At 67.5% G+C, this 57,671-nt stretch carries 48 protein-coding genes, 1 tRNA gene, 3 rRNA genes and 2 pseudogenes (2 of these 54 running past the window's edge); 11 read left to right on the top strand and 43 right to left on the bottom strand.

The annotated features are described in order from the left end of the window. On the bottom strand, positions 1-602 hold the 5' portion of the coding sequence (locus MUN78_RS02960; protein WP_244728691.1) for an FAD-dependent oxidoreductase. It extends 769 nt beyond the left edge of the window; 602 of the gene's 1,371 nt are visible here — the first part of the coding sequence; it begins with the start codon at positions 600-602; the stop codon falls past the left edge of the window. Continuing rightward, complete coding sequence (fdxA, locus tag MUN78_RS02955) at positions 599-925, bottom strand: ferredoxin (RefSeq protein WP_244728690.1); 327 nt, start codon at positions 923-925, stop codon at positions 599-601. The genes MUN78_RS02960 and fdxA overlap by 4 nt, the downstream gene beginning before the upstream one ends. Before the next feature lie 122 nt (positions 926-1,047). Here fdxA and soxR point away from each other — a divergent pair, with 122 nt between their 5' ends. Beyond that, positions 1,048-1,497 carry a redox-sensitive transcriptional activator SoxR gene (soxR, locus tag MUN78_RS02950; protein ID WP_244728689.1) on the top strand — a complete coding sequence of 150 codons (450 nt, stop codon included), beginning with the start codon at positions 1,048-1,050 and terminating at the stop codon, positions 1,495-1,497. Between the two features lie 37 nt (positions 1,498-1,534). Here the strand turns inward: soxR and MUN78_RS02945 are convergent, their stop codons facing one another. Continuing rightward, complete coding sequence (locus tag MUN78_RS02945) at positions 1,535-2,407, bottom strand: hypothetical protein (RefSeq protein ID WP_244728688.1); 873 nt, start codon at positions 2,405-2,407, stop codon at positions 1,535-1,537. A gap of 395 nt (positions 2,408-2,802) precedes the next feature. Between MUN78_RS02945 and MUN78_RS02940 the strand changes: the two genes are divergently transcribed. Next, positions 2,803-3,240, top strand: coding sequence for a hypothetical protein (locus MUN78_RS02940; protein ID WP_244728687.1), 438 nt, complete (start codon positions 2,803-2,805; stop codon positions 3,238-3,240). Next, positions 3,237-3,770 carry a hypothetical protein gene (locus tag MUN78_RS02935; RefSeq protein ID WP_244728686.1) on the top strand — a complete coding sequence of 178 codons (534 nt, stop codon included), beginning with the start codon at positions 3,237-3,239 and terminating at the stop codon, positions 3,768-3,770. The genes MUN78_RS02940 and MUN78_RS02935 overlap by 4 nt, the downstream gene beginning before the upstream one ends. 86 nt (positions 3,771-3,856) lie before the next feature. Here MUN78_RS02935 and MUN78_RS02930 read toward each other — a convergent pair whose 3' ends face one another. The 5 genes from MUN78_RS02930 to MUN78_RS02910 form a co-directional block, all read right to left on the bottom strand. Continuing rightward, positions 3,857-5,356 carry a hypothetical protein gene (locus MUN78_RS02930; RefSeq protein WP_244728685.1) on the bottom strand — a complete coding sequence of 500 codons (1,500 nt, stop codon included), beginning with the start codon at positions 5,354-5,356 and terminating at the stop codon, positions 3,857-3,859. A gap of 60 nt (positions 5,357-5,416) precedes the next feature. Beyond that, positions 5,417-5,995, bottom strand: a complete 579-nt coding sequence (locus MUN78_RS02925; RefSeq protein WP_244728684.1) for a hypothetical protein — start codon at positions 5,993-5,995, stop codon at positions 5,417-5,419. Then, positions 5,992-6,366 carry a hypothetical protein gene (locus tag MUN78_RS02920; protein WP_244728682.1) on the bottom strand — a complete coding sequence of 125 codons (375 nt, stop codon included), beginning with the start codon at positions 6,364-6,366 and terminating at the stop codon, positions 5,992-5,994. Before MUN78_RS02920 ends, MUN78_RS02925 begins: the two co-directional genes overlap by 4 nt. A 71-nt stretch (positions 6,367-6,437) precedes the next feature. After that, a complete protein-coding gene (locus MUN78_RS02915) occupies positions 6,438-6,956 on the bottom strand; it encodes a hypothetical protein (RefSeq protein ID WP_244728680.1) in 519 nt (172 codons plus the stop codon). Further along, positions 6,949-7,392 carry a DUF6389 family protein gene (locus tag MUN78_RS02910; RefSeq protein WP_244728679.1) on the bottom strand — a complete coding sequence of 148 codons (444 nt, stop codon included), beginning with the start codon at positions 7,390-7,392 and terminating at the stop codon, positions 6,949-6,951. The genes MUN78_RS02915 and MUN78_RS02910 overlap by 8 nt, the downstream gene beginning before the upstream one ends. A gap of 477 nt (positions 7,393-7,869) precedes the next feature. On the opposite strand from MUN78_RS02910, the gene MUN78_RS02905 reads away from it, so the two are divergent. Next, on the top strand, positions 7,870-11,994 hold the full coding sequence (locus MUN78_RS02905) for an AAA domain-containing protein (RefSeq protein WP_244728678.1): 4,125 nt from the start codon (positions 7,870-7,872) through the stop codon (positions 11,992-11,994). 93 nt (positions 11,995-12,087) lie between these two features. Here MUN78_RS02905 and MUN78_RS02900 read toward each other — a convergent pair whose 3' ends face one another. The 9 genes from MUN78_RS02900 to lysA form a co-directional block, all read right to left on the bottom strand. Next, entirely contained in the window at positions 12,088-14,058 is a 1,971-nt protein-coding gene (locus MUN78_RS02900) for a hypothetical protein (protein WP_244728677.1), read from the bottom strand. A gap of 567 nt (positions 14,059-14,625) precedes the next feature. After that, on the bottom strand, positions 14,626-15,801 hold the full coding sequence (locus MUN78_RS02895; protein ID WP_244728676.1) for a tyrosine-type recombinase/integrase: 1,176 nt from the start codon (positions 15,799-15,801) through the stop codon (positions 14,626-14,628). A gap of 4 nt (positions 15,802-15,805) precedes the next feature. After that, positions 15,806-16,039, bottom strand: coding sequence for a helix-turn-helix domain-containing protein (locus tag MUN78_RS02890; RefSeq protein WP_244728675.1), 234 nt, complete (start codon positions 16,037-16,039; stop codon positions 15,806-15,808). Between the two features lie 209 nt (positions 16,040-16,248). Then, positions 16,249-16,325, bottom strand: a tRNA-Pro gene (locus MUN78_RS02885). Between the two features lie 144 nt (positions 16,326-16,469). Further along, on the bottom strand, positions 16,470-16,946 hold the full coding sequence (locus tag MUN78_RS02880) for an aminoacyl-tRNA deacylase (RefSeq protein ID WP_244728673.1): 477 nt from the start codon (positions 16,944-16,946) through the stop codon (positions 16,470-16,472). Positions 16,947-17,097: 151 nt separating this feature from the next. Then, entirely contained in the window at positions 17,098-17,874 is a 777-nt protein-coding gene (locus MUN78_RS02875; protein WP_244692926.1) for an amino acid ABC transporter ATP-binding protein, read from the bottom strand. After that, positions 17,867-18,829, bottom strand: a complete 963-nt coding sequence (locus MUN78_RS02870; RefSeq protein ID WP_244728672.1) for an amino acid ABC transporter permease — start codon at positions 18,827-18,829, stop codon at positions 17,867-17,869. Before MUN78_RS02870 ends, MUN78_RS02875 begins: the two co-directional genes overlap by 8 nt. 7 nt (positions 18,830-18,836) lie before the next feature. Next, entirely contained in the window at positions 18,837-19,769 is a 933-nt protein-coding gene (locus MUN78_RS02865) for an ABC transporter substrate-binding protein (RefSeq protein WP_244728671.1), read from the bottom strand. A 41-nt stretch (positions 19,770-19,810) separates the two neighbouring features. Further along, positions 19,811-21,109, bottom strand: coding sequence for a diaminopimelate decarboxylase (gene lysA / locus MUN78_RS02860; RefSeq protein ID WP_244728670.1), 1,299 nt, complete (start codon positions 21,107-21,109; stop codon positions 19,811-19,813). A gap of 83 nt (positions 21,110-21,192) precedes the next feature. Between lysA and MUN78_RS02855 the strand changes: the two genes are divergently transcribed. Both MUN78_RS02855 and MUN78_RS02850 read left to right on the top strand, forming a co-directional pair. Then, complete coding sequence (locus tag MUN78_RS02855) at positions 21,193-22,791, top strand: PucR family transcriptional regulator (protein ID WP_244728669.1); 1,599 nt, start codon at positions 21,193-21,195, stop codon at positions 22,789-22,791. A gap of 71 nt (positions 22,792-22,862) precedes the next feature. Next, a complete protein-coding gene (locus tag MUN78_RS02850) occupies positions 22,863-23,771 on the top strand; it encodes an NUDIX domain-containing protein (protein WP_244728668.1) in 909 nt (302 codons plus the stop codon). Here MUN78_RS02850 and MUN78_RS02845 read toward each other — a convergent pair. Together MUN78_RS02845 and rraA are read right to left on the bottom strand one after the other, a co-directional pair. Further along, positions 23,725-24,579, bottom strand: a complete 855-nt coding sequence (locus MUN78_RS02845; RefSeq protein WP_244728667.1) for a lysoplasmalogenase family protein — start codon at positions 24,577-24,579, stop codon at positions 23,725-23,727. The genes MUN78_RS02850 and MUN78_RS02845 overlap by 47 nt on opposite strands. Positions 24,580-24,616: 37 nt before the next feature. Then, positions 24,617-25,093: a ribonuclease E activity regulator RraA gene (gene rraA / locus MUN78_RS02840; RefSeq protein WP_244728666.1), complete on the bottom strand. Its 477-nt coding sequence runs from the start codon at positions 25,091-25,093 to the stop codon at positions 24,617-24,619. Between the two features lie 242 nt (positions 25,094-25,335). Here rraA and MUN78_RS02835 point away from each other — a divergent pair, with 242 nt between their 5' ends. The 3 genes from MUN78_RS02835 (at position 25,336) to MUN78_RS02825 (ending at position 28,154) form a co-directional block, all read left to right on the top strand. Continuing rightward, entirely contained in the window at positions 25,336-26,025 is a 690-nt protein-coding gene (locus MUN78_RS02835) for a TetR/AcrR family transcriptional regulator (protein WP_244728665.1), read from the top strand. Positions 26,026-26,037: 12 nt separating this feature from the next. Next, the gene (locus MUN78_RS02830) at positions 26,038-27,603 is read left to right on the top strand and encodes an MFS transporter (protein ID WP_346730607.1); all 1,566 of its coding nucleotides are present in this window, start codon (positions 26,038-26,040) and stop codon (positions 27,601-27,603) included. Between the two features lie 122 nt (positions 27,604-27,725). Further along, on the top strand, positions 27,726-28,154 hold the full coding sequence (locus tag MUN78_RS02825) for a DUF4190 domain-containing protein (protein ID WP_244728664.1): 429 nt from the start codon (positions 27,726-27,728) through the stop codon (positions 28,152-28,154). Positions 28,155-28,256: 102 nt separating this feature from the next. On the opposite strand, the gene MUN78_RS02820 is transcribed toward MUN78_RS02825, so the two are convergent. The 9 genes and pseudogenes from MUN78_RS02820 to MUN78_RS02780 form a co-directional block, all read right to left on the bottom strand. Continuing rightward, entirely contained in the window at positions 28,257-29,153 is an 897-nt protein-coding gene (locus MUN78_RS02820; RefSeq protein WP_244728663.1) for a DUF817 domain-containing protein, read from the bottom strand. Positions 29,154-29,400: 247 nt separating this feature from the next. Then, on the bottom strand, positions 29,401-29,913 hold the full coding sequence (locus MUN78_RS02815; protein ID WP_244728662.1) for a DUF1801 domain-containing protein: 513 nt from the start codon (positions 29,911-29,913) through the stop codon (positions 29,401-29,403). A 75-nt stretch (positions 29,914-29,988) separates the two neighbouring features. Then, positions 29,989-31,602 carry a ribosome biogenesis GTPase Der gene (gene der / locus MUN78_RS02810; protein WP_255821012.1) on the bottom strand — a complete coding sequence of 538 codons (1,614 nt, stop codon included), beginning with the start codon at positions 31,600-31,602 and terminating at the stop codon, positions 29,989-29,991. Between the two features lie 2 nt (positions 31,603-31,604). Then, entirely contained in the window at positions 31,605-32,354 is a 750-nt protein-coding gene (gene cmk, locus MUN78_RS02805) for a (d)CMP kinase (protein ID WP_244728661.1), read from the bottom strand. Continuing rightward, entirely contained in the window at positions 32,339-33,427 is a 1,089-nt protein-coding gene (locus tag MUN78_RS02800) for a prephenate dehydrogenase (RefSeq protein WP_244692909.1), read from the bottom strand. The genes cmk and MUN78_RS02800 overlap by 16 nt, the downstream gene beginning before the upstream one ends. Positions 33,428-33,701: 274 nt before the next feature. Beyond that, positions 33,702-34,631: pseudogene (locus MUN78_RS02795) on the bottom strand (pseudouridine synthase); the annotation flags it as partial. Positions 34,632-34,727: 96 nt separating this feature from the next. Further along, positions 34,728-35,471: pseudogene (gene scpB / locus MUN78_RS02790) on the bottom strand (SMC-Scp complex subunit ScpB); the annotation flags it as partial. Next, positions 35,464-36,336 carry a segregation and condensation protein A gene (locus tag MUN78_RS02785; protein ID WP_429951524.1) on the bottom strand — a complete coding sequence of 291 codons (873 nt, stop codon included), beginning with the start codon at positions 36,334-36,336 and terminating at the stop codon, positions 35,464-35,466. The pseudogene scpB and the gene MUN78_RS02785, both read right to left, overlap by 8 nt. Positions 36,337-36,345: 9 nt before the next feature. Continuing rightward, positions 36,346-37,200, bottom strand: a complete 855-nt coding sequence (locus tag MUN78_RS02780) for a ParA family protein (protein ID WP_244728660.1) — start codon at positions 37,198-37,200, stop codon at positions 36,346-36,348. A gap of 263 nt (positions 37,201-37,463) precedes the next feature. Here MUN78_RS02780 and zapE point away from each other — a divergent pair, with 263 nt between their 5' ends. Further along, positions 37,464-38,732 carry a cell division protein ZapE gene (gene zapE / locus MUN78_RS02775; RefSeq protein ID WP_244728658.1) on the top strand — a complete coding sequence of 423 codons (1,269 nt, stop codon included), beginning with the start codon at positions 37,464-37,466 and terminating at the stop codon, positions 38,730-38,732. A gap of 168 nt (positions 38,733-38,900) precedes the next feature. Here zapE and MUN78_RS02770 read toward each other — a convergent pair whose 3' ends face one another. The 10 genes from MUN78_RS02770 to MUN78_RS02725 form a co-directional block, all read right to left on the bottom strand. After that, positions 38,901-39,905, bottom strand: a complete 1,005-nt coding sequence (locus MUN78_RS02770) for a site-specific tyrosine recombinase XerD (RefSeq protein WP_244728657.1) — start codon at positions 39,903-39,905, stop codon at positions 38,901-38,903. Beyond that, positions 39,905-40,567, bottom strand: coding sequence for an NUDIX domain-containing protein (locus tag MUN78_RS02765; RefSeq protein ID WP_244728655.1), 663 nt, complete (start codon positions 40,565-40,567; stop codon positions 39,905-39,907). The genes MUN78_RS02770 and MUN78_RS02765 overlap by 1 nt, the downstream gene beginning before the upstream one ends. A gap of 8 nt (positions 40,568-40,575) precedes the next feature. After that, complete coding sequence (gene pyrG / locus MUN78_RS02760) at positions 40,576-42,285, bottom strand: CTP synthase (protein ID WP_244728652.1); 1,710 nt, start codon at positions 42,283-42,285, stop codon at positions 40,576-40,578. A gap of 64 nt (positions 42,286-42,349) precedes the next feature. Further along, positions 42,350-43,612 (bottom strand): AI-2E family transporter, encoded by a 1,263-nt coding sequence (locus MUN78_RS02755; RefSeq protein ID WP_244728650.1) that lies wholly within the window; start codon positions 43,610-43,612, stop codon positions 42,350-42,352. Positions 43,613-43,655: 43 nt separating this feature from the next. After that, on the bottom strand, positions 43,656-45,341 hold the full coding sequence (recN, locus tag MUN78_RS02750) for a DNA repair protein RecN (protein WP_244728648.1): 1,686 nt from the start codon (positions 45,339-45,341) through the stop codon (positions 43,656-43,658). After that, positions 45,338-46,270 (bottom strand): NAD kinase, encoded by a 933-nt coding sequence (locus MUN78_RS02745; protein ID WP_244728646.1) that lies wholly within the window; start codon positions 46,268-46,270, stop codon positions 45,338-45,340. The genes recN and MUN78_RS02745 overlap by 4 nt, the downstream gene beginning before the upstream one ends. Beyond that, on the bottom strand, positions 46,267-47,145 hold the full coding sequence (locus MUN78_RS02740; protein ID WP_244728645.1) for a TlyA family RNA methyltransferase: 879 nt from the start codon (positions 47,143-47,145) through the stop codon (positions 46,267-46,269). Before MUN78_RS02740 ends, MUN78_RS02745 begins: the two co-directional genes overlap by 4 nt. Beyond that, positions 47,138-47,302, bottom strand: coding sequence for a hypothetical protein (locus tag MUN78_RS02735; protein ID WP_244692898.1), 165 nt, complete (start codon positions 47,300-47,302; stop codon positions 47,138-47,140). Before MUN78_RS02735 ends, MUN78_RS02740 begins: the two co-directional genes overlap by 8 nt. Positions 47,303-47,349: 47 nt before the next feature. Next, on the bottom strand, positions 47,350-48,390 hold the full coding sequence (locus tag MUN78_RS02730; protein ID WP_244728643.1) for an HAD-IIA family hydrolase: 1,041 nt from the start codon (positions 48,388-48,390) through the stop codon (positions 47,350-47,352). Continuing rightward, positions 48,391-49,494, bottom strand: coding sequence for a hypothetical protein (locus MUN78_RS02725; protein WP_244728641.1), 1,104 nt, complete (start codon positions 49,492-49,494; stop codon positions 48,391-48,393). It lies immediately after the preceding gene. Positions 49,495-49,518: 24 nt separating this feature from the next. Between MUN78_RS02725 and MUN78_RS02720 the strand changes: the two genes are divergently transcribed. After that, entirely contained in the window at positions 49,519-50,532 is a 1,014-nt protein-coding gene (locus MUN78_RS02720; protein WP_244728639.1) for a hypothetical protein, read from the top strand. 5 nt (positions 50,533-50,537) lie between these two features. On the opposite strand, the gene rrf is transcribed toward MUN78_RS02720, so the two are convergent. The 5 genes from rrf to MUN78_RS02695 all read right to left on the bottom strand — a co-directional run. Further along, a 5S ribosomal RNA gene (gene rrf / locus MUN78_RS02715) occupies positions 50,538-50,654 on the bottom strand. 143 nt (positions 50,655-50,797) lie between these two features. Then, positions 50,798-53,908 (bottom strand): 23S ribosomal RNA (locus MUN78_RS02710). 473 nt (positions 53,909-54,381) lie between these two features. Next, positions 54,382-55,910 (bottom strand): 16S ribosomal RNA (locus tag MUN78_RS02705). Together the 16S, 23S and 5S rRNA genes form the textbook arrangement of a ribosomal RNA operon. Before the next feature lie 476 nt (positions 55,911-56,386). Next, complete coding sequence (locus tag MUN78_RS02700; RefSeq protein ID WP_244728637.1) at positions 56,387-57,049, bottom strand: cyclase family protein; 663 nt, start codon at positions 57,047-57,049, stop codon at positions 56,387-56,389. A 4-nt stretch (positions 57,050-57,053) separates the two neighbouring features. Then, positions 57,054-57,671, bottom strand: partial view of a purine-cytosine permease family protein gene (locus MUN78_RS02695; RefSeq protein WP_244729992.1) — the final stretch only. 789 nt of this gene lie beyond the right edge of the window; the window shows 618 of its 1,407 coding nt (coding positions 790-1,407); the start codon falls outside the window, past its right edge; its stop codon occupies positions 57,054-57,056.

Here is a 57,671-nt window from a genome sequence, read left to right as displayed (position 1 = left end):
ACATCGGCCGGGCCGCGCCGGGCGAACAGGTGCACGTCGCGCAGGGGGCTTGCGGCGAGCTGATCGAGCACGGGATCTGGCGTGTCGGTGTGGGTGAGCGCCGAGGCGTGCTTGGCGAGGATCCGGGTGACGTCGAGCGCGACGTTGCCCGCCCCGAGCACCGCAACCGATTCGGCCTCAAGCGGCCAGGTGCGCGCGACATCCGGGTGGCCGTCGTACCAGGCGACGAAGTCGGCGGCGCCGAAGGATCCGGGGAGGTCGATGCCGGGGATGTCGAGACGGACATCGAGGTCGGCTCCCGTCGCCACGATAACCCCGTCGTAGGCCGCCCGCAGATCCTCGATCGTCACGTCGACGCCGAGTTCAATATTGCAGTGGAGTCGGATGCGCGGGTTCGTGAGCACATCATGCAGGGCGTCGGTGATCTTGCGGATCCGCGGATGATCGGGGGCGACGCCGTAGCGGACCAGCCCGTAGGGGGCCGGCAGCCTTTCGAACAGGTCGATCGAGGCTGACGACGCGAGTCCGAGGACGATGTCGGCGGCGTAGATGCCGGCCGGCCCTGCCCCGACGATGGCGATCCGCGGTTGGGTGACGGTCATGCGTATTCCTCCTGAGGCGGGAGTGCGGCGATGAAGGGGTGGTCAAAATTGAGCATCCCGGTTCTGGCGGCGCCTCCTGGTGAGCCGATCTCATCGAAGAACTCGATGTTGGCCTTGTAGTAGTCCTGCCACTCATCGGGCACGTCATCTTGGTAGTAGATGGCCTCGACGGGGCACACGGGCTCGCAGGCACCGCAGTCCACGCACTCGTCCGGGTGAATGTAGAGAGATCGTTCGCCCTCGTAGATGCAGTCGACGGGGCACTCGTCGATGCAGGCTTTGTCCTTCACATCGACGCATGGCAAAGCGATCACGTACGTCATCGCGGAGTCTTCGTTCGGGTCACGCTGTCCTCGCTCGGTCCGACCGGCCTCGATTGAGGCCGCTCGACAACTGTAAAACCTCAAGTAAACTTGAGGTCAAATCGAGGAGAAGGGACACGTCTATGAGCCCGCACGCACCCGACGAATCACTGACGATCGGCGAGATGACCCGACGCACCGGGGTCGCCGCATCCGCACTGCACTTCTACGAGACCCTTGGTCTCATCGCCTCTACCCGCACGCCGGGCAATCAGCGTCGCTATGCCCGGCACATGTTGCGCCGCGTCTCACTCGTCACGGTGGCCAAACGTCTCGGGATCCCGCTCTCGGATGTTCAGGCCGCGTTCGCTGACGTGCCACTCACTGAGACCCCGAGTCATGCCGACTGGCAGCAGGCCTCGCGGCGGTGGAAGCGGGAGCTCGAGAAGCGCCGCGAGGGCATCGAGCGTCTCGAGCGCGAACTGACCGGATGTATCGGCTGCGGCTGCTTGTCGATGAAGGCCTGCGGTCTCCTCAACCCCGACGACGCCCTCGGCACCCAGGGTGCCGGCCCGCGGCGCCTGTCCGAATGACGGGGCGGGCACTGCACATGATTCAACTGAGCGCTCGCTATTGGGGGCCGAACACCTGGGTGCCGTCTTGAGTGAAGACGATCACATCACGCAGCTCCCACGCGGTGTACAAGTACTGGGCCTGAATCTCCTGGCGGGCGACACTCACGGATTCCTCGGTGAGGTCGAGCGGCAAGAGGGTGCCATCCTCCGCCAGCTTGGGAAGAACGTACATGTCGACCTCGTAGTCGCCGGGGATGAAGTACAGCACGGAGCCGTAGTTTGGCCCGGCGATCGCCTGAACCGGATCGTGCGCATTGACAAATCGGCTGCCCCGGACGGACTTCTCTTCACCACCAACGGAATTGAGCACCTCAGGCGCGCTGATCGCAGGCTTGATGCTCGACTCGGCCGGGTCGTAGCCATTGTCGGTGAGGATCTGGTTGAGCTCCGCGATCGCCGCCGGGGGCCGCACTCCCGCGAGAAGTCCCTCGAAGTCCACCGCACACTCCATGGCGAAGCCCGACGACGTAAAGCTTGCGGCGTAGAGGCGGATCCCCTCGATCGCGCTCATCGTTACCCAGGTCACCGCAGCCGTAGCAATCGTGTCCGTCGAGAGATCTGTCGATATCGGCAGATCAAGATGCGGGCCGTTGCCCGATGTCCCAGGCTCCACGATGCTGAGGGTCACCCGGGGTTCCGCCTCGTAATTGGCCGCCTTCTCCGCAAGTGCCTTCGGCACGCCCGACTCGTGAAACGCGTCCAGCGCATCACGAGTTGCTTGGTCGGCCAGGGCGGGGTCTTCGATCGCGAGTTCGAGCGTGTAGTCGAGGCCACCAATTTCCTGCGTGACTTCGGCGATGCCGTCGAAATTCTCGAGCGTTTCCCGCAACGCATTGGTCTGTTCGCTCAGCTCATCTGACGACGTCACCGTGGAATCAGAGGCAGGTTCAGGTTCGGTCGTGCAACCGCTGAGAAGCAGCGCACCGGTGAGCGCAAGAGCCAACCCGACCGAGGCAGAGCGACTCCCTCGCCTCTTGGACATTCGCTCACGCATCCCGGCTCCCATCTGCCTGGCCCGATCTGTGCAAGTGGGATTCACACAACCTCACACGTATGCGAGAGTGAGGGCCCAGTAATCACAGTTTACTGAGACGGGAAAGAGGACTGCTGCACGGATAGGTGACAGTTTCCAAGCTACCAATCGCCCTCTTCTGCGAACCCTTCACCACCACGGTTTCGCATCCGCGCGCCATGTGCTGATGTTCTCGAGAGCGGCACACAGCGGACGCCAGGGCCCCTCTTGCCGTCTCGTAGAATCGATACATGCCTTACGAGTTCGCGCGCATCCCGTCTGAGTGGGGAGTGTTCACACGTGCCACGACCACCCTGACCGACGGTGAGGTACTCGTTCACAATTGGTACGCCGCAGACGTCGAGCCGGAACTTCTGGTCCGGACGTCCGATGCCGCTGAGGCTGCTGCGCTCTTACCGGTTCTCTCCGCGTTCTTCGAGGAGCGAGCAGCATGGCATCGCCGGGCGACGGACGCCATCGTCCGGCGTTTCAGCGAAAGCGAACCTGAGTCGGCGGAACTGGACGAGGCCGAGAGCGACCTCGTACTGAGCAGCGTGGAGGTCCAGCCTGGAGGAGACGTGCTCTTGCACTTCGACGATTCGTGCGGTCAGCACTTCATGCACGGGCATTGGCCCGCCGTTCGGTTCGATGCCAGCGGGTCGGTGATGGAAGTCACGGTCGAGGCGTGAAGCAGTTGACGGTGAACGGTCGACCGACTCTGGAACACGTCGATCTGGAGTTGCTCGATTCGTACCGTTTTCAGGACGGAGCGGGGTTTCCCAAGTCGTATCGTGCGTTCATCCGACATGCGGGTTGGGCTCGCCTCTTCGGTCTCTGGTTGATCTACCCACCCGTTCTTCCCGGCTTCGCCGACGGCCTGCAGGGGCGCGGAAAGAACCTCACCGCTCATTTTCATGCCGTCTATCGGGAGGGACAACAGGAAGAGTTCGATTGGATGGTCGAGCCCGATGCCGCTTGGTCGCGTCCGATGTCCCTGCGAGTGTTCGGGTGGAGCGAGAACGGTGACGCCCTGCTATGGGACACCGCATCGCGCACCCCGGATGGAGAGTTCGCGGTCTGGGAATCTTGCTCGCTCAATTCGCTCCACCTCCTCGGCGGGAGCCTCTCCGAAGCGTTGCCTCTCATCCGTGCGCGGGCGCGCACGTTGTTCGACGCCCAGGGTTACGACATTGAACCTCTGCCGTCGTTCAGACTCTGAGATTGCATGGCGATCGTCGGCAGATCGCCGTTTTGAGGCGCTCGGCCGTAGGGATGTGTGAAAGGCCGAGCTGCGTGGGGCCGCAGCTAGTCCGGGCTGGCGATGCCCAGCGCTCGCAGTCTCTGGATGTAGCGAAGATCGTCGCTGGCGTGCGCGCTGTGGGTGTCGGCGATGAGAGTCACGTCCTCCCAATCGGATCGGACGAGTTCGTAAAGCGCGACCCTGAGCGAAGAGCGTCCTGGATCTACCGCACGCCAGTCAAAAGCGTGGGCGGCCTCGGCAGTGACGACGGCCTGGAGTTCGGGGTTGCGGCGAATGAACCGTGACGGGTAACCGCGGATGGTGATGTCACCCGTGGCATCAGTGAGGTCGAGCATCCATTCCGAGTCCTGCATGCGTTCGCGCCGCCACTGCGCGTAACGGGCAGTCGTCTCCGGGTCGGGGCCGTCGAGAGTCGGGTTGAGGATCAGTCCCCGTACGCGACCTTTTAGGGTGACACGGCGGAGCTCGCAGCCGAAGAGGAACCCGGAGCCATTCGAGCACCGCAGCCCGTCGACGGTGACGTCTTCGAGGACGGCGCCGTTGAGCGAACTGGACTGCAGCTCAAGGTCGGTGACATGCACGCGAGAGATCCGGGGACGCTCATGGCAAAGTGCAGATCGGGCGGCGACGCAGTTCTCCAGGGTGAGGCGACGACCGGTCGCATCAGCCAGTTCGTCGCCCGGTTCGAGCCGGAGGTCACGATAGACGGTGCGCGGCGGATTCCGGCGGGCACCCTGCTGGAGAAGTTCCGCAGCCGATTCGTTCGCTGTGTGCACCAGCGCGGTGAGTGGGAGAGCCTGCGCATCGGAGACACACGGAATCAACCGCGCTATCGCTGTAAAGCTGCGGGAGCGTCCGGCGTCCGGCCCTGCGACGATCACCCCGTCGCCAACGACGTGCGCACTGTTCAGACCGAGCGGGAAGTCAACGGAGGTGATCTCCGAGAGATCCTCCGCAGAGAGGACGAGGAGGCGCTGGGGCGCCGATTCGCGAGCCTGGGTGGCGGCGACCAGCAGCCCTGATCCGTGATGCAGGACGCGCGCAGCGCCTTTCCGTACTGCCTCGGCCGGGATCGGGTCCTGCGGATGCGAGCTTCGGAGCCTCCGCTTCAGCATGGTCATCGCCGACAGGGAAACCAACGATTCCATGGCAGCGGCGGAGTTCCCGACCGCGACGACGTCATCTCCATCGCGACGGAGGTAAGTGTTGTATTTGCCGATCTTCGTGGTCAGCCGGCGCGTGACCTCCGGTGCGGTCGGGTCGATCTCGGTCAAAGCGTGATCGGTCAATATCAGCGCGCAGTGATCGGAGAGGGCGAGCGCGTCGCGCAGCATCCCGCGGAGCCCCGGAAGCACGCGCCACTGTCCGGTGCGCAGGTCGAGGATTCCGAGTCGATGCGTTGCGCGGCCCTCCATCCAGGAGGTGAGCAGAGCGCTTTCGTCGAGCAGCACTGTGGCCGTGGGGAAATGGTGCGGTGCGCCTTCCGGCAGCGGCAGGTGAAGCTCCTGCAAGTCAACGGGTATCTCGTTGGGCCGGGGATCCACGGGCCACAGAATATCGCAACCGGGCATTGCGGATTCATCGCCCGACGGGGCGAAGGCTCGTCATCGCTCGACGGCGAACCGGGCCGTCGGGCCGTTTGTGAGCAACGGGGCCTCTTTCGCCCCGAAACGGGACGCGGCATCCGGCCACGCGATGAAGTTCTTCTCCGCGCGACGCGCAATGTTCTTCGTCATCGGGTCGACGGCGAAGATGCGCTTCCCGGCGGTGCGCACCACAGACATCAGTTCGCGCACGTACTCGGCGGTGCGCATGTCACCCACCGGCACGGATGCCCGCAACTCGCCGTTCCACAGGCCGTCATCATCGAGACGGGACCGCACGAGGCTCGCGAGGCCGACGCCGACGATCGCGTACACCCACCCCCGACCGGACGGGTGACGCACCACATCTTCACGATGAAACATGCCCTCAGAGATGATGCTCGTGTCCACGAGGGTGACGTGAGGGCCTGCGCATTCGCGCAGTGACGAGCGAAACGTCGGAGTCGGCGTCTCGGGTTGTTGCGTTGCGCTGACGAACCTCACCGTGGGAAGACTCGTTCGCACCGCATCGCTGAACTGTTCTTCATCCGCGAGTGTCATGAATACGCAGAGCCTGTGGAGCTTCGACGGTGTGCTCATGGCACCAGTGGTGACGTGATCTTGGTCGCCCGGTAGGACAGCCCATCGTTCGTGGCACGCCACCGATGCCAGTGCCTTTTCGATAGCCCCTTCAGTGATGCGCCACGGAAACTGCATCGCACGAAGCCGCGGTCGAAACGGGGCTGCCCGGTCAACGATACGGAATCGAACAGGCAGTCGGAGAGCTCGGACTCGAAGAACTTCAGGCGGCCTCGTGCGCGGCGGAAATCGGCGCGGGATAACGTGATGAACCGGAACTGAAAGCCATCCCGCCCCGATTTCACGCCGCGTAGATCCAGCAGGCCCTCGTCGGTTGTCGTCCAGTCAGTCTCGAACCGATGCCGACCCTTCACAATGCGCGCCTGGTCCACAACCTGCTCCTGCAGCGCAGCCAGCCGATCCGATGTCCGCCGGTGTGACAGCTCGGCAGCGCGAGACGCTTTCACCGGCTCCTCCGCTCGGCACCAGGCGTCGTCGCGTCCGGAGCCGCCCGTGTGTCGGGAGTGGCCGCTTCGTCGTCGAGGAAGGCGATCTTCCCTCGCTCCGCGTCCACGTCGAAGTCAGAGTCACGAGCCGCGATGCGACTCATGAGCTCGGCGACTGCCGTGTGGATCGTCTGCCGGAGGAAGGCGATCGGAGCAGAAGCAGCGCTGACATCGTCGTCGCTGATCCGGATCTCTCCCGTAACAGTGCGTTGCGACAGAAACACCCGCGGTGTCCGCAACCCGGACGGGCTTGGTATCGGCGTGATCTCGCCTCCGACCGTCAGGAAGAGGTCGAAGTCGTACGAGAAATCCACCGTGCGCACGTGCTGTTTGATCCGCGCAAGCTCCTCGATGAAGCCCGCCTGCGGCGATGGACCACCCCACACCGTACGGAACGTGAGCCGCCCAGCCGGCACGCTGCCGCGTCTCGCGCTGACCGGTCCTCGCTGGGCTTCGCTTCCGGAGGGATCAGTCATGGTGAGGCCTCACCTGGATCGGACCTGTGGCGCCGTCTGGCGTCACGACCTCCCAACGCAGTTCAGGCGTTCCCCTCGGGATGAGCGGGTCGATCCACTCGGCCACGACCTCGACGATGGCATCTTCCCGTTGCTCGCGAGACCAATCGGCAGGTCGTGCCGGAACCGGGGGCTCCCAGCTTTCCTCGCCCCAGATCACGCTGAACAGCTCCCACCCATCGCCGAGTTTCCGGTCGAGACTGAACGAGTCGATGCCCTCGAAACGCGCCGACACACCGAACGGGCCCTCGGCGTCCTGATCGAGGAATACGTCGATCAGCACGCCGTCCGCACCAGCAGTCGCCGCGCGATGGAGAGCGGAGAGTCGGGCCGCCGTGGACCGTGACACCGCATCGAGCACGTCCCTCAGTGCAACACAGTATTCGACAGTTCCCACCGGATTAGCTTATCGACAGCGCTTCGAGGGCCGCGTGCCGCGTGCCGCGTGCCGCGTGCCGCGTGCCGCGTGCCGCGTGCCGCAAGCCCAGAGGACCACAGAAAACGACGAAGCCCAGGTGAGAACCAGCTTCCCACCTGGGCAAACGTCGGGCTGACAGGATTTGAACCTGCGACCCCTTGGAAAACCCCTGATCAGAGCGGCTTTTACGAAAATCTGCGGTTGTCTCTGGTTCCCTTAATATTGACAGGGAAGTCGGCGTTTCGCCTCCTCCGATTGTACCCGGTTGTTGACGGGTATACGCGGATGATTTTGTTGAGTTTTTGATGAGCCGCGTCGCCACTTCGCTGATCGCCCGCGGACCTTCGAACGAAGCCGGTCGGCCTGACTTTAGACACCAGGTTGGTCGACAACCAGCACGCAAGATGCTGGAAACTCACGAAGCCAGACGGGGATGGTTCATATGGTTCCTCTGCCATGTCGCCGGTTGCAGATAATCTGAGCAGTATGCTGTCACCGGAACCTGCCGTGGGCCACCACCCAGAAATCGAACGAGCCTCCAAAGATTGGAAAAGTTCTCTTCTCGATATTGGCGGCAACAATCGGCTGCTGTACTTCAAGAAAGCTGCCGGTCAGCTAGACATCAGCCTCGCGGATCAATCCGCGGTTCGGGAGCTCCTTGAAGGCAAGGCAGTCAACCTTAGGCAACTGTTTCCTGACCCCGCTCAGCTTGCCCTTGCAGAAAAGGCCTGCAGGAGGCTCGCTGCAAAGCAGAAAGAAGCATTGGAAGAGTACGGCGTCTCCGTAACTTACCTCGCACTTGGGCTCGCTTCCTGGGGAGAACAAACAGAGTCTCAAGGCCAAGAAATAGCGGCGTCTCCCGAACTAGGTCAATCTCAAGCCAGGAAATCCAGGGAGCCTGTCCCAAAGGCGCCAGTGTTTCTGCGATCAGTCACAGTAGAACGAAAGAAAGGGCGCACGGAAGCTTGGGAGCTCCAACTGGATGAAGATACCCAAATCAGCGGGGTACTTACGCACGTTCTCGAAGCAGAAGGTGTCACGGTCGATGAAGACGGAGCCCTTAGCCTGCTCGGCGGGGCTGACTATTCTGCTGGTCTAATCGACGCGTACGCAGCCTTAGAATCCGCGGCCTCTGGGATTGAAGGCTTCCGCATAACACCTGCAAGTGTGATCGGCACCTTCACTTATCAGAAGCAACCAATGGTAAACGATGTCACAAATGTCCGGGCCTTGGGTGAATCAGACCTCATTGCGGCACTGGCAGGCAGCTCAGAAGCGGCCCAGCTGATTCGCTCGCAATCACAAGATGTGCCGCTCGATGAGCGCGACCCAGATTACAGACCTGCGGAGTCAGAGTTCCTCGTGCTCGACGCCGATGCAAGCCAGTCTTTTGTGGTCAATGCTGCTGTTGCAGGGAGAAATCTTGTTGTCCAGGGGCCTCCAGGCACTGGAAAGAGTCAGACGATCGCAAATGTAATTGCTGCACTCTTGGCTTCGGGCAAGCACGTGTTGTTTGTTGCCCAGAAGCGAGCAGCGATTGAAGCAGTACTCGACAGGCTTGAGCAAGTGGGGCTTGATCATCTTCTCCTGGACCTTTTTGCTGCTGATGGTTCACGCCGATTCGTTAGTCAACAAATACGGGCTTCATTAGACCGTCAAAACACGGTGACCCTACCGGACGTGTCTCAGCTTCATCATCGACTCGAACGAAACCGTACACGTCTCGTAAGGCACAAGGACGCTCTATTTGATCCTTCGCATGCCTGGGGCGTAAGCGTTTCAGACCTCCGCATTGCCTCGGCTGCTATCCCGGCAAGTGCGCGAACAAATCTGCGGCTCGCCGCCGCCACATTTCAGCAGTGGGTTCCGACGACGCTGGACGAACTTTCAGAGGATATGGATGCTTTTTACCGTCTCGGCGCGCTCAACCCAGGTTGGGGGCAACGATCCCATTGGAAATCCACCGCATTGAATACAGGTGAAGCGCTTCAACAGGGCTTGGCGGCAGCTCAGCGCATTCAAGCGATACTGCATAGTACTTCTGAAGTTCGCACCCAGTTAGCGACACGAGCTGGTTATGGCTCACCCACGACTTGGTATGAGGCGTCCTCACTCATAGGTCTTCATCGCAGATTAGCTGCATTCCAGCAGGCACACTCCTTGTTGCTTCAGGAACCAGATTTGGACGCCATGCTTGCAACGTTTGACCGAAATTTCCGGAGAAGTCACCTCAACATTGACCGACAACGACGAACTGCGGCTAAGAAGCGCCGCAAGGAAGTTCTCGCGGGTCTGCCGCGAGAGTTCTGGTCGGCGACGATCCTTGAAGCTCGGGAGCTTCGACGCATTTGGCTTTCTCAAGAGGTTCCTCTTCCGGATCATGAACTCTCCCAGTTGGAATCCGCAATAGCGCAGGCTGCAGAAGCATCCAATGTTTTGGCGCAGCTCACAACTCACACTGATTTACAGTCAGCACTCTTCGCAAGTCTTGAACCTCTGCTCGGTGAGCTCATCACCGATAACCAGGCGACAAAGTTTGTGCGCGCAAACGAGCTTCAATCCAGGCTAGAACAACACGGCGTCGGTCAAGTTGTTGCGATGCTTCGAACCCACCTCACTGAAGGCCGCGCGTTTTCTGCTTTGCCAAGTGAATTACTTAGGTGGGTCACGTACCAGTCAATATTGAATTCTGCGCTGCTTCAGTCACCTGAACTGGCCGCTTTCAATGGTGATGAGATCGCCGTGATCACTGAGCAGTTCCGTCAAGATGACAAAGCGCACTTCGTCGCCAATGCGTCGCGGGTTCGTCGTCGCGCGGCCGAGTACCTCAAAGCAGCCTTCGATCAGCACCCCGAGCAACATGCTCTCCTCAAGACTGAAGTCACCCGAAAGCGCCTCTTCCGCCCAGTGCGGAAGCTCTTTGAAGAAGCTCCTGACGTTCTCCTTGCTGCGAAGCCCGTTTGGGTGATGAGTCCGTTGCAAGTTTCCAGAGTTTTGCCACCTGAACAGTGCTTTGACGTTGTCATTTTCGACGAAGCCAGCCAGGTGAAACCCGCTGACGCTGTGCCAGCGCTCATGCGGGGAAAACAAGCAATCGTTGCTGGTGATAGCCGTCAGCTCCCGCCGACAGAATTCTTCACCAAAGTGATGGAAGATGAGGACGCCGAAGAGGAAGAAGAGATCGAACTTGCCCCGGGAGGCTCTGACCTACCGCAGTCACGGAAATCTCGCCGACAGAGTTATACACGTGATGCGGAAAGCATTCTCACCGCAATGGACCGTCTACTTGCCGGCCAAGGCCGAAGTTTGCAATGGCATTATCGGTCGAGAGATGAGCGTCTCATCGCGACCTCAAACGAACACATTTACCATCGCAGCCTGACGACATTCCCGGCAGTCGATGCGCTAGAGGCCGTCCGCCATGTGGCTGTCCCTCCGAGTCAGGGTATTGGAACAACCACCAACAGTCCCGAACTTGAGGTGCAGCAGGTCGTCGAGTTAGTGAAGGGACACGTTCAGAACTTTCCGACTGAGAGTCTTGGTGTCATTACTTTCGGCATTAAGCATCAACAACGGATCGAGTATGCCCTCGACGAAGCCATGCGAACAGACCCCTCGCTAGAAGCAGCGTTGAAGAGCGACATCGAACCGTTCTTCGTGAAGGCAATTGAACGTGTCCAGGGAGATGAGCGTGACGCCATCATCCTTTCTGCGGGCTATGGGAAAGGTCTCGACGGAAAACTACGATACTTCTGGGGTCCGATCCTTCGGGACGGTGGAGAGCGACGACTCAATGTTGCAATTAGCCGGTCAAAGAAGCGAATGACACTCGTCACGAGCTTTTCCACCGATGACCTCGCCGTCGACGCACATCCATCATCAGGCTATAAACTCATGTACCACTTCACTCGATTCATGGCCTCTCGGGGTGAAGATCTCAAGGATGGAGGACTGAGCAGCGTTCCGCTCAATCCATTCGAGATTGATGTGAAAACTCGCCTCGAGGCGGAGGGCTTGATCCTGGATTCACAAGTGGGCGTTGGAAACTATCGGCTCGACTTTGCCATCCGGCACCCCGATAAGCCTGGACGTCACGTTCTCGCGATTGAGGCAGACGGTGCTGCTTATCACTCAGGCCACACCGCCCGAGAACGTGACCGCTTACGTCAACAACTACTCGAAGCCCGTGGATGGCGATTCCACCGAATCTGGAGCACCGATTGGTTCAACGACGCAGGCCAAGAAGTCGGGAAAGTCTTAGAAGCATACAAGACTGCGCTCGATGCCGACGATAACCAAGAACCAGTAGGACACTCTGGCGCCGCAGATAAATTCGACTGGGAGGAAGAACAACCACAGAGGTCCCTGCCTCGACCTCCGGTGGGAGGTCTCACGAGCATTACGGACTACACAGACACGGAGCTTGTGGCGCTTCTGAAATACATACGGTCCGACAGCATCCTCCGCTCTGCCGACGAAGAGCAGCGACTCATGATCGAGGAGTTGGGGTTTAGCCGCCGCGGTGCACGCATTGTTCAGACTCTAGAACGGATTCAAAACATGCTCGATTCGTCTCGGTGACACCTAGCGTTGGCAATGCGGCGATTCTTCCAGCAGACCCCTCATCAAAGACGATGACAGCCAGATTCCAGCAGAAACTGCTGAAATCTGAAGTCACTGTAAGGTCTCGCTTCGATTCGCATTCTCAGCAGCCGCAAGACAGAAGTCATCGTTCATCTTGATAACCAGCGCTATGAGTAAGCGCAGTGCAACGAGGTAAGTATTGAAGTGTGCCTCTTCGCCGTCAGCATGAGCCTGCGAACCGTGCAAGTATCTGTTGCGTAAGTTTGGTCCGTTGCTGAATTCAACTCTGTTGAGGAAGTAGTTGAAGTAGTCAGCCTCGGCGTTCGTGAGCAATGAGGACTGGCGTGTCAGCCAACCCTTTTCGACCATATCATCGACCTCGAGGCGTGCAGCAGGTGAGAGACGATAGTAGTTCGCCGCCTGGGTGTTGAACAGCGCCGAAAGTACTATGAGTTGGTCCAGGCTCCTGAACTGGATTCGTTCATCGGCGTCTTGGAGAACTCCGAGACGGATCAGATGGTCAATGCTGGCCTGTTGGTGGTTGTGAAAATCTGTGTACGAGACTTCGTTTCGCAACAAGAGTTCGACTGCGGTACTACCCTGCAGGTCTTCTTCGATGTAATTTAACGGTGACTGATCGGAGAACAACGCGTGGAGTACGCCGACAATTTCCTGGTCTTCTATTGGATAGACGTATCTACCTTGAAGCAGGCTGGGTAAGTCCTTGTATCGCACCTGATCTGCCCCCATAGTAAGCAAGTCGCGATCGAGGTATCCGTCCTCGACGAATACGCTGAACTGGTTCGCGACGCCTTCCATTTCCGCGAAGAGGTGCCGGACTCTTTGAAGGTAGGAGGTGTCACCGACTGAAGGAGAAAATGAGAAGTTCACTGCCTCGAACTCTTCAACAAGATACTTCTCGAAGAACCAGGCGATTACATCCTCGATGGATATGTCATGTGACTTTAGGAACAAACGATACATATGGGTCTGGAGCAACGAGCTTGCATCGACAGCTTGAAAAGCGACACCAGTTTTGTACTCTGTGTTCCCAGTAACGCCCATTATTCGCTCCATCACACCCAAGTGCGCATAGTAAGAAGGCAGCGTCAAAAGCACTTGATCATCAGCGAACTCAAACAGGTGCTGGAAGTTGTTCAGAATACTCGGATTATCGGTGGTTTCTTCTAGCCACCGTTGGCTGTAAGTATGCCGCCATACCGATCCGTCTGAGGTGTCAACCTCCGATAGCACTGGTTCATCTTGATCAACAGAAATGGAAACTTCGCTGCCAGTCTTATAGCCGACATTCTGTTCAAAGAACTTCGCGGTCAGATCTTCATTTCGTCGCTTTGCCTGAAGCCTCAGCTTGGCATCGATGCCGGCATGAAGGTTGTCCTTTGCCGTGGAAATTAATCGCAGATAATTCGAGTTCGCCTCATCATCAGAGATGTAGCGTTCCATTAGATTGCGTGCATCCTCGGACGTGAAGCTGCGTGGCAGGTACACCTTCGCTCTCTCATCCTTCTCCAAGTACTTTCTGGCGAGAATTTCGGCATTGCGAGGTTCAGCGAGTAGTTCCTCCCGCAAATCCGTGTCATACGCGGAAACGAGGTTCCTGTTAACCAGCATCTCTGAGAGACGGACTCTCGCAGCTTTTAGAGCAGTCAAAGCCGTCGAACTATCGCAACGCTCAAAGACCTTGTTTCCTCCAAGCAGATCAAGAAGGTCACTGTGAAATTCATAGCCAACTTCAGCCACGAGAGCGGCGATACTCTCGTTATCAATCGACGCGAAGTACCTCGCAACGGCACTACGAATATGCGGAATCTGCCCCACGAGCTGGTCAACTTCTTCCTCTGAGCAGGAGTTTGGGAGCAGTCCATGTTCTAGGTATTTCTGCACATTGTGGAGTTCAAGTGCATCCATGACACTCGTCAGTCCGATCTCGGGATCGAATCCGGCGGCAAGCTCAGCTGCGCGAGGCGCATGCACGCCGGCTGCCAAGTCGCGTACACCATAGAAGCGAACCCGTCGTTCCTCAACGTCTGCTTCGTTCATCACCCAGTTCCCTCGCTTCGGTCCACGCCCGAGGACGACGCCCATTCGCTGCGCGGAGGTGCCCTCCGCAATCTAGAGCGAGGATCTCACACAGCACTGACATCCATCTTCCGGATCCGACTGATCTGAACACTACCCTCGATCTGCCAGAGGCGTGGCAGCTTTGGGAGCGGTAATTCGAAGGGAGGTACCGACGGATGATTGGCACCTTGGGAGATGGTGTGCACCTACTCATTGGAATGAGTATCGGTGAGAGGAGCCTGTCATGCCCAGGTTGAACTCTTGTGTGCTCGAGCTGGCTCTGAACTGGGCGACTAGGCACGCGGAAGCCACGGACTCGCTCACCACCAACCCGTCGTGCAAAACCAGCACGAACGTTCATTCTGCGGATTCAACGGTCCCGCCGATTCGGCGGGACCTGGAACTCCGGTCACTGTGCCGCAAAATTTGCGTGACCGTCAAGCCGCACCGGATGCGTACACGAGGCTTGGAAGCGCAACTTCGAGCGCGATGTCTATATGGTTAACGTACGTCAAAGTTGCCTCCCAATCAACGGCGGCATCGCAGTTACTTCCCGAAGACGCGGTCGAGCATTTTGGCGGTCGCAGGGTTCACCATCTCGTTGCGGCGGATGTAATGCTGCACCGTAATCGCCGGGTCCGTATGTCCGAGTAGCTCGGCGGCAAGATCGACGCCAGCCTCATTGCTGATTGCAGTGGCAACCGTTCGACGAAACATGTGCGGCGTGACGCCCTCGATGTCCGCGAGGTCGAGCACGTGCCGAAGCTGCCTGCGCACGTTGTTCGTCGTCAGCGGTCCACCGTCACGATTGCAGAACAACAGTGCATCAAGCGAGGCATCATCACGGCGGGCGAGCCTTCGCCGCACCGCCTCGGCAGCGAACGCGGGGAGTGCGACGGTGCGTCTGGACTTCGCGGTCTTGGGATGATCCTGCCGCTGGGTCGGTTCGCCGCGGTGCGCGACGATGGTGCCGCTGATGCGAATCGACGGCGGGGCGCTCACGATGTCGATATCGCGGCGGCGGATCGCGAGTACCTCGCCGATGCGGGCTGACGTGCCGAGCATCACCTCGACGATCGCGCCGAGCTGCCCGTCCGGTTTCGGGCCGGAGGGTGAGAGCCCGGTCTCCCAGAACGCGATCGCGGTGCGGATCGCGTTCACCTCGGAGGGGGTGAGCGCGTTCGGTGTCGTCGGGGGTTTCCGGAGCCGCGAGACATGATCCATCGGGTTGCGCGGCAGCACCTCGTGCCGCACCGCGAGCCCGAGCGCAAGCCGCAATGCCACCCGGGCCTGCTTGGCACGGTTGTAGCTTTGCTTCGCAAGCTGCTTCAAGAAGTGGTCGCAGCACGCCACGCCGATCTCGCGCAGCGTGAGGTCTTTGAACGCGGGCATCACGAGCGTGCGCATGTTGCGTTCGTACAGCTGTCGGGTGGTGGTCGAGAGCCGGTCTTCAAGATCGAGATCTTCAAGCCAGTACGCCACCAGGTCGGGGAACGGACTGTCGGCAGTAAGCCCAATGCCTGCGGGCTGGTAGAGCGTGCGCTCGGCAAGCTTCGCTTTCAGCCTTTGCTCGGCGGCGCGCCTCGTGTCGCCGGTGGCTTGCACGAGCCGTGACTTCCCGTCCCAGTCGCGATACCTCGCGCGGGCGGTCACGCGGCCGTTTGACGCGGTCTGGAACCCGATCGTGCCGAATGTGCCGATGGTGAGGCGTGGGCGGCTCATCCCGTCACCTCCCGTCGCGCGGGGAGGTCTGAACGCCGTCGCGCTGCTGCTCGACCCAGTTGCGCACATCGCCGACTGCGAATTTGAGATGCTTGCCAAAACGGTAGGCGGGCGGACCGAGGCCGCGGGTGCGCCAGTCGTAGATTGTCGAGACAGGAATGCCGAGATAGTCGGCCAGCTCCTGCACATCGAGCAATGGCTCGAGACCCCATGGGTTGGGTCCAGCTGCGGTGTCCATACGAACCAGGTGAGCCTGTCGAGCCTTCAACCCTGAACAACCGGGAAGGTCTCGTGAGCACCAGATGAGAGCGAAAAGAAGGTCCTGCAGCGACGCTCAGAACGCCCCAAGAGCCGAGCCGAACCTCGAATAAGAGATGGGTTTGTGATGGTCGGTTCAAATCTCACCTACGAAAAAATCGCGGAAACCGTTGAGTTTCCGCGATTTTTTGGTCGGGCTGACAGGATTTGAACCTGCGACCCCTTGACCCCCAGTCAAGTGCGCTACCAAGCTGCGCCACAGCCCGTTGTCTCCGCGCGGCCCCGGCTCCGAAGAACCGTTCCCGTCGTGGCAACCCCTCTATCTTACCCATATTCGGGACCCCGAAATGACCATCCGGCGAGATTCGCGCCGCGACGCCTCGGGAGGCCCGGGGAACCTCGGCGTCGCCTCATGAATCGGCGCCGAGGTCGGCCACGGTGGCCGCGTACGCCCGGGCGAGTTCATCGGCGTCGACGATCGCGCCGGCCTCCGGGCTGCCCGATCCGATGACGATGCGCGCGCCGCCGAGCCGGGCGTCCATCACCACGGGCCAGTCGCCGCGGGCGCCGAGCGGCGAGATGGTGCCGCGCGCGTAGCCGGTGGCGGCGAGCGCCCCGGCCGGGTCGGGCAGCGAGAGCCGGTTCGCACCGAGGAGTGCGCGGAGCTTCGCCCACGAGAACTGCTCGGCGAGCGGTGCGAGCACCAGCACGTAGCCGTCGCGTCGCTGCACGACGATCGTCTTCACCGGCTCCACCCCGTCGATCGGAGCGGGCCGCTCCCCCGGGGTCCGCGGCACGAACTCGACGGCGAGGCCGCGCGCCCGCGCGTCGGCCTCCGCGGCCGCGTGCCCTGCGGCCCATGCCTCCCGGTCCGCCGGCTCCGCCATGGTTCCTCCGATCCCGGCGGTCCGCTCGTCCCTCCGCCGCCTCGGGGTACAACCGCGCAGGGTATCCTGGGCATTCCCGGCACCCGCCACCCGGCACCCGCCACCCGGCACATGGCACACGGCACACGGCACACGGCACCCGGCAGCACCCCTACAGCACGCTCTGCAGGAATCCCCGCGTGCGCTCCTGCTGCGGGTCGTCGATGACGGCCTCGGGCGCGCCGCTCTCGACCACCACGCCGCCGTCCATGAAGACGACCTGGTCGGCGACCTCGCGGGCGAAACCGATCTCGTGCGTCACCACGATCATCGTCATCCCCTCCTCCGCGAGCTCCTGCATCACATCGAGCACCTCGCCCACCAGCTCGGGGTCGAGCGCCGAGGTCGGCTCGTCGAAGAGCATGAGCTTCGGCTTCATGGCGAGCGCCCGCGCGATCGCGATACGCTGCTGCTGCCCGCCGGAGAGCTGCGACGGGTAGTGATCCGCCCAGGCATCGAGCCCGACGCGGCGCAGCAGCGCGTGCGCCTCGGCCACCGCGTCCGCGCGGCTGCGCCGCGAGACCACCATGGGAGCCTCGACGATGTTCTCGAGGGCGGTCTTGTGGGGGAAGAGGTTGAAGCGCTGGAACACCATCCCGATGGAGCGCCGCTGTTTCGCGACCTCTCGCGGGTGCATCTCGTGCATGCGGCCGCCGTGCTCCCGGTACCCCACCACCTCGCCGTCGACGGTGATGCGTCCGCCGTCGATGGTCTCGAGGTGGTTGATGCAGCGCAGCAGCGTGGATTTGCCGGATCCGGACGGGCCGAGCAGCACCGTCACCTGCCCCGCGTGCACGTCCATCGAGATGCCCTGCAGCACCTCGAGACTGCCGAAGTGCTTGCGCACGCCCCGCAGCTGCACGAGGGCGTCGTCGCTGAGCTCAGCCACGGCCGGCTCCCTTCTTCCGGCCCTGCAGCTGCAGGGCGATCGCTCCGGTCATCTCGCGCGCTTTCTGCAGCGGAGTGGCGGGCGCGTTGCGCTCCACGCCCCGGCCGAAGTAGCGCTCGAGATAGTGCTGCGGCACCGACAGGATCGACACGATGACGAGGTACCAGATGCTCACGACGATGAGCAGTTCCACCTGCTTGAGGTTCTGCGCCGAGATCTGCGTGGCGCGGGTGTAGACCTCCATGACGGCGATGAGCGAGAGCAGCGAGGTGTTCTTGATCATCGAGATCAGCTCGTTGCCGAGAGGGGGGATGATGACGCGCATGGCCTGCGGCAGCAGGATCCGCACGAAGGTGTGGAACGGGCTCATGCCGAGCGACGCGGCGGCCTCCTGCTGCCCGGCGTCGACGGACAGCATCCCGGAGCGCACGATCTCGGCCGAGTACGCGGCCTCGTTGAGCGTCAGCGCGATGATGCCGGCCACGAAGGCGGTGAGCAGCACGTTCGTGTCCACCTCCCAGAACACGACGTCGGTGAAGGGGATCCCGAGCGTGATCTTCTCGAAGATGAGTCCGAAGTACCCCCAGATCACGATCTGCACAAGCAGCGGCGTGCCCCGGAACAGCCAGACGTAGAAGGAGGAGAACGCGACCGCGACCGGGTTGCCCGAGAGCCGCATCGCGGCGAGGATCACGGCGAGCACGGTCGAGATGAGCATCGAGATCGCGGTGATGAGGAGGGTCATGCCGACGCCCGCGACGATCTCGGGATTGAAGAGGTACTGGCCGACCACCGCGTAGTCGATGTTGCGGTTGGTCCACAGCGCCTGGACGAACCAGGCGGCGAGGAGGATCAGGACGATCGCCCAGATCCAGCGCCCCGGCCGCCGCAGCGGGCGGGCTTCGATGTCGAAGCTCCGATCCCGCTCCGGCGCCGTCACGGTCGTGGTGCTCATGATGGTCCTATCCCTCCTGTGCGGCGCCGTTGACGATCGCCTCCTCGGTCGCGAAGGCGCCGAGGTTGTGGGTGTCGAGGATCTCCTGGTACACGCCCTCGTCGATGAGCGCCTGCAGGGCGAGGCGCAGCGCCTCGGTGAGCTCGGTGTTTTCCTTGAGCGTGCCGATGCCCGTGTAGACGGGGTTGACGCCGGCGGGGAACTCGGGATCCTCGATCATCTCGAAGTCCTTGCCGTCACCCGCGGTGGCGACCGTGTAGGCGGCGACCGGCGCATCCACGGGGTAGGCGACCACGCGGCCGGCCTTGAGCGCAGTCTGCGGGTCCTGCGCGGTGGGCAGCTGCTGGATCACGAGTTCGCCCGCGCCGTCGGCCGCGCACTGCTCCGCGAGTTCGGTGAGCATCTCGAGCTGCGCGCTCGCCTTCTGCACGGCGACCGGGTGCCCGCAGAGATCGTCGAGTCCCGTGATCCCCTCGGGGTTGCCGGCCTTCACGACGATCGTGAAGCCCGCGTAGATCTCCTCGATGAAGTTGAGGGTCTCCTCGCGCTCGATCGTGTCGTTCATGCCCGACATGATGATGTCGAACTTCTTCGCCTGGAGCGCGGGGATCACGGTCTCGAAGGCCTGGTGCGAGATCTCGAACTCGACGCCGAGCTTCTCGCCGAGAGCCTGCGCGAGGTCGGGATCGAGCCCCACCTGGCGCTCACCCTCGAGGAGGATGAACGGCGGGTAGGGGATCCCCGCGGCCGCACGGATCACGCCGGCATCGCGGATCGCGTCCGGGAGCGCCGCCTCGGCGGCCTCGTCGACGCCGGAGGTGAGCTGCGCGGCGGGCTCCTCGCCCGCGGAGGCTGAGGCGTCGCCGCCGCTCGCGCAGGCGGTGAGACCGAGCATGGCGGCGAGCGCGGCGCCGGCCGAGATACGGATGAGCTTCTTCATGGGGTTCCTCTTCCTTGGGGAATGGGCGGATGGTGATCGGGTCAGCAGGCCCAGGCCTGCTCGGAGGGGCCGACGTGGTGGCCGAGGAACTCGGCGTAGCTCTGCCGGCGCACCGCGAGGCGACTGGCGCCGTCGCGGCAGAACACGACGGCGGGCTTGAGCGCGCCGTTGTAATTGTTGGACAGCGTGTAGCCGTACGCGCCGGTCGCGGCGAGCACGATGGTATCGCCCGCGGCGGGGGCCGCGAGCGTGGCGCCGTCCACCAGCAGGTCGCCGGACTCGCACTGGCGGCCGACGAGCTGCGCGGTCGTGTCGGGCACGGCGTCGGCGCGATCGGCGACGATGGGGGTGAACTCCATGTCCATGAGCGCGACGTTGAGCTGGTCGGCGAGCCCGCCGTCGACGGCGACGAAGGTCGCCCCGGTGCGCTTGACGTTGTTGACGCGGTAGGCGGTGACGCCGCTGCGGGCGACGAGCGAGCGGCCGGGCTCGATGACGAGCCGGCTCCCGGCGGGCAGCACGCGTCGCGCGGCCGCCGTGATGGCGTCGAGGTACGCGTCGAGGCTCGGCGCCCGGTGCCGCAGGTGGTAGTCGACGCCGAGCCCGCCGCCGATGTTGTAGACGGGGAACTCGCCGAGCTCCCGCACCGCCTCGACCGCCCGCACGAAGGGCTCGACCTCGAGCACCTGCGAACCGATGTGCAGGTGCAGGCCGACCACGTTGAGGTACGGGTGCGCGGCGAGCCGCTCGATGAGCTGCCGCGCCTGCGGGATCGGCAGGCCGAATTTGGAGCCGGCCCCGCCCGTGGAGATCGCCTTCGGCACCCGCGGATCGACACCGGGGATGATGCGCACGAGCACGTCCTGCGGCCGGGTGAGCAGGGCGTCGAGGCGCTCGACGTCGGCCTCGCCGTCGAGCACGATCGTGCCGATCCCGGCGTCGACCGCGAGCGCGAGCTCCTCGGAGCTCTTCGCGTTGCCGTGCAGATGGATGAGCTCGGGCGGCGCGCCGGACTCGAGGGCGAGCAGCAGTTCCCCGGCGCCCGCGACGTCGATCGCGAGCCCTTCAGCGGCGGCGATCGCATAGGCCGCCAGCACCGGGAAGGACTTCGAGGCGAACGCGACCTGGCTGTTCGGCCAGCGCTCCGCGAGCCCGTCGCGGTAGGCGCGCATGCGGTCCCTGAGCCCCTGCTCGTCGATCACGTACAGCGGGGTCCCGTACTCCGCGGCGAGCTCGGGCAGCGCGCAGCCGCCGATCTCGAGCGCGCCGTCCGAGCGCACCGCCGCGTTCGGGGGGAAGATCCGCTCGAGTCGGGGATCGTAGAACCCGCTTGCTGCCACGTGAGTACTCCTTCGTCGTCGTCTCACTCGACTGTAGAAAACGCCATCTCCCAGACCGTGCGCGATTTCGATAATCTTTGCGCATGGGGTTATCGAGATCGCAAAGCACACTGATCGATCCCATCTCGAACGGGCTCCCCCTGCGCGTGCTCGTCGAGCAGCTCGGCGCCGGCGTGCTGACCGTCGCGCACGCCGCACCGCGGCCCGCGCCGATGCTCGGCCTCGCCTACTACGACTCCGATCTCGGCGCGCAGCAGCTCACCGGCCAGCTCGTCATCCTCACGGCGCACGCGGAACTCGGGCCCGAGCGGCTGGACGCCCTCTGCGCGCGACTGCGCGCCGCCCGGGCGAGCGGCATCGTCGCCCGCTCCGTCGAGGGCGCGGAGGGAGCCGGCCTCATCGCCGCCTGCGCGCATCACGAGCTCCAGCTGCTCGGCCTCTCCCCCGCCGTCGGCTGGCGGGAGTTCGACGCCCTCGTGAGCCGGCTCCTCGGCGAGCACGGCACCGGCCTCCAGCTGGGCACCAATTCGGGAGACCGGCTCTTCGCCCTCGCCAACGCGGTCGCCCAGGCCTTCCGCGGATCGGTCGCGATCGAGGACCACCGGCGCAACATCCTCGCCTACTCGGCGCTGCCCGGCCAGGCGATCGACAGCCTCCGCGCGAACGGCATCCTCACCCGGCGCACCCCCGACGGCCCGCTCAACGAGGTCCGCTACCGGCAGATGTTCGCCACCGAGGGCATCACCCGGTTCCCCGCCGAGGGGCAGTTCGCTCCGCGAGCCGCCCTCCCGCTGCGCGCCGGCAGCATCCCGCTCGGCTCGATCTGGGTCATCGATCCCGAGGGGGACGACGTCTCAGCGCCCCTCGCGCCCGAGAAGCAGGAGGCGCTCCGGAGCGCGGCCGAGCTGGCCGCGGGGTACATCGTGGACGCCTGGCGCTTCGACCACGGCGACGAGCGGTCGAAGGAGACGGCGCTGCGGCGCCTGCTCTCGGGCACCCCGCACGAGAACGACGCGACCGTGCTCGGTCTCCGCCCCGAGCAGTCGTGCCTCGTACTGGCGATCGACAGCGGCGCGCGCGCCGAAGGCGACCTCGGGGAGCTGCGCACGGCCGCCGCGCGCCACCTCGCGGTCTACTTCCCCGGCAGCGTCTGCAGCACGATGGCGGGCAAGGTCGTCGCCCTGGTTCCGAGCCGCGCGGCCGACGCGGTCGTCCGCTCCCTCGAGCGGCTGCTCCCCGAGCTCGAGCGGCTCGCGGGCGGCGCGTCCTCCTGCGGCATGAGCCTGCCGAGGCGGCCGGGCTCCTCCCTGGTCGAGGAGTACGAGCGCGCCGTCCGCGTCGCCGAGAGCGCGCGGGCGCTGGGCCTCCCCGTGGCGACGCCGGAGGACGTGCAGCCGCAGCTCGTCCTCCGCGCGTGCGCCGAGGCGCTGCGGTCCGGGGAACTGCGGCTCCCCGAGACCGCGCAGCTCCTCGACGACGCGGAGCGCGAGACGCGCGCGACCCTGCTCGCCTGGCTCGAGGAGCGCGGCAGCGCGCCCCGCGTCGCCGAGCGCCTGCGAGTGCACGAGCAGACGGTGCGCTACCGGATCCGCCAGGCGGTCGACCGGCTCCGCCTCGACCTCGACGACCCGGATCGCACCCTCGCGCTCTGGCTGCAGCTGCGGCTCGCCGAGTTCGACTGAGGGCGCGGCCCCGCCCGTCGCCCGGCGACACGCGCGTGCAGGCTCACGGGCGCGGCGACTACGCTGAGGGCATGAGCGACCTCCGCAACCCCGGCGATGCCTGGGTCACCGCAGCCGACGGCGGGCGCTACTGGGGTCGTTTCGGGGCCGCCGGGCTGCTCGCCCACGATCGCGAGCGCGACGCGATCCTGCTGCAGCACCGGGTCACGTGGAGCGATCACGGCGACACCTGGGGCATCCCGGGAGGCGCGCGGCACGAGGGCGAGTCGGCCATCGCAGGTGCCCTCCGCGAGTCGCAGGAGGAGGCGGGCGTCCCCGACGGCGCCGTGCTCCCCCGCTACACGCACCTGCTGGATCGCGGGGGCTGGAGCTACACGACGCTCATCGCCGAGGTCGTCGCCCCCTTCGAGCCCGAGATCACCGACCCCGAGAGCCACGCGCTCGCCTGGGTGCCCGTCGACGAGGTCGCGGCCTACCCGCTGCATCCCGCCTTCGCCGCGAGCTGGGACCTGCTGCGCCCGCTCCTCGGCGCCGCCCCGGCCGTGGTCGTCGACGCGGCGAACGTGATCGGCAGCGTGCCCGACGGCTGGTGGAAGGATCGCCGCGGCGCCGCCGAGCGCCTGCGCGACCGCATCGCCGCCTTCGTGCGCTCCGGCAACAGCGTGCGCAGCGGCTTCTTCGAGCTCGCCGAGAGCCGCGTCGCGGGCCTCGACCGCGCCTTCCCGGAGTGGACGCTCGTCGTCGAGGGGCCCGCGAACGGCATCGCGAGCGTTCCGGGCGTCCGGGTGGTGGACGCTCCGGTCCTCGGCGACGACACGATCGTGGAGCAGGTCGCGGCCCTCACGGCGGCGGGCCGCACGACCATCGCCGTGACGAGCGACGTCGAGCTGAAGGCGCGCGCCCGCGTGGCGGGGGCCGTCTCCACCCGCGGCGTCACGAAGCTGCTGCGGCTCCTGCCGCAGGCGGCCGAGGCCCGGTAGCCGCCGCGGGAGCGGGATCGCGTCGCGCGATCGCCGCGACGATCCCGAAGACGAGGAGCCCCTGTCCGAGGGTGTACGTCAGCATCACGAGGCCGTCGGACCACACGGGGAGCGTGCCTGGCAGGAAGATCCGGATCGACAGGATCGCGTCGGAGACGAGGAACCACGCGCCGCCCCACGCGACGGCCGGCCCGCAGCGGGACGCCATGACGGCGGTGCCGACGAGCAGCACGCCGTAGACGGCGACGGGCACCGCGAGCGCCCCGACGCGGGGGATGAGCACGAGCATCAGCGCGACGTACGCCACGAGGTAGACGGCGGCCCAGCCGGGCACGCGGCGCACCGCGATCCCGGCTCCTCGCCACATGAGCAGCAGGTAGGCGAGGTGCGCGAGGCCGAAGCAGAGCAGCATCATCGGCAGCTCGTCGTCGAACATCGGGAAGAAGGTGGCCGCCCCGTCTCCGAGCCAGGAGCCGGCGATCGCGGCGAGCAGCAGGGCGAGCGCGCCCGCGCGCACCGGCCGTCCGGCCCGGGCGCACGCCCAGATCGCGGCGACGGCGAGCGCCGGCATGAGGGTGAGCTTCGTCGGACCCGCGAACGGCAGATCGGCGAAGCAGGCGAGCACGTGCACCGCGGAGAGCAGGGCGTAGAGGACGAAGGGCACGAGCGCCCGCGCCCGCGCGGCCCCCGCTCGCACGGTGCCCGGCTGCACCGCACGCGTGCCGCCGGCCGGTCCGATCGTCTCCCCCGGTCCGATCGACTCCACCGGCCCGGTCGTCTCCCCCGGCCCGGTGCCCCCGGTCGCCACGCTCCGCTCCCGCCGAGACCCCGCCGAGACTCCGCCGCTAGGCCGCCGCCTCGACGAGGATCCCGTCGTCGTCGCACCAGACCTGGGCGCCCGGGGTGAAGATTACGCCCCCGATCTCGAGGTCGACGTCCACCTCGCCCGCCCCGGTCTTCGTGGACTTCGCCGGGTTCGAGCCGAGCGCCTTCACCCCGATGGGCAGGGTGCCGATCGCCACGCGGTCGCGGATGGCGCCGTGCACCACGAGGCCCGCCCACCCGTTGTCGGCCGCGAGCGAGGCGATGATGTCGCCGACGAGCGCGGTCTCGAGGGAGCCGCCGCCGTCGATGACGAGCACCGCGCCGTCGCCCGGACCCGAGAGCACCTCCTTGAGCAGCGCGTTGTCCTGGAAGCAGCGGACCGTGCGCACGGGCCCCGTGAAGCCCGTCACCCCGCCGAGGTTCAGGAACTGGAGCGAGAGCGATGCGAGCTCCGCTCCGCGTTCGTCGTACAGGTCCGCCGTACTGATCTGGGCCATCGGGTCCTCTCCCCCACGGGCTCGCGCCCGCATGTGTTTCGGTGTCCACGCTACCCCGGGCCGCGGACATTGCGGATCTCCGGTGTCACATTCGCGTGAAACCGACGCTTGCGGCGACCCCGCGCATTGCTGTACAAATGTACTTGTACGTTTGTACATGAAGCCGGGGATCGCCCGGGCGCCGACGCGACGCCCATGAGCGCCGGCGAGATCACCGCCGACATCGGGGAGGGGAGGACGCCATGGCCGCACCGCAGCGCGAGACCGAGCGCCCGCTCCCCGGCAAGCGCGACCCCGAGGGCCGCCGACGGGCGATCGTCGCCGCCGCGACCGAGCTCATCGTGCAGACGGGTCCCGACTCGCTCACGCACCGCGCCGTGGCCGAGCGCGCGGGGGTCTCGCTCGGCTCGACCACCCAGTACTTCGCCTCGCTCGACGAGCTCCGCGAGACGGCGCTCACGAGCCTCTCGGACGAGATCGACGCCGAACTCGACGAGCTCGAGCGCCTCACCTGCGAGATCGAGGAGATGCCCGACCGCATCGCCCAGGAGATGCAGGAGTTCCTCGCGGATCGCCGCGCCGTGCGCGCCGATATCGCGCTCCTCACGAGCGGGATCGCCGATCCGCGGCTGCGCGAGCTCGCGCTGCGCTGGCCGAACCGCCTCATCGAGATCCTCACCCCCCGCTTCGGCGCCGAGCGGGCCACCGCCATCGCGCACTACCTCGACGGCGCGCTCATCCACACCGGCCTGCGCGGCGAGCCCGTGCCGCCCGAGGCCATGAGCCGCACGATTCGGGCCATCGCGGGTCTCCCCGCCCCCGACGCCGGCGCCGGCGCCGCAGCGGTCTTCCGACCCGCGCCGGATCCCGACCCGGATCCGGCGCCCCAGCATCCCCCCATCCCCGCTCGAGAAGCGAGCACCCCGACGTAACCGGAGCCCCACGTGTCGACCGCGCACCCCGCCCCCACCGCCCCCCTCCCCGGCTCGGCCGGTCGACCGCGCGGACGCGGCCGGCGCTGGGCCGCCCTCGCGGTGCTCACCGCGAGCCTGCTCGTCATCACGATGGACATGACGATCCTCAACATCGCCATCCCGGAGATGTCGGCCGAGCTCGAGCCCACCGCGGCGCAGCAGTTGTGGATCGTCGACGTGTACTCGCTCGTGCTCGCGGGCCTCCTCGTCTCCTTCGCCGCGATCGCCGACCGCTGGGGCCGCAAGCGCATGCTCATGCTCGGCTACGCGATCTTCGGCGCCGCGTCCCTGCTCGTGCTGCTCGCCGACAGCGCCGAGGCTGTCATCGCGATCCGCGCGCTCCTCGGCGTCGGCGGCGCGATGATCATGCCGATGACGCTCTCACTCATCCGCATCATCTTCACCGACGCCCGCGAGCGCGCGACCGCCCTGAGCGTCTGGGCCGCCGTCTCGGGGCTCGGCGCCGCCATCGGCCCGCTGCTCGGCGGCGTGCTGCTCGAGCACTTCTCCTGGCACGCGGCGTTCATCGTCAACGTGCCGCTCATGCTCCTCGCGATCGTCGCCGGGCTCTTCCTCCTGCCCGAATCCCGCGTGCCCGCGACGGGCCGCTGGGATGCGTTCGCGGCGCTGCTCTCGCTCGCGGGCATGACGCTGCTCGTCTGGGCGATCAAGACCTTCGGCAAGCACGCGAGCCTCGCCGTCCCGGAGGCCTGGGCGGCGTTCCTGGCCGGCGCCGCCCTGCTCGCCTGGTTCACCGTGCGCTGCCTGCGGCGCCCCGATCCGCTCCTCGATCTGCGGCTCTTCCGCGACCGCACCTTCGGGGCCGGGATCGTTGCCGCGCTCGGCTCGACCTTCGCCATGATCGCGGCGCTACTGCTGCTCGCGCAGTGGATGCAGCTCGTCGACGGCGCGTCCCCGGTGGAGACGGGTCTGCGCCTCTTCCCCATCGCCATCGCCGGCGCCCTCGCCTCGCTCGCGGCGCCCCCGCTCGCCCGGGTCATCGGCGCCCGCGCCGTGCTCTCGGGCGGCCTCGGCCTCGCGGGCATCGGCATGCTCGTCATGGGACTGCAGCCCGGCGTGCTCGGCGCCGTCACCGTCACCGTCACGCTCGTGCTCATCGGCGCGGGCACCGGCTCCCTCGCCATCGCCTCCGCCATGATCATGCACGGCACCCCTGAGGAGAAGGCGGGCAACGCCGGTGCGCTCGAGGAGACCTCCTACGAGCTCGGGGCGCTGCTCGGGGTCGCGGTGCTCGGCAGCATCGCGGCGCTCATGTACCGTGCCGAGTTCGAGGCCGGGCGCGCGCTCCTCGCGCTCGATCCCGCGATCCGCGCCCAGGCCGAGGATTCCCTCGGCGCCGCCGTCGCGATCGCGGAGGGCAACGGCCTGCCGCAGCTCGCCTCGGAGGCGGGGGTCGCGTTCACGCACTCGATGCAGACCACGGGCATCGCCGGCGGCGCGATCATGCTCGCGGTCGCGGTGCTCGTCTTCCTGATGACGCCGAAGGGCACCGACATCTCGGCCTCCGGCCACTGAGCCGGCACCGCGGTACCACGCCGCCGATACCCCGGCACGATGCGGGCGGGCCCGTCCCGCTCGTAGCGTAGGGGTATCGGCAGCGCGGAGCATCGAGCGCGGCCCCGACGAGAGGAACCGCCATGAGCGCGACCATGACCATCCAGACCCCGGCACCCGGGCCCCGCGATCCCGATTCCGCTCCCGCGACCGGGGTCGCCGCGACCGCGACCGCCGGGACCGCGACTGCCGGGACCGGCCTCGAGAACGCCGACGCCGGCGGCGATCCCCGGATCGCCCCGCGCGACCGCGGCGAGGCGGCGCGCCCGCTCGCCGTCACCAGCTTCGTGCTCGGCATCGTGTCGGTGGTGAGCGGCTGGACGTTCTTCGCCCCGCTCACGGGCCTGGTGCTCGGCATCGTCGCGCTCCGCCGCGGCGCCGCCGACCGCGCCATCGCGCTCTGGGGCGTCTGGCTGAACGCGGCGATGCTCGCCATCTGGGCGGTCCTCGCGTTCGTCGCCCTCGCCGTGCTCGGGGCGGGTCTCATCGCGCTCCCGGTGCTCGCCGCCTGAGCGATCCGCGGGCCGCGGGGCCGCGCGGGGGCCCGAGGGATCCGCGAGTTCCGGATCCCGGGCCCGCCGCCCGCGCCCTTCGCCCCGCGCGCCCCGCGGCGCTCAGCCCGCCGGGCGCGCGGGCGCGGGATCCGGAGCCCGCGGCGGGTAGACCCAGGTGACCATGACGACGGAGATGATCATGAGCAGGAACCACGCCGTGATCTTCTGGGGCGAGACGAGCACCCAGCCCGCCTCCTGATCCGGATAGAGCCAGGCCCCCGCCCACGTCCCGATGTTCTCCGCGACCCAGATCACGAGCGCCACCCCCGCGAAGACGAGCAGCACCGGTACCCGCAGCGTGGCCCGCCACACGCGGAAGTGCATGACCGTGCGCCACCACAGCAGTGCGACGAGGGCGAGCAGGATCCACCTGAGGTCGACGATGAAGTGGTGGGTGAAGAAGTTCGCGTAGATCAGCGCGGCGAGGATCGTGGTCGCCCACACCCTCGGGTAGCGGGCGAAGCGCAGCTCGTGCAGCCGGTGCACGCGGACCATGTACGAGCCGACCGCGGCGTACATGAAGCCGCTGAAGAGCGGCACCCCGCCGATCCGGAGCACCCCGTCCGCCGCGTAGCTCCACGAGCCCGCGTCGGTCTTGAAGAGCTCCATCGCGGTGCCGGTGAGGTGGAACAGCACGATCACCCAGAGTTCCCGCCCGCTCTCAAGGCGGAACGCGAGCATGCCGCACTGGATGAGGATCGCCGCGAGGGTGAGCGCGTCGTTGCGGGCGAGCGGGGCGTCGTCGGGGTACCACAGGCGCGCCGCGAGGATCGCGAGGAGGAGGAGCGCGCCGAAGACGCACGCCCACGCCTGCTTGAGCAGGAACACGGCGCACTCGATGAGGAACGCCCGCGGTCCGCGCGCCGGGCGCCCCGCGAGGAGCCGGTGCGCGGCCCGATCGATCGCGCGCTCCAGACGCGTGAGTTCCGCGTCGCGTCCGCCGGTCTCCCGTGCCATCCCGCTCCGTTCCCGCCGTCTCGTCACCGGGCAGTCGTTCCTCGTTCGTCGGCCGTCACCGCTCGGCCGTCCGATCCCGGCCGCCGACCGTCGGCCGTCGTGTGTCAGCCTGCCGGTCGGGTTCCCGCGCCGGCTCCGCGCCCGGGTGCTCCCGCACCGGCTCGCGGCGCTCTCGCGACCCCACCCAATCTACGCGGTCGCGCGATCGGGTGTCAGCGCTCAGGCGTCCGCGCTTACGCGTCCGCGCTCACTCGTCCGCGATCCGTGCGCCCGCCTCCCGCAGGATCCGCAGGGCCTTCGGTCCGAAGCCGTGCAGCGCGAGGAGCTCGCGTGCCGTACGTCCGCGCAACTGGTCGAACTGCGTCACCCCGATCCCGGCGAGCGCGCGCGTCGCCGGGGCCCCGATGGCGGGGAGCGCCTCCCCGACGGTCCGGGCGCGGAAGGCGATCACCCGGCGGATCAGCGCGCTCGGCAGCGGCTCGGCGAGCGGGAAACGGACGGAGCCCTTGCCCTGCTCGTAGCGCGCGAACTCCTCCGCGAAGGCCTCGTGGCCGGTCGGCGTCGCGTACAGGCCGATGTGCTTCGCGAAGCCGCCGAAGTAGACGAGCGGGTGCCCGTTGAGCTTCGTGCCGATCATCCCGTACATGACGCCCTCGACGGCACGCGGGCACTCCTCCCGCACGATCCAGCGCAGCGCCTCGAGTCGCTCGCGCGTCTCCGCCGGGAAGCCCGCCAGGTAGGTCTCGACGTCGTCAGCCATGCCCCCAGCGTAGACCTCGCTTCCACGCGGCGCGACGCCCGCCGCGACGCGGAACAGCCGGCGCAGCCGCGGGTGCTAGCGGCGCTGGCGGCGCTCCCGGATCCGCATGTTCAGCACGATCGGGGAGCCCTCGAAGCCGTAGCGCTCGCGGAGGCGCCGCTGGATGAAGCGGCGGTACCCGGGATCGAGGAAGCCGCTCGTGAAGAGCACGAACGTCGGCGGCCGGTTCTGCACCTGCGTGCCGAAGAGGATCCGCGGCTGCTTGCCCCCGCGGAGCGGGTGCGGATGCTCCTGCACGAGCTCGGCGACGAAGGCGTTGAACTTCGCGGTCGGGATCCGGGTGTCCCAGGACTCGAGCGCCTGCTCGAGCGCGGGCACGAGCTTCTCGAGGTGCCGGCCGGTGCGCGCGGAGATGTTCACCCGCGGCGCCCAGTCCACGTGCGCGAGATCCTGCTCGATCTCCCGCTCCAGATACCGGCGGCGGTCATCGTCGAGCAGGTCCCACTTGTTGAAGGCGAGCACGAGCGCGCGCCCCGACTCGAGCACGAGGTCGATGATCCGCAGATCCTGATCCGAGATCTCCTCGGTCACGTCGATGAGCACGACGGCGACCTCGGCCTTCTCGAGCGCGGCCGCGGTGCGCAGCGACGCGTAGAAGTCGGCGCCCTTCTGCAGGTGCACGCGCCGGCGGATGCCGGCCGTGTCCACGAAGGTCCACACGCGCCCGGCGATCTCGACCTGCTCGTCGACCGGATCGCGCGTGGTGCCCGCGATGTCGCTCACGACCGCGCGCTCCTCGCCCGCGGCCTTGTTGAGCAGGCTCGACTTGCCGACGTTCGGCCGGCCGAGGAGCGCGACGCGGCGCGGCCCCTGCAGCTTCGGCTGGGCGACGGCGGACTCCTCAGGCAGCGACGCGACGACCTGGTCGAGGAGGTCGGCGACGCCGCGGCCGTGCAGCGCCGAGACGGCGTGCGGCTCGCCGAGGCCGAGCGACCACAGCTGGGCGGCCTCCGGCTCCAGCACCGCGTCGTCGACCTTGTTCGCCACGAGGAACACGGGCTTCTTCGTGCGGCGCAGCAGCTGCACGACGCGCTCATCGGTCGCCGTGGGGCCGACGCGGGAGTCGACGACGAACATGACGGCGTCGCAGAGCTCGATCGCGACCTCGGCCTGCAGGGCGACGGACGCGTCGATCCCCTTCGCGTCGGGCTCCCAGCCGCCGGTGTCGACCAGGGTGAAGCGGGTGCCGACCCACTCCGCGGGGTAGCTCACCCGGTCCCGGGTGACGCCGGGCACGTCCTCGACGACGGCCTCGCGGCGACCGAGGATCCGGTTGACGAGCGCCGACTTGCCGACGTTCGGGCGCCCCACGATCGCGACGACCGGCAGCGCCTCGGCGACCGGCTCGCGGAAGCCGAGGAACTCGCCGTCGGCGCCGATGATGGCGACGTCGTCGTCCTCGAGCTCGAAGGCCTCGAGGTTGGAGCGCATGGCGCGCAGCCGCTCCTCGTCCGTGACAGAGTCGTCGAAGCCCTCGCCGACGATCACCTCGCCGCCCTCGGGATCGACGCCGTCGAACGCGGCGTCGTCGAACACGACTCCGTCCGACTCGGCGCCATGGGTGGCGGCCGCGTCGAACACCTCGGGTCCGTCCTGCTCGGCGCCCGTTCCGGGGGTCTGCTCGCTCATCTTCAGCTCTCTTCCGCGGCGCGCTGCACCGCTCGTACGATATCGACCACAGCCTGCACCGACTGCTCGAAGTCCAGGTCGCTCGTGTCCACGAGCGTCACCCCCGGGGCCGGGGTGAAGAAGTCCACGACGAGCGCGTCCTTCGCGTCGCGCGCCGCGATGTCGGCGAGCACCTGCTCGTGGCTGAGCCCGGCGAGCTCGCCGGCGCGACGCCGCGCGCGCACCTCGGCGGAGGCGGTCATGAGGATCCGCACGGGCGCATCCGGTGCGACCACCGTGGTGATGTCGCGCCCCTCGATCACGACGCCGGGCAGCCCGGACGCTGCGACGATCCCGCGGAACATCGCATTGAGCCGATCCCGCACCTCGGGGTGCTTCGAGACCCGGCTCACGAGCCCGCTCACCGCGTGCGCGCGGATCGCGGCCGTGACGTCGGCGGGATCGGTCTCGGGATCGGCGCCGGGGACGCGCACCGTCACCCGCTGCTCCCCGCGCAGCGTGATGCGGTACTCCCAGTCGTCCAGGATCGCCGCAACCGCCGCCGCGTCGTCGAGGTCGACGCCGAGCTCGGTCGCCGTCCAGGCGAGGGAGCGGTAGGCGGCGCCGGTATCGAGGATGCCGAAGCCCAGGCGCACCGCGGCGGCGCGGGAGACGCTCGACTTGCCGCTCCCCGCGGGCCCGTCGATGGCGACGAGAATGGGGGCGGCGTCGGCCGGCCGGTCGTCCACGGCGTCGTTCACAGCGTCCTCCATCCGCGCTCCGCGAGGTCGGAGAGCGCGCGCTCGGCCACTTCGGGCAGCACCGCGATCTCCGCGAATCCGATCTGCGCACCCGGCGAGTGCTCGAGGCGCAAGTCTTCCATATTAATGCCCAGTTCTCCGAGCTCGGTGAGCAGCCGCGCGATCTGCCCCGGGCGATCGTCGACGAGCACCGTGATGGTGGTGAATCGCTCGGAGGATCCGTGCTTGCCCGGGATGCGGGCGACGCCGCGGTTGCCCGCCGAGAGGAGGTCGGCGATGCGCCGCTTCGCCCCGGCGCGCTCCGGATCCCGCAGCGCCTCAGCGAAGTCCGCGACGTCGGCGGCGAAGGCGTCGAGCAGCTCGACGACCGGCGCACGGTTCGCCCCGAGGATCTGCACCCACAGCTCGGGATCGCTCGCGGCGATCCGCGTCGTGTCGCGCAGCCCGGCCCCGGTGAGCCCGATCGCCTGATCGCTCGCCGGCTCGAGCCGGGCGGCGAGCAGACTCGACACCACCTGCGGCAGGTGGGAGACGAGGCCCACGGAGCGGTCGTGCTCCTCCGGCGTCATCTCGATGAGCACGCCGCCGAGGTCGAGCGCGACGGACTCGACGAGCGCGAGCGCCGCCGCCGGGGTCTCGTGATCCCGGCAGATCACCCACGGGCGCGCCGTGAACAGGTCGGCGCGCGCCATGATGGCTCCGCCCCGCTCGCGCCCCGCCATCGGGTGCGATCCGACGTAGCGCGTGAGATCGACACCGCGTCGCGTGAGCTCCCGGAACGGTGCGAGCTTCACGCTCGCGACGTCCGTGACCACGGCCTCGGGGTAGCTCGCGAGCGCCCGCTCGATGACGTCGGCGACGACGTCGGGCGGGGTCGCGACGACGACGAGCGCCGGTGGATCGTCCGCGGCGGAGCGGGGCCTGCCGGCCCCGTAGTCCGCGGCGAGCGCGACGGTCGTGGGCGAGAGATCCTCGATCGTGACGTCGACCCCGTGCTCGCGGAGGCCGAGTCCAACGCTCGCGCCGAGGAGCCCGGCGCCGATGACGTGCACGGATCCGCTCGTGCGTGCCGCGAGCTCGTTCATGGCCGTTCCCTCTTCCCGTCGCCCGCCGTCATCGTCCGTCGGCCCTGCCGCCGCGCGCGCCGCGGCCGCCCGCGCCCCCGCGGCCGTGCGGGTTCCCCCGCGCCGCCGCGCCGCGCATGCCGCGAGCGCCCTTGCCGTCGCCCGGTCGGCCAGCCGTGACCGCGCCGCGCCCGCCGCGCGCGCCCTGGCCGCGGCTCCGATCGCCGCGGCCTCCCGCGGCGCCGCTCCCGCCGGCGCCATCTTCGGTCGCGCCGTCCTCGACCGCGCCGTCCTCGACCGCGCTGAGCAGCGCACCGCGCTCGGCCGCCGAGAGCTCGCGCAGCTCCCCCACGCGGAGCGTGCCGAGGTGCAGCGGACCGAACTGCCGTCGCACGAGCTCGGACACCGGGTGCCCGACCTCCGCGAGCATGCGCCGGACGATGCGGTTGCGGCCGGAGTGCAGCGTGATCTCGACGAGCGAGTGCGCGCTCGTCGATCCGCCGGGCAGGAGCTTCGCCCGATCCGCGCGGATCGGCCCGTCCGAGAGTTCGACGCCGTCCTTGAGCCGCTGGATCACCGCGGCGCTCACGCGGCCGCGGACCTTCGCGATGTAGGTCTTCTGCACCCCGAAGCTCGGGTGGGCGAGGCGGTGCGCGAGCTCTCCGTCGTTCGTGAGGATGAGCAGTCCGCTCGTGTCCGTGTCGAGCCGGCCGACGTTGTACAGGCGGTCGTCGACGGCGTCGGTGAACTCGCGGAGATCGGGCCGGCCGTTCTCATCGCGCATCGTCGAGACCACGCCCCGGGGCTTGTTGAGCACGAAGTAGCGCTTGGAGACGTCGAGCTGCACGACGACGCCGTCGACGCGGACGTCGTCGTGCTCCGGGTCGATCCGCGATCCGAGTTCGCGCTGCACCGCCCCGTTGACCGTCACCCGACCGCCGGTGATGAGCGACTCGCAGGCGCGGCGCGACGCGACGCCCGCGTGGGCGAGGGCCTTCTGCAGGCGCACGCGGCCGTCGTCCTCGGAGCCGTCGCTCGCCGCGCCGCGGCCCGTCTCTCCCGACCCGCCCGACCCGCCCGACCCGCCCGGCTTTCGGGCAGGGCTCCCCGGCCAGCCGAACTCGGCGAGATCAATGTCGATCTCGGCCCCGTCGACGGAGAAGGATCCGCCGAGCCCGCCTCCGTCTCCCGCGTGGGGGTCCGGGCGTCCGTCAGAGCGTTTCATGGTCGAATCCTTCGCTGCCGTCGTCGAGGAGGGGGCGATCGGCGGCAGTTCCGAGACGTCCCCGATGCCGAGGTGGCGCAGGAGCGCCTCGGTCGTGCCGTAGAGGGTCGCGGTCGTCTCGGGATCCTGCCCGACCTCCGTGATGAGCCCGCGCCCGAGCAGCGTGCGCACGACCGAGTCGACGTTCACCGCGCGGATGGAGGCGATCGCCCCGCGCGAGACGGGCTGACGGTAGGCGATGACCGCGAGCGTCTCGAGCGCCGCCTGCGAGAGCTTCGCCGGGGTCTGCTGCTGCACGAAGTCGGCGACGAGCGGATCGAGGCTCTCGCGGACGTAGAAGCGGTAGCCGCCGGCGACCTCGCGCAGCTCGAAGCCCCGGGGCGCCGTGCCGCCGTCCGCGCCGTCGAACTCGGCGATGAGTCCGTCGAGCGCCCGGCGCACCTCCCGCACGGGCCGGTCGGTGGCGGTCGCGAGGGCGATCGCGCTCAGCGGTTCGTCGGCGACGATGAGCAGCGCCTCGAGCTGCTGCGCGAGCGCATGCTCCGCGCGCACGCGTTCGAGCGTTCCCCCCGGTTCCGGGGCCTCTCCGGACGCTCCGGATCCTTCGGGCTCCCCGGACCCCTCGGTCCCCCCGGGTCCGGGTTCCCCGGATCCTCCGTGTTCCCCGGCCCCCTGCGGCGCGATCCGGGTCGCTCCGGCAGGGTTCGTGGACGCTTCACCCTGCGGGAGCGACCCGGATCCCGGGGCTGCGGCGGAGGCGGGCTCAGGGGCAGGGGCAGGCCCAGCGGCGGAGGCGGGGGCGGGCCCGCGGCTCCGGTCGTTCGGCGTCGTGTCAGTCATAGTCGTTCCCCAGCGTAGCCAGTTCGTCGTCGGACCAGGTCTCCCCCGCCCAGCGCACGTGCAGTTCGCCGAGCGGCTCGGCCTGGTCGAAGGTGACCGCGGCGCGCCGGTAAAGCTCGAGGATCGCGAGGAAGCGCGCGACGATCACGCCGCGCTCGGAGACCCCGGCCACGAGTTCGCGGAAGCTGTGCGCGCCGCCCGTGCGCAGCAGGGACACCACGATCGCCGCCTGCTCGCGGATCGACACGAGCGGGGCGTGCAGGTGGTCGAGGCCGACCGTGGGGAGCGTCTTCGGGGCGAAGGCGAGCATCGCGAGCGCGGCGAAATCCTCGGCCGACAGCGTCCAGACGAGTTCCGGCGCGCGTTCGCGATAGCGCGCATCGAGCGGCACCTGTCGCGGATGCCGCGCATCCTCGGCGTCGAGGCGAGCCCGGAACCACGCGCTCGCCTGCTTGAACGCGCGGTACTGGAGCAGCCGCGCGAAGAGCAGATCGCGCGCTTCGAGCAGCGCGATGTCCTCGGCGTCGACCGCCTCGCCCTGCGGCAGCAGGCTCGCGATCTTCAGGTCGAGCAGCGTCGCCGCGACGACGAGGAACTCCGAGGCCCGGTCGAGCTGGGCGAGCCCCCGCCCCTCGAGCGAGCCGAGGTAGGCGATGAACTCGTCGGTGACGAGGCTGAGGGAGACCTCCGTGATGTCGAGCTCGTGCTTGCCGATGAGGCTCAGCAGCAGGTCGAACGGCCCGTCGAACACCTCGAGGCTGACGCGGAAGCCGTCGGCGTCCCCGTCGGCGGGCTCGCCACCGGAGCGCGCCGCCTCCGGATCCGGATCAGCGCCCCGTTCGCGATGCTCGGCGAGCGCGTTCACCGGGTGCCCCTAGGCGACGACGCCGCGCTGCACGAGCTCGCGGGCCAGTTTGAGATAGGCCTCGGAGGCCGCGTTGGCCGGCGCGTAGTCGAGGATCGACTTGGCCGCGATCTGGGCGTCGGGCAGCTTCACGGTGCGGCCGATCACCGTGTCGAAGACCGTGTCGCCGAAGGTGTCCACGACCCGTTCCAGAACCTCGCGGGCGTGCAGCGTGCGGGAGTCGTACATGGTCGCGAGGATTCCGTCGAGCTCGAGCGCGGGGTTCAGCCGGTCCTTCACCTTGTCGATCGTCTCCACGAGCAGCGCGACGCCGCGCAGCGCGAAGTACTCGCACGCGAGCGGGATGAGCACCCCGTGGCTCGCCGTGAGCGCGTTGACGGTGAGGAGGCCGAGCGAGGGCTGGCAGTCGATGAGGATCACGTCGTAATCGTCCACGACCTTGCGCAGCACGCCCGCGAGGATCTGCTCACGGGCGACCTCCGTCACGAGATGCACCTCGGCGGCGGAGAGATCGATGTTCGCCGGAATGAGATCGAGCCCCGGGGTGTCCGTGCGCTGGATGGCCTCGCGCGGATCCTTGAGCTTGCCGAGCATCAGGTCGTAGATCGTGGGGACGTCGTGCGCGGCCACGCCGAGGCCCGCGGAGAGCGCGCCCTGGGGATCGAAGTCCACCGCGAGCACCCGCCGGCCGTAGCGCGCGAGCGCCGCGGCGAGGTTGATGGTGCTCGTCGTCTTGCCGACGCCGCCCTTCTGATTGCACATCGAGACGATGCGCGCCGGACCGTGCCGCTCGAGCTTCGGCGGCGCGGGGATGACACGCTCGGGTCGGCCGGTGGGCCCCAGCTCGACCTGGTTCTTCGCCATTCCCCGTGCTCCTCTCGCTCGCTAACGCCCCATCCTATCGCGGGAGCCGCCGCGCGGACCGCGTGTCATCCGGCCGCCACGGCGCGCCGACCGGGCCGCGCTCGCCGGAGCCGGGCTGGCCCCTCCTGAGCCGGACGGCGCGCATCGGGATGATCGGCGCGTATCCGGACGGGCGGAGCGCATCGGGATGGGCGGAGCGCATCGGGATGGGCGGAATGCACGGGACGGGGCGGTGCGGCGGATCGGGGCTACACTCGGGAGCCGTGACCCGATCCCCCGATACCGACGCCCGCAGCGGATCGCACGACGTCCCCTCGCTCGCCCTCGAAACCGCGGTGGTCGCCGCAGCCGAGGCGCGCGGGATCGCGCTGGATGCGGCCCAGCGCGCCGTGCTCGGCGAGGCCGCGGCGATCCTCACCGCTGCGGGATCCCGCCCCGATGCGTCGGCCCCCGTGGGGCTGTTCCTGCACGGGCCGGCCGGCCGCGGGAAGACCTGGCTCATGACCGAGCTCTTCCGCGCCGCACCGCTGCCTGATGCGGCGAAGCGGCAGGTGCACTTCCACACCTTCTTCCAGGAGCTGCAGCGCCGCTTCGGCGCCCGGCTCAGCGCTCGCGACGCAATCGAAGAGACCGTCACCTCGCTGCTCGACGGCACCGCGCTGTTCTTCTTCGACGAGCTGCACGTGCACGACCCGGGCGGGGCGAGCCTCCTCAACCGGCTCGTCGCCGAACTCTGCGCACGGGGCGTGCCGACCCTGCTCACCTCGAACTACGCGCCCGAGCTGCTCCTCGACAGTCCGGTCTACCATCACGTGGTCGAGCCGAGCGTCCGGCTCATCCGCGAGCGCTTCGCGGTCCGGGATCTCGACGCGGGCGTCGACTACCGGCGGCTCCGCGGCGCCGGCGGACACGGGCCGGGATCGATTCCGGCGCCGGGATCGGTGCTCGGCTCGGCGCCGGGATCTGCGGCGGAGTCAGCGGCACAGTCGGAACCGAGCGGCGAACCCGGGTCGGGAGCGCGGGACCGGAGCGCGGAGCCGCACGGCGGGGCTCGGCAGGGCTTCGCGGCGGGACGCTGGATCGTGGTGCCGTCGGACCGGGACGCGGACGCGGCGCTGACGGCGGCGGGCCTCTTCCCGCCAGACCCCGGAGAGGCGACGACCGTGCTCGAGGGGCATCGCGCGCTGCGTGCACGGGCCGACCGCGCTCGGGCCGCCGGCACCGCCGCACGAGCCGCCGCGGGCGAGATCTGGTTCGACTTCGCGGAGCTGCTCGAAGCCCCCTCCATCGCCCAGGACTACCTCGACCTCGTGGCGACGCACGACCGCTGGGTGCTCACGGGCGTCCCGCCGCTCGCGGCGGCGAGCCGGGAGGCCAGGCAGCGCTTCGTCGCCCTCATCGACGTGCTCGCGCACGCCGAGGCGACGCTCGTCATCTGCGCCGCAACGGATCGGGCGTCGTTCGCCGCCGTCTCCGATCCTCCGCCCGACCTCTTCCGCGCGGAGAGCCGACTCGCACTGCTCGGCGAGTGAGCCGGCGCGGTGGGCGAGCCAGCGCGGTGAGCGAGCCGGCGCGGTGAGCGAGCCGGCGCGGTGAGCGAGCCGGCGCGGTGAGCGAGCCGGCGCGGTGGGTGCGTCGGATCGGCGAGTGAGCCGACGCGGCAAGTGCGCCGGTCCAGCGCGTCTTCCCGCCTGCGCCGCTCAGCTCGCGCGGGGGTGCGCGGTGAGATAGTGCTCCCTGAGCGTGTCGGCGGTGACCTGGGTGTAGATCTGGGTCGTGGCGACGGAGGCGTGCCCGAGGAGCTCCTGCACGGTCCGCACGTCGGCGCCGCCGGCGAGCAGGTGCGTCGCGAAGGAGTGGCGCAGCGTGTGCGGTGAGACCTCCGCGGTGAGCTCGGCGCGCGCGGCGGCGGCGCGGATCACGAGCCAGGCGGTCTGGCGCGAGACGCGACCGCCGCGCGGCCCGACGAAGAGGGCGGGCGTGCCGCGCCCCCGCTCGACCATCGCAGGTCTCGCCCGCACGAGGTACGCTGCGAGCGCGCGCCCGGCGTAGCCGCCGTAGGGGATGAGCCGCTGCTTCGCGCCCTTGCCCGTGACCTGCACGAAGCCGCCGTCGGCGAGCGCGCGCTCGGGGTCGTGCCAGGCGTCGCCGCCGCCGTCCTGGGCGAGCAGATCGTCGACGTCGAGCGCCACGACCTCGCTCACGCGCGCCCCGCTGGCGTAGAGCAGCTCGAGCAGCGCGCGATCCCGCAGCCCGACGGCGTCGTCGCCGCCGGCGGCGGCCAGCAGCGCCTCGACATCCTCGATCGGCAGGGCCTTGGGCAGGCGGAGGGCGCGCTTGGGCGTGCGGACCGCGCTGCCGGCGTGCGTCTCGAGCAGCCCCTCCTCGAAGAGGAAGCGGTGCATCCCGCGCACGGTGGAGAGCCGGCGGCTGATGGACGCCGGGGCGAGGCCGCCCTCCCCGAGCTCGGCGACGTACGCCGACAGGGTGTCGGGGGTGACGGCTTCGAGCCCGGCGACGCCGTGCTCGGCGAGCCACGCCCCGTAGGCCGCGAGGTCGCGGCGGTAGGCGGCTTGGCTGTTCGCCGACAGGCCCCGCTCGAGGGCGACGTGACGCAGGAAGCGCTCCGCGCCCCGCGCCGCGCTCACCCGGCCGGCACCCGCGCCGGGATCCGCGCCGGCACCGGGATCCGCGCCCGCGGGCATCAGACCGAGCGCTCCCCCCGCGCCGCCTCGCGCGCGGTCCACGGCAGCTCCGGATCCCGCAGCGTGCGCCATCCCCGACCGCGGGACGCGGCCGCGGCGAGCACCGCGTTCACCGTCACGGCATTTCGGATGCGGCCGGCGAGGGCCGCTTCGACGGCCTCGTCGAGCGGCACCCAGTGCGGCACGAGTTCGGCCTCCTCCTCGCCGCGCGCGAAGTCGTGCGCGACGGGGCTGAGGTCGCGTGCGAGGAAGATGCGCATGGCCTCGCTCGAGCCCCCGGGGGACAGCACGAGGTCGAGCAGCAGATCCCAGCGGTCGGCGCGGAGATCGGCTTCCTCGGCGAGCTCGCGCCGCGCGCAGTCCACGCCGGTCTCGCCGGGCGCGTCCATCAGCCCCGCGGGGATCTCCCAATTGCGCTGGGCGATGGGGTGCCGGTACTGCCTGATGAGCAGCACGCGATCCCGCGCATCGATCGCGAGCACCGCGACGGCGCCGGGGTGGTCGACGTAGTCGCGCACGAGCTCGCCGTCCCCGAAGGCGAAGCGATCCCGGCGCACGTCCCAGACGCGTCCGCCGACGAGCACCTCGCTCTCGAGCAACGGGACCTCGGCGGGCGCGTCGGCGAGGTCGTCGCCGAGCGGCCGCGCTCCCCCGTCCGTCATCGCCGCCGTCACTCCCCGTCGACGGCCTGCGCCTCGTCGACCTCGAAGAGGCGCGCGGCCTCCCGCCGGTCGATCGCCGCGCCGACGAGACCCGCGAAGAGCGGATGCGGGGTACCGGGGCGCGAGCGGAGCTCCGGGTGGGCCTGCGTCGCGATGTAGAAGGGGTGCGTCTCGGCGGGGAGCTCGACGTACTCGACGAGCTGTCCGTCGGGGCTGGTGCCCGAGAAGCGGAGCCCGGCCGCCGCGATCTCCTCGCGATAGCGGTTGTTCACCTCGTAGCGGTGCCGGTGGCGCTCGCTCGCCACGGGCGCGCCGTAGAGCTCCGCCGCGAGGGAGCCCTCGGCGAGCGCCGCCTCGTAGAGACCGAGGCGCATGGTGCCGCCGAGGTCGCCGCCGTCGATGATGTCGACCTGCTCGGCCATGGTGGCGATGACCGGCACCGCCGTGTCAGGGTCGAACTCCGTCGAGGAGGCCCCGTCGAGGCCGGCCACGTTGCGCGCGTACTCGATGACCATGCACTGGAGGCCGAGGCAGAGGCCGAGCGTGGGGATGGCGTTCTCGCGGGCGAAGCGGAGGGCGCCGAGCTTGCCCTCGATGCCGCGGATGCCGAAGCCGCCGGGCACGCAGATCCCGTCGACGTCGCCGAGTGCCTCGCGCGCGCCTTCCGGGGTCTCGCAGTCGTCCGAGGGGACCCAGCGGATGTTCACCTTGGTCGAGTGCGCGAAGCCGCCGGCGCGCAGCGCCTCCGTCACCGAGAGATAGGCGTCGGGCAGGTCGATGTACTTGCCCACGAGCGCGAGCGTGACCTCGCCCTTGGGCTGGTGGACGGCGTCGAGCACCGGCTGCCAGCCGCTCCAGTTCACCTCGTCGGCCCGCGCGTCGAGTCCGAGGTTCTCGACGATGATGCGGTCGAGCCCCTGCGTGTTCAGCAGTTTCGGGAGGTCGTAGATGCTCGGCACGTCGATCGCGTTGACGACCGCGTTCTCGTCCACGTCGCACATGAGCGCGATCTTGCGCAGGTTGTCGTCGGTGACGGGCCGGTCGCTGCGGAGCACGAGCGCGTCGGGCTGGATGCCGATCGATCGCAGCGCGGCGACGGAGTGCTGCGTCGGCTTGGTCTTCTGCTCGCCCGAGGCCCCCATGAAGGGCACGAGCGAGACGTGCACGAAGAACACGTTCTTGCGGCCCAGCTCGTGCCGCACCTGACGGGCGGACTCGAGGAACGGCTGCGACTCGATGTCGCCGACGGTACCGCCCACCTCGGTGATGATGACGTCGGGGCGGGGGTCCTCCTGGGCCTGCAGACGCATCCGGCGCTTGATCTCGTTCGTGATGTGCGGGATGACCTGCACCGTGTCGCCGAGGTACTCGCCGCGGCGCTCCTTGGCGATGACGGTCGAGTAGATCTGCCCGGTCGTCACGTTCGCGGCCTGCGACAGGTTGATGCCGAGGAAGCGCTCGTAGTGCCCGATGTCGAGATCGGTCTCCGCCCCGTCATCGGTCACGAAGACCTCGCCGTGCTGGAACGGGTTCATGGTGCCGGGATCCACATTCAGATAGGGATCCAGCTTCTGCATGACGACGTGCAGCCCGCGCGCCGTGAGGAGATTGCCGAGGCTGGCGGCCGTGAGGCCCTTGCCGAGGGAGGAGACGACGCCCCCGGTGACGAAGATGTGCTTGGTGACTTTGGCCTGGTCCGCGTTCTGCTCTGTTCCCACGGGCTTCAATCCTATCAGTTGAACTTCGGACACGACATCGGAGACCGGCGCCCCGGCGCGGCGCTCAGCGCAGCTCCTGCCTGGGCACCCACACCTGCTTGATGATCATGAGCACCATCGCGGTCACGGGGATCGAGATGAGCGCGCCGAGGAGCCCGAGCAGCGTACCGCCGGCGAGCGCGCCGATCACGACGAGCGAGCCGGGCACGGACACGACACGGTTCATGATGCGCGGGGTGAGCAGATAGGACTCGATCTGCATGTAGATCAGGTAGTAGGCGGCCGCGATGATCGCGGTCATCGGCGAGTCGAAGAGCGCGACCGCGGCGACGAGCACCGTGGCGAGCACGGAGCCGATGAGCGGGATGATGGCGAGGAGGAACACGCCGACCGCGACGAGGCCCGCGAAGGGCACTCCGACGATCGTCATCATGACGAAGCCGAGCACGGCGTTGATGAAGGCGAGCACCACCATGCCGCTCACATACCCGCCCACGGACTTCGTGACCTGCTCCGTGATGTCGATCACCTGGGCGCGGCCCGAGCGCGGCACGAGGGAGTAGAAGGCGCGTTTGATCGTCTGCAGCGAGGCCAGGAAGTACAGGGTCAGGATCAGCACGATCAGCGCGGCCGTGAGCCCGTTCGCGATGCCGACGCCGGCCTGCCATACGCCGCCGGCGAGCTGGGCCCAGTTCCCCGGATTGGTCACGAGGTCCTGGCCCATGCCGAGCAGGCCGTCGAGGTCGATGTACTGCCCGAAGCGCTCGTTGAGATCCAGGAACCACGGCTGGTGCGTGACGTCCCGGAACAGGGCGGGGGCGCTGCGCACGAGCAGCGCGATCTGGTTCGCGATCATCGGGATGATGATGGCGAGGAGCGCCACGATGACGAGCACGAAGCCGCCGAACACGATCCCGATGCCGAGCGGGCGCTTCACCCCTTTGCGTTCGAGCCGGCGCACCACCGGGTCGAGGCCGAGGGCGACGAAGAGCGCCGCGACGACGTACATGATGATGGTGCTGAGCTGCTCGACCATCCCGCCGAAGAGCACCGCGATGAGCACGCCGAGCGTCACCGTGAAGCCGAGCTGGAAGGGGCTGCGCACCACGAACTCGCGGGTGGGGTGCTTCGCGCGCGCCTCCTGCGCGTCGGCTGCGGCCTCGCGCGCATCGCGGTACATCGCCCGCGTCTCGGCGTCCAGCTGCTCGAGGTCGGCGTGCACGACGGCCGGATGCGAGTCGAGATACGCCGCCTTCGCCGCCGCGTCGTCGTCCAGCGCGGGCTTCACCCGGCGACCGCGCAGTTCGCGGCCGAACATCTTCACCATGGGGGGAGCGTAGCACCCGGCGGGGACATTCGCGGGCGACGACTCAGGGGCGCAGCGCGAGGAGCTCGGCGGCGTGCTCGAGCGCGCTGCCGGAGTCGCTCAGCCCCGAGAGCAGCCGCGCCATCTCCGCGAGTCGCTCCTCCCCCTCGAGCCGACGGCAGCTCGACTCGGTGAATCCGCCCGAGGAGTCCTTCACGACCTGGAGATGGTTGGTCGCGAACGCGGCGACCTGGGCGAGGTGGGTGACCACGATCACCTGCGAGCTGCGGGCGAGGCGCGCGAGCCGGCGGCCGATCTCGATCGCCGCCGCGCCGCCGACGCCCGCATCGACCTCGTCGAAGACGAAGGTCGGCACCGGGTCGACGCCCGCGACCACGACCTCGAGCGCGAGCATCACGCGGGAGAGCTCGCCGCCGGAGGCGGACTTCGCGATCGGCCGCGGCGCGGCCCCCGGATGCGGGGCGAGGAGCAGCTGCACCTCGTCGCCCCCCGACGCTCCGAGGCTCTCCAGGGGGGCCACCCGCACGAGGAACTCGGCGTCGGGCAGCGCGAGCTGCCGCAGCTCGACCGTCACGAGCTCCGACAGCCGCGCGGCGGCGTCGCGTCGCAGTCCGGACAGCCGCTCCGCGAGCCCCTGCTCCTCCGCGCTCGCGCGCTCCAGTCCGTCGGCGAGCTCGCCGATCGTCTCGTCGTCCCCATCGAGCTCGGCGAGCCGGGAGGCGGCATCGGCGCCGTACGCGATGACGGCCGCGGTATCGGCGCCGTAGAGCCGGAAGAGGCCGTTCAGGGCGGCGAGGCGCTCATTGGCCCGCGCGAGCTCCCCCGGCCCCTCCTGATCGAGGTCGTCGCCGTAGGCGGCGAGCTCCCGTGCGGCGTCCGCGAGCTGGAAGCTCACGCCGCGCAGCGTCTCGAGCACCGCCGCCAGCCGATCGTCGTGGCCGGCCACGCGCTCGAGGGCCTGCACGGCGCCGTCGACGAGGCCGTTGGCGTCGCGCATCATGGGGTCGTCGGAGTCGCTCACGAGCGCCTCGTGGGCGCTCCCGCTCGCCTCGCGGAGCGCCTCGACGTTGCCGAGAAGCTCGACGCGGCGCAGCAGCTCGTGCTCCTCCCCCGGCTGCGGGTCGACGGCTGAGATCTCCTCGAGCTCGCCGCGCAGCCGCGCAGCCTCGGCGGCGCGCTCCTCCCGCGCGGCCGTGAGCTCCGCGTGCCGGGCGGCGAGCCGCTGCCGCTCGCGGTGCGCCCCGGCGTAGGCGCGCAGCACCTCGGCGAGCTCCGCGCCGCCGAAACGGTCGAGCGTCTCCCGCTGCGCCGCCTGCGAGCGCAGCCGGAGCTGCTCCGATTGGCCGTGCACGGCGAAGAGCCGTTCGGCGAGACGGCCGAGGCTCCCGACGGGCGCGGCCGCGCCGCCGACCGTGGCCCGGCTGCGTCCCTCGGCGCTCACGGTCCGGCCGAGCACGAGCTCGCCCTCCTCGACGTCGCCGCCGAGCTCGTCGACGAGCTCGGCGACGGCCGGGTCCGACGTCCGCACGAGTCCGCCGACGCGCGCCTGGCCCGCCCCGCTCCGCACGGCGCCGGCGTCGCTGCGCTCGCCCATGAGGAGCCCGAGCGCCGTGACGACCATGGTCTTCCCCGCCCCGGTCTCGCCCGTGATGGCGGTGAAGCCCGGCCCGAGCGGGAGCGTGGCGTCGGCGATCACGCCGAGATCCCTGATCCGCAGCTCCTCGATCATGCGACACCCTCGCCCTCGCGGCGATTGCCCCGCCAGCCGGAGACCGGCAGGTGGAACTTGCGCACGAGGCGGTCGGAGAACAGCGCGCGGTTCAGGCGCGCGAGCCGCACGGTCTCGGTGGATCGGCGCACCTCGACGGTCGACCCCGCGGGCAGCTCCGTGCGCCGCCGGCCGTCGCACCACATGACCCCCGGTCCGATGTTCTCGGGGAGGATCCGCACGCTCAGCTCCGAGTCGGTGCCGGTGACGAGCGGGCGGTTGAAGAGGGCGTGGGCGGCGATGGGGACCATCAGGATCGCCTGCACGCTCGGCCAGACGACGGGTCCGCCGGCCGAGAAGGCGTAGGCGGTCGACCCGGTCGGGGTCGCGATGACGACGCCGTCGCAGGCGAAGGTGGACACCGGCTGCCCGTCGACGCCGATGGCGACCTCGAGCATGCGGCGCTGCTTCTCGACGCTCGCCTCGTTGAGCGCCCAGGTGTCGGCGATGACCTCGCCGTCGCAGGTGGCCCGCACGTCGATCGTGAGCCGCTCCTCGACCGTGTAGTCCCTGGCGAGGACGCGCTCGATCGTCGAGGCCAGGTCGTAGCTCTCCATCTCGGCGAGGAAGCCGACGTGACCGAGGTTGACGCCGACGATGGGGCAGGCCGAACCGCGCAGCAGCTCCGCGGCGCGGAGGATCGTGCCGTCGCCGCCGAGCACGATCGCGGCCTCGAGATCCTCGATCGAGGTCTCGCGGCCCAGCTGCTCGATGCGCTCGACGGCGATGTGCTGGGCGAAGTCCTCGCGATCCTGGGCGTCGAGCACCGGGATGACGCCGGCGGCGTGGAGCGCCGAGACGGCCTCGACGGTCGCCGCGACCGCTTCGTCGCGATGCGTGTGGGAGACGATGAGGAAGCGTCGCTCGCTCTGCTCCGGTGCCGTGATCATGTCCCTCCCTCGGCTCGTGCGCGCCGTGGCGCGTCGGTGGTGCGGCGGGAGCCGGCGAGCTCCGCGATGCGCGCCTCCCATTCTGTCGGATCCGCCTGCGCCGCAGGCGCGAGATGGACGAGGAACTCGCGGTTCCCCGTGCCTCCGGCGATCGGGGAGGGCACGATCCCGCGCGCGGCGTAGCCGGATGCCGCCGCGGCGCGCAGCGCGATCCGGATCGCTTCGGCGTGCTGCGCGGGATCCGTCACCACGCCGTCCTTCACCCGCCCGACCTCGAACTGGGGCTTCACGAGCAGGAGGAGCTCGGCGTCGGCGGCCGCGCAGCGCGCGATCGCGGGGAGGATCAGCGCGAGGGAGATGAAGGACAGGTCGGCGACGACGAGCCCGGGTCGCTCCGAGACGCCGGTGCCCGCGGCGAGGCTCGGCGCGTCGAGGTCGCGCGCGTTGCAGCCCTCGAAGAGGTGGATCCGGGGATCGCCGCGCAGCTCGGGCGCGAGCTGGTCGTGGCCGACGTCGACCGCGAGCACGGCGCGTGCGCCCCGTTCGAGCAGCACCTGGGTGAAGCCGCCGGTGGAGGCGCCGAGATCGAGGGCGAGACGGCCCGCCGGGGAGATGGCGAAGGCGTCGAGCCCGGCGAGGAGCTTGTGGGCACCTCGGCTCACATAGCGGTCCGACGAGGCGACGGAGACGCTCGCGCCGTCCGGCACCCGAACGCCGGCCTTGCCCGCGGGCGCGCCGTCGATGCTGACCTCGCCCCGGGCGATGAGCTCGGCCGCACGGCTGCGCGAGCGGACGAGCCCGGTCCGGGCGAGCACCCGATCGAGACGCTCCGGCTCCCCCGACCAGACGGCCGCGCGAGCGGCGGGCTCAGTCACCGTGGTCTCCGCGCTGCAGCTCGGCGAGCAGCTCATCGTGGAGCTGCTCGAAGCCGGCGGCCCGCGCCGGCAGCGGCTGCGACTCGATCAGCTCGATCCTGCCGAGCAGGCCGTCCTCCTCGGACGGCTCCTCGGGCTGCTGCTCGCCTGCGCTCATGCGACCAGCCTAGCCCCCGCCGCCGACGTCGCGGGTCCGTACGACGGCTACGCCCAGTGGTCCTCGAGCAGCGCGTCGGGCACCTTGATCCCGTAGATCGCGAGCCCGGAGGCCCACACCGCAGCGCAGCCGGCGCGGAGCAGATCCAGCGGGGAGTCGCCCTCGGCCACGATGCTCGCGATGTGCCCGTCCATCCTCACCTTCGCGGTGCCGACCTGCATCGTGCCGTCCTTGAGGCGCACCGTCTCCGGGTAGGGCGCGTGGAGCTCGGCGAGCGTAGCGACGATGTAGTCGGGCCGCATGTCCTGGGAGGCCGCGATGAGCTGCTTGGGCCGGTCGACGCCGGTGAGCACCTGCAGCGACGGGATCCCTGCGGCGACGGCGCCCTTGATATCCGTGTCGAGCCGATCGCCGATCATGAGCGCCTCGCGGGTGCCGAAGCGCGCGAAGGCGGCCTCGAAGATCGGGGTCTCGGGCTTCCCGGCGAAGACCGGGAGCCGCTGCACCGCCGTGTGCACCGCGGAGACGAGGGTGCCGTTGCCCGGCGCGAGGCCGCGGGCGACGGGGATCGTCCAGTCCGTGTTCGTCGCGATCCAGGGCAGCGGGGGGCGGCCGGGCTGCTCGGCGAGCGCGAATGCCGCCTCGGCCAGGTGCGCCCATCCCACCTCGGGGGCGAATCCCTGCACGACGGCGGCGGGGTCGTCGTCCGCGCTGCGGGTGGCCTCGAAGCCCGCTTTCTCAAGCTCGTCGACGAGGCCGTCGCCGCCGACCACGAGGACGCGCGCGCCCGGCGCGACGGTCTGCGCGAGCAGTACCACCGCGGCCTGCGGCGACGTCACGATGTCCTCGGGCTCGGGCCGCAGGCCGAGTTCGCGCAGGTGCGCGGCGACCGTGCGGTCCGTGCGGGAGGCGTTGTTCGTGATGTAGCCGATGCGGGCGGACTCCGCCGCCCGGTTGAGCTCCGCCACGGCCCCCGGGATCGCGCCCGGGCCGCGGTAGACGACCCCGTCGAGATCTGCGAGGAGGAGTTCCCGGCCCGTGATCGGGGCGGGCCCGACGGGGGTGCGCTTCGTGCCGAACAGACCCATCTACGCCCGCTCCTCCGCGTCGGAGTCGGCCGCGTCCGCCACCGTATCCGCCGAATCGTCCCGCGGTGCCTTCGCACCCGTGTCCGTGTCCGTGTCGATGATGCCCGCCTCGGCGAGGAGCTCGTCTACCTCGGCCGCGATCGCGTCCTCGAAGCGCTCCGGAGCGTCGGACGCGGCGTTCGGTGCGGGATCGGATGCCGCGTCGTCCGCGGTCCCCGTCGCCGAGTCGGCCACGGGCGCGGCGCCCGCTCCCTCGGCGTCCGCGCTCTCAGAGCGCTGAGCAGAGAGCGCGTCGTCGGCTTCGACGGCGGTCGCATCGTCGGCCGCGTCGACCGTCGCATCGTCCGAGCTCATGGCGTCATCCGAGCTCGCGGGACCGTCCGAGTCGGCGGCATCGTCCGAATCGACGGGCGCGTCCCCATCCGATTCCGCGGGCCCGTCGAGCTGTTCCGCGGATTCGAAGATCTCGAACACCTCGAGCTCGTCGAGCGCGCCGAGATGCTCCTGCAGTGCGGCCGCGGCGCGATCGGCATGGCGCTGCCAGAGCTCCGCGTCCCCGGTGCGCCCGAGATCCTCGAGCACGGCGGCGTAGGCACCGAAGAGATCGGGGCTCCACGAGAACGCCTTGCTGGGGTTCAGCTCGGGGATCTCCAGTTCGAAGAGCGCCTGCTGCGTCTGGCCGAGGTCGAGCCGTGCCCCGGACATGGCGATGGCCAGGTGCACCCGCTGCTCGGTGTCGAGGGTGGAGGGATCGACCTCGTGCCCCGTCTCGATCGCCTTCTCCGGACGGCCGAGACCGCGCTCGCAGTCGACCATCAGCGCGACGTGGCCGTCGAGCCCGCTCAGCCGTCGGTAGGTGCGCAGTTCCCTGAGGGCCAGCGCGAAGTCGCCCGTACGGTACGCCGTGATGGCGAGGGTCTCGCGGCTCACGGGGATCCGCCCGGCGCGCCGGCTCGCCGAGAGGGCGTGCCGATGGGCCAGCTCGGGATCATCGTCGATGAGCAGCGCCACCATGGCCAGGTGCCGCGCGACGCGATCCTGCACCTCCGCCTGCAGCGTCTTCAGCTCATTGCGCGCGGCGGGATGGAGATCCCGTGCCTGCACGTCGTCCGGGATGATCGGATCAAGATGCTCCGCGCGCACCGGACGCAGTTCGTGCTGCAGGCGCTCCGCTTCGCTGAACGTGCGGCCCTGGCCGCCCCGGTCGCTCCGGCCGCCGCCTCGGGTGCCGCCGCGCCCGTAGCCGGGCCGCTCGTCGCCGCCGTCGCGCCGCGGGCCGCGGTCGCCGCGGTCACCGAAGGACCGCCGCTGGCGGTCGTCGCCCCCGCGCTGCGGACGGTCACCGCCCTCGCGCCTCGGGCGATCATCCCGGTCGCCGAAGGAGCGCCGGGGACGGTCACCGCCGTCGCGCTGCGTACGACGATCGTCCCGATCGCCGTACGGACGCCGCGGACGATCATCCCGGTCACCGAAGGAACGCCGAGGACGGTCGTCTCCCCCGCGCTGCGAGCGATCACCGCCGTCGCGCCGCGGACCGCGGTCGCCACGGTCATCGAACGAGCGCCGCGGACGATCGTCGCGGTCGCCGAAGGAACGCCGGGGACGGTCATCACGGTCGCCGAAGGAACGCCGGGGACGGTCATCACGGTCGCCGAAGGAACGCCGGGGACGGTCACCGCCGTCGCGCTGCGGACGACGGTCGTCCCGATCGCCGTACGGACGCCGCGGGCGGTCGTCCCGGTCACCGAAGGAACGCCGAGGACGGTCGTCTCCCCCGCGCTGCGAGCGATCGCCGCCGTCGCGCCGCGGGCCGCGATCGCCACGGTCATCGAACGAGCGCCGCGAGCGGTCGCCGTCGCGCTGCGGCCGTCCCCGGTCTCCCTGCGGGCGACGGTCGTCCCGGTCTCCCGAGGAGCGCCGCGGACGATCGTCGTCGCGGCGCGGACCGCGATCATCACGGCCCGCACCGCGGCCGTCGTCGCGCGGCTTCCGGGGTCCGCGATCTGCGGGATCGTTCCGTTCGGGGCGATCGTTCATGGGGAACCTCCGGTGCTCAGCGCTATTGAAGTGTCTGCAAACATGACAAAAGGGTCGTACGATGCGAACCAGCTCTGGTTCACACTGTACGACCCTTTTGTGTAAAGGGTGTCCGGCGGTGTCCTACTCTCCCACGAGGTCCCCCTCGCAGTACCATCGGCGCTGTCAGCCTTAGCTTCCGGGTTCGGAATGTGACCGGGCGTTTCCCTGACGCTATAACCACCGTAACGCTATCAACATATCAACCACCCACCCCCACACACGAGCACGAGGGGTTGGTGTGGCCGTCCGTTGGGAACCACAAAGTGAACGCGAACATCGTTAGAAAAAACCCATGCACCCACCCACACACAAAGCGGAGGGGGGTGAAGAAATCAAGTCATCGGCTTATTAGTACCAGTCAGCTCCACACGTCACCATGCTTCCACATCTGGCCTATCAACCCAGTCATCTCCTGGGAGCCTCACACACCCCGAAGGGTGTACGGAGATCTCATCTCGAGGCCGGCTTCCCGCTTAGATGCTTTCAGCGGTTATCCATCCCGAACGTAGCCAACCAGCCATGCCCTTGGCAGAACAACTGGCACACCAGAGGTCCGTCCAACCCGGTCCTCTCGTACTAGGGTCAGATCCTCTCAAATCTCCAACGCGCGCAGAGGATAGGGACCGAACTGTCTCACGACGTTCTAAACCCAGCTCGCGTACCGCTTTAATGGGCGAACAGCCCAACCCTTGGGACCAACTCCAGCCCCAGGATGCGACGAGCCGACATCGAGGTGCCAAACCATGCCGTCGATATGGACTCTTGGGCAAGATCAGCCTGTTATCCCCGAGGTACCTTTTATCCGTTGAGCGACAGCGCTTCCACAAGCCACTGCCGGATCACTAGTCCCGACTTTCGTCCCTGCTCGACCTGTCAGTCTCACAGTCAAGCTCCCTTGTGCACTTACACTCGCCACCTGATTGCCAACCAGGTTGAGGGAACCTTTGGGCGCCTCCGTTACTTTTTGGGAGGCAACCGCCCCAGTTAAACTACCCACCAGGCACTGTCCCAGAACCCGATCAGGGTCCGTAGTTAGATATCCAATATGACCAGAGTGGTATTTCAACAACGACTCCACCAACACTAGCGTGCCAGCTTCACAGTCTCCCACCTATCCTACACAAGCCACACCGAACACCAATACCAAGCTGTAGTAAAGGTCACGGGGTCTTTCCGTCCTTCTGCGCGTAACGAGCATCTTTACTCGTAGTGCAATTTCGCCGAGTTCACGGTGGAGACAGCTGGGAAGTCGTTACGCCATTCGTGCAGGTCGGAACTTACCCGACAAGGAATTTCGCTACCTTAGGATGGTTATAGTTACCACCGCCGTTTACTGGGGCTTAAATTCAAAGCTTCGGACCAAAGCCCTAACCTCTCCTCTTAACCTTCCAGCACCGGGCAGGCGTCAGTCCGTATACATCCACTTGCGTGTTGGCACGGACCTGTGTTTTTAGTAAACAGTCGCTTCCCACTGGTCTCTGCGGCCACCACACCCTTTCCCACGCAAGGCGGTATAAGCGGGTGGCCCCCCTTCTCCCGAAGTTACGGGGGCATTTTGCCGAGTTCCTTCACCATGATTCTCTCGATCTCCTGAGTATTCTCTACCTGACCACCTGAGTCGGTTTGGGGTACGGGCAACAATGAACCTCACGCCGATGCTTTTCTTGGCAGCATAGGATCACCTGCTTCCCCATACGGGTCCGCATCACATCTCACCCACACAGAACGAACTATTCATCCGCTCCGGGCTACATGCTTACACCGGGACAACCATCGCCCGGCACAGGCTACCTTCCTGCGTCACACCTCACGCTCACCACCCCAGCATCGGGTTCACAGCCGCCACCCAGGCATCACCCGAAGGATCCACCCAAGCATTGGTTTGTTTAGCACTACTGGTTAGGTCTTTGACGGTCCACCGCCGGTACGGGAATATCAACCCGTTGTCCATCGACTACGCCTGTCGGCCTCGCCTTAGGTCCCGACTTACCCAGGGCAGATTAGCTTGACCCTGGAACCCTTGGTCTTCCGGAGGACGGGTTTCTCACCCGTCTTTCGCTACTCATGCCTGCATTCTCACTCGTGTGGCATCCACGACTGGATCACTCCGCCGCTTCACTCGCCACACGACGCTCTCCTACCCATCCAACGAACTGAACCACGAAGGCTTGTCTACACGCTGAATGCCGCAACTTCGGTGGTGTGCTTGAGCCCCGTTACATTGTCGGCGCGGAATCACTTGACCAGTGAGCTATTACGCACTCTTTCAAGGGTGGCTGCTTCTAAGCCAACCTCCTGGTTGTCACAGCAACTCCACATCCTTTTCCACTTAGCACACGCTTAGGGACCTTAGTTGGCGATCTGGGTTGTTTCCCTCTCGACTATGAAGCTTATCCCCCACAGTCTCACTGCTGCGCTCTCACTTACCGGCATTCGGAGTTTAGCTGACGTCAGTAACCTTGTAGGGCCCATCGGCCATCCAGTAGCTCTACCTCCGGCAAGAAACACGCAACGCTGCACCTAAATGCATTTCGGAGAGAACCAGCTATCACGAAGTTTGATTGGCCTTTCACCCCTATCCACAGCTCATCCCCTCAGTTTTCAACCTAAGTGGGTTCGGCCCTCCACGACGTCTTACCGTCGCTTCAGCCTGGCCATGGATAGATCACTTCGCTTCGGGTCTAGGACATGCGACTGAATCGCCCTATTCAGACTCGCTTTCGCTACGGCTACCCCACACGGGTTAACCTCGCCACATATCGCTAACTCGCAGGCTCATTCTTCAAAAGGCACGCCGTCACACCAACAAGGGTGCTCCGACGGATTGTAAGCAAACGGTTTCAGGTACTCTTTCACTCCCCTCCCGGGGTACTTTTCACCTTTCCCTCACGGTACTAGTCCGCTATCGGTCATCTGGGAGTATTTAGGCTTATCAGGTGGTCCTGACAGATTCACACGGGATTTCTCGGGCCCCGTGCTACTTGGGATACACACCACGCGGCCAAGGCATTTCGCGTACGGGACTCTCACCCACTCCGGCCACCCCTTCCAAGATGTTCCGCTATACCTTGACGCTCACGCTCGGAGATCAGCAGCTCTCCACGGCACGTCCCACAACCCCGATGATGCAACCCCTGCCAGGTATCACACACCACCGGTTTAGCCTCATCCGGTTTCGCTCGCCACTACTCCCGGAATCACATGTTGTTTTCTCTTCCTGTGGGTACTGAGATGTTTCACTTCCCCACGTTCCCTCTACCCGCCCTATATATTCAGGCGGGAGTCACCAGGTACGCACGCGCCCTGGCGGGGTTTCCCCATTCGGAAATCCTCGAATCACAGCCCGTTTATCGGCTCCCCGAGGCTTATCGCAGATTACTACGTCCTTCTTCGGCTCCAGATGCCAAGGCATCCACCGTTTGCTCTTAGAAACTTGAAATCACATAAGTATTCAGAAAACGCACCACACACCAACACCCACCCAAACAGGTGACCATCAATGCGGGCACGACCAATGAAATAAATCTAAGTATTCAACACCACCCCGCAAAACAGGATGATGTTGAGATGCTCGCGTCCACTGTGTAGTTCTCAACGTACGGTCAGTCCCGACCCGCCCGGCAACACGTCCGAACAGCCCGGGCCAGAAAACCAAGTCCACCCACACCCCCGCAAGGAGGCATGAGCCGGCTGGGCTTCCAGGACCCAATAATGCGCACCCGAAAAAACAAACCCCGTCACACACCCACACGTTCCATCCCCCCGCCCAAAGACGAGAAGAGTACTAGCACAGGCGAGAAACCAAGCTCGCTCGTTGATGTATGTTCCACCCATGAGCGTCTCCGTGTCACACGAACGGCGACAACCGGGACATTCTGCGCAACCCCCAACAGGGTCACGAGTGCTCCTTAGAAAGGAGGTGATCCAGCCGCACCTTCCGGTACGGCTACCTTGTTACGACTTAGTCCTAATCACCAGTCCCACCTTCGACAGCTCCCTCCCACAAGGGGTTAGGCCACCGGCTTCGGGTGTTACCGACTTTCATGACTTGACGGGCGGTGTGTACAAGGCCCGGGAACGTATTCACCGCAGCGTTGCTGATCTGCGATTACTAGCGACTCCGACTTCATGGGGTCGAGTTGCAGACCCCAATCCGAACTGAGACCGGCTTTTTGGGATTCGCTCCACCTTACGGTATCGCAGCCCTTTGTACCGGCCATTGTAGCATGCGTGAAGCCCAAGACATAAGGGGCATGATGATTTGACGTCATCCCCACCTTCCTCCGTGTTGACCACGGCAGTATCCCATGAGTTCCCACCATCACGTGCTGGCAACATAGGACGAGGGTTGCGCTCGTTGCCGGACTTAACCGAACATCTCACGACACGAGCTGACGACAACCATGCACCACCTGTATAGAAGTGTCCAAAGAGTTGACGATCTCTCGCCCGTTCTTCTACATGTCAAGCCTTGGTAAGGTTCTTCGCGTTGCATCGAATTAATCCGCATGCTCCGCCGCTTGTGCGGGCCCCCGTCAATTCCTTTGAGTTTTAGCCTTGCGGCCGTACTCCCCAGGCGGGGAACTTAATGCGTTAGCTACGACACAGAACCCGTGGAACAGGCCCTACATCTAGTTCCCAACGTTTACGGCATGGACTACCAGGGTATCTAATCCTGTTCGCTCCCCATGCTTTCGCTCCTCAGCGTCAGTTACGGCCCAGAGATCTGCCTTCGCCATCGGTGTTCCTCCTGATATCTGCGCATTCCACCGCTACACCAGGAATTCCAATCTCCCCTACCGCACTCTAGCCTGCCCGTACCCACTGCAGGCCCGGGGTTGAGCCCCGGGATTTCACAGCAGACGCGACAAGCCGCCTACGAGCTCTTTACGCCCAATAATTCCGGACAACGCTTGCACCCTACGTATTACCGCGGCTGCTGGCACGTAGTTAGCCGGTGCTTTTTCTCCAGGTACCGTCACCTCACGGCTTCTTCCCTGACAAAAGAGGTTTACAACCCGAAGGCCGTCATCCCTCACGCGGCGTTGCTGCATCAGGCTTGCGCCCATTGTGCAATATTCCCCACTGCTGCCTCCCGTAGGAGTCTGGGCCGTGTCTCAGTCCCAGTGTGGCCGGTCACCCTCTCAGGCCGGCTACCCGTCGTCGCCATGGTGAGCCGTTACCCCACCATCAAGCTGATAGGCCGCGAGCCCATCCATGTCCGATAAATCTTTCCACCCACACACCATGCGGTGATGGGACATATCCAGTATTAGACGCCGTTTCCAGCGCTTATCCCAGAGACATGGGCAGGTTACTCACGTGTTACTCACCCGTTCGCCACTCATCCACCCGAGCAAGCTCGGGCTTCAGCGTTCGACTTGCATGTGTTAAGCACGCCGCCAGCGTTCGTCCTGAGCCAGGATCAAACTCTCCGTAAAAAAAACAGTGCAACCCCGGGCAGCGGAATAAGCCACCCACAGGTCACGAGTTCGAACTGGCAACAGAAACCATCAAACTGACAGTCTCGTTATCCAAAAAAGGAATCACCCACACCCACACCCCAAAAGGGTCCGGGTGACGGGGATAAAACATATTGGCATACACCAATTTCAAGTGCACACTATTGAGTTCTCAAAGACCAGACACCACCCGTCACCCCCAACCAAGGAGGCTCCGAACAGCAACCTGTCCAACTTACCACACCAAGTGCGGTGAGAAGCGCATCACAATCGCCGGAACCGCTTCGCGGCCCGGCTCCGATGCGCTGACAAGGGAATACATTACGCCGAACCGCGACCCGCAGCAACATCCACCCCACACCCGGGCGTGTCTCCGCATGATTCCGCCGCTGCGGGTCGGACCCGCGCCGCCGAGGCGGCTCGGTGCGGCCGCCCGATGGGAACATCCAGGCGAGTCAGGGGACGAAGGCCAGCGCACGGATCGGCGAGCCGTCCCCCTCCGCCAGATGCAACGGCAGCAGGGACACCTCGACCTCCTCCGGCAGTTCGATGAGTCGCGCGAGATTCTCGACGATCACCCCGTCACGCCCCAGCCAGAACGCATGCACGGGCATGCCGCCCCCGTTCTCCGCGCCCGCGGCGCTCGGATCCGGGCTGAAGACGTCCACGCCGAGCACCCGGGCGCCGCGCTCCCAGAGCAGCGCGACCAGCTCGGGCGCGAGGTGGGGGTGACCGAGCGCCTCGGGGCCGCCGAAGCGCCGATCCCAGCCGGTCGCGACGAGCACGATCCCGGGCAGGCGCTCCGGGATCCCGCCGACGATCCGCTCGGCGCCGATCCGCTCGCCCGGTCCGGGCTCCCTTCCCGCGGCGCCCGCGGCTCGGAGCACCCGGGCCCGCCCGAGCAGCATCTCCACCGGGATGCGGTCGACCGTGCGGCCGCCCGATACCGAGTGCGCCGGCGCATCGAGGTGCGTCCCGGTGTGCGACCCGAGATCGAGGCGGGCGACGGCCACGCCGTCGTCCGCAACGCCGAGGGCCGAGGAGATCGAGACCTCCGGGTCACCCGGATAGACGGGCATGCCGTCGCGGATCGGGTGGCTCAGTTCGACGATGGGCACGCGATCAGTCCTCCAGGCGGAGCGCCGAGGTGTCCTCCGCGCCATCGAGGAGGTGACCGGTGGGCTGCGCGTCGCGGGGGTCGCGCAGTCCGAGCGCCCCGGTGCGCCCGATTCCGAGCATCAGCGCGAGATACAGCAGGAAGCTGATCGCGAATGCGGGGATGTTCGCACCGACGGGACTCGGCGCGACGTAGGCGAGCAGGTAGGAGAGGCCGGCGCCGACGACCCAGACGACGACGGCGATCCAGTTCACCCCGCCCAGGTACCAGTAGCGGCTCTCGGGCCGCTCGTGAAGGATCTGCCGCGAGTAGCCGCGGCGCTTCAGCAGGTAGTAGTCCGCGATCATGATCGCGAAGACCGGCACGAAGAAGGCGCTAATGACGAAGAGGAAGTCGGTGAACTGGTTCAGCAGACCGAGGAACGTCGAGCCGATCACCGAGATGATCCCGAGCACGAGCGCGGTCGGCAGGAAGCGCAGGCGCCACCGCGACTGAGCATTCACGACGGACGTCACCATGCCGAAGACGACCATGGTGTTGGTCGCCATGACCGAGAGGAAGATGACGACGCCGAGCGGCCAGCCGAACTCCGCGACGATCACGGCGGGATCGAACGGGGTCGC

This window comes from Leucobacter allii, from assembly GCF_022919155.1.
Taxonomy (GTDB): domain Bacteria; phylum Actinomycetota; class Actinomycetes; order Actinomycetales; family Microbacteriaceae; genus Leucobacter; species Leucobacter allii.
The sequence above is the reverse complement of the archived record's forward strand: the minus strand, read 5'-3'. Positions and strand labels throughout refer to the sequence as shown.

What these genes read in the sequence shown, in the direction of transcription:
- MUN78_RS02745 (WP_244728646.1), bottom strand. Translation starts at nt 46,270, where the DNA reads ATGATCACGGCACCGGAGCAGAGCGAGCGACGCTTCCTCATCGTCTCC.
- MUN78_RS02900 (WP_244728677.1), bottom strand. Translation starts at nt 14,058, where the DNA reads ATGAACGAAGCAGACGTTGAGGAACGACGGGTTCGCTTCTATGGTGTA.
- soxR (WP_244728689.1), top strand. Translation starts at nt 1,048, where the DNA reads ATGAGCCCGCACGCACCCGACGAATCACTGACGATCGGCGAGATGACC.
- MUN78_RS02870 (WP_244728672.1), bottom strand. Translation starts at nt 18,829, where the DNA reads ATGAGCACCACGACCGTGACGGCGCCGGAGCGGGATCGGAGCTTCGAC.
- MUN78_RS02720 (WP_244728639.1), top strand. Translation starts at nt 49,519, where the DNA reads ATGCTCCGCGCGCACCGGACGCAGTTCGTGCTGCAGGCGCTCCGCTTC.
- recN (WP_244728648.1), bottom strand. Translation starts at nt 45,341, where the DNA reads ATGATCGAGGAGCTGCGGATCAGGGATCTCGGCGTGATCGCCGACGCC.
- MUN78_RS02855 (WP_244728669.1), top strand. Translation starts at nt 21,193, where the DNA reads ATGGGGTTATCGAGATCGCAAAGCACACTGATCGATCCCATCTCGAAC.
- MUN78_RS02730 (WP_244728643.1), bottom strand. Translation starts at nt 48,390, where the DNA reads ATGGGTCTGTTCGGCACGAAGCGCACCCCCGTCGGGCCCGCCCCGATC.
- MUN78_RS02850 (WP_244728668.1), top strand. Translation starts at nt 22,863, where the DNA reads ATGAGCGACCTCCGCAACCCCGGCGATGCCTGGGTCACCGCAGCCGAC.
- cmk (WP_244728661.1), bottom strand. Translation starts at nt 32,354, where the DNA reads ATGGAGGACGCTGTGAACGACGCCGTGGACGACCGGCCGGCCGACGCC.
- MUN78_RS02835 (WP_244728665.1), top strand. Translation starts at nt 25,336, where the DNA reads ATGGCCGCACCGCAGCGCGAGACCGAGCGCCCGCTCCCCGGCAAGCGC.
- der (WP_255821012.1), bottom strand. Translation starts at nt 31,602, where the DNA reads ATGAGCGAGCAGACCCCCGGAACGGGCGCCGAGCAGGACGGACCCGAG.
- MUN78_RS02820 (WP_244728663.1), bottom strand. Translation starts at nt 29,153, where the DNA reads ATGGCACGGGAGACCGGCGGACGCGACGCGGAACTCACGCGTCTGGAG.
- MUN78_RS02780 (WP_244728660.1), bottom strand. Translation starts at nt 37,200, where the DNA reads ATGGCGAAGAACCAGGTCGAGCTGGGGCCCACCGGCCGACCCGAGCGT.
- MUN78_RS02895 (WP_244728676.1), bottom strand. Translation starts at nt 15,801, where the DNA reads ATGAGCCGCCCACGCCTCACCATCGGCACATTCGGCACGATCGGGTTC.
- MUN78_RS02925 (WP_244728684.1), bottom strand. Translation starts at nt 5,995, where the DNA reads ATGAGCACACCGTCGAAGCTCCACAGGCTCTGCGTATTCATGACACTC.
- MUN78_RS02865 (WP_244728671.1), bottom strand. Translation starts at nt 19,769, where the DNA reads ATGAAGAAGCTCATCCGTATCTCGGCCGGCGCCGCGCTCGCCGCCATG.
- fdxA (WP_244728690.1), bottom strand. Translation starts at nt 925, where the DNA reads ATGACGTACGTGATCGCTTTGCCATGCGTCGATGTGAAGGACAAAGCC.
- MUN78_RS02800 (WP_244692909.1), bottom strand. Translation starts at nt 33,427, where the DNA reads ATGAACGAGCTCGCGGCACGCACGAGCGGATCCGTGCACGTCATCGGC.
- MUN78_RS02880 (WP_244728673.1), bottom strand. Translation starts at nt 16,946, where the DNA reads ATGGCGGAGCCGGCGGACCGGGAGGCATGGGCCGCAGGGCACGCGGCC.
- MUN78_RS02905 (WP_244728678.1), top strand. Translation starts at nt 7,870, where the DNA reads ATGTCGCCGGTTGCAGATAATCTGAGCAGTATGCTGTCACCGGAACCT.
- MUN78_RS02915 (WP_244728680.1), bottom strand. Translation starts at nt 6,956, where the DNA reads ATGACTGATCCCTCCGGAAGCGAAGCCCAGCGAGGACCGGTCAGCGCG.
- MUN78_RS02825 (WP_244728664.1), top strand. Translation starts at nt 27,726, where the DNA reads ATGAGCGCGACCATGACCATCCAGACCCCGGCACCCGGGCCCCGCGAT.
- MUN78_RS02940 (WP_244728687.1), top strand. Translation starts at nt 2,803, where the DNA reads ATGCCTTACGAGTTCGCGCGCATCCCGTCTGAGTGGGGAGTGTTCACA.
- MUN78_RS02815 (WP_244728662.1), bottom strand. Translation starts at nt 29,913, where the DNA reads ATGGCTGACGACGTCGAGACCTACCTGGCGGGCTTCCCGGCGGAGACG.
- MUN78_RS02770 (WP_244728657.1), bottom strand. Translation starts at nt 39,905, where the DNA reads ATGCCCGCGGGCGCGGATCCCGGTGCCGGCGCGGATCCCGGCGCGGGT.
- rraA (WP_244728666.1), bottom strand. Translation starts at nt 25,093, where the DNA reads ATGGCCCAGATCAGTACGGCGGACCTGTACGACGAACGCGGAGCGGAG.
- MUN78_RS02735 (WP_244692898.1), bottom strand. Translation starts at nt 47,302, where the DNA reads ATGAGCGCAGGCGAGCAGCAGCCCGAGGAGCCGTCCGAGGAGGACGGC.
- MUN78_RS02890 (WP_244728675.1), bottom strand. Translation starts at nt 16,039, where the DNA reads ATGGACACCGCAGCTGGACCCAACCCATGGGGTCTCGAGCCATTGCTC.
- MUN78_RS02755 (WP_244728650.1), bottom strand. Translation starts at nt 43,612, where the DNA reads ATGGTGAAGATGTTCGGCCGCGAACTGCGCGGTCGCCGGGTGAAGCCC.
- MUN78_RS02765 (WP_244728655.1), bottom strand. Translation starts at nt 40,567, where the DNA reads ATGACGGACGGGGGAGCGCGGCCGCTCGGCGACGACCTCGCCGACGCG.